At 54.0% G+C, this 57,671-nt stretch carries 47 protein-coding genes, 3 pseudogenes and 2 riboswitches (2 of these 52 running past the window's edge); of the genes and pseudogenes, 32 read left to right on the top strand and 18 right to left on the bottom strand.

The window, feature by feature from the left end:
- Positions 1 to 1,007, top strand: the 3' portion of a protein-coding gene (locus ABC395_RS15835) for an MFS transporter (protein WP_413004559.1). 190 nt of this gene lie to the left of the window's left edge; the window shows 1,007 of its 1,197 coding nt (coding positions 191–1,197); its start codon lies off the left edge, out of view; it ends in the stop codon at positions 1,005 to 1,007.
- Between the two features lie 327 nt (positions 1,008 to 1,334).
- Here ABC395_RS15835 and udk read toward each other — a convergent pair whose 3' ends face one another.
- Positions 1,335 to 1,964 (bottom strand): uridine kinase, encoded by a 630-nt coding sequence (udk, locus tag ABC395_RS15830; protein ID WP_413004557.1) that lies wholly within the window; start codon positions 1,962 to 1,964, stop codon positions 1,335 to 1,337.
- A 122-nt stretch (positions 1,965 to 2,086) separates the two neighbouring features.
- On the bottom strand, positions 2,087 to 2,404 hold the full coding sequence (locus tag ABC395_RS15825) for a hypothetical protein (RefSeq protein WP_413004555.1): 318 nt from the start codon (positions 2,402 to 2,404) through the stop codon (positions 2,087 to 2,089).
- A 580-nt stretch (positions 2,405 to 2,984) separates the two neighbouring features.
- On the opposite strand from ABC395_RS15825, the gene ABC395_RS15820 reads away from it, so the two are divergent.
- From ABC395_RS15820 to ABC395_RS15790, 7 genes and pseudogenes are all read left to right on the top strand, one after another.
- The gene (locus tag ABC395_RS15820; protein WP_413004554.1) at positions 2,985 to 3,833 is read left to right on the top strand and encodes a patatin-like phospholipase family protein; all 849 of its coding nucleotides are present in this window, start codon (positions 2,985 to 2,987) and stop codon (positions 3,831 to 3,833) included.
- A 75-nt stretch (positions 3,834 to 3,908) separates the two neighbouring features.
- Positions 3,909 to 4,021, top strand: a riboswitch (TPP riboswitch).
- Between the two features lie 71 nt (positions 4,022 to 4,092).
- Positions 4,093 to 5,130, top strand: a complete 1,038-nt coding sequence (locus ABC395_RS15815) for an ABC transporter substrate-binding protein (RefSeq protein WP_413004552.1) — start codon at positions 4,093 to 4,095, stop codon at positions 5,128 to 5,130.
- 82 nt (positions 5,131 to 5,212) lie between these two features.
- A complete protein-coding gene (locus ABC395_RS15810; RefSeq protein ID WP_009672780.1) occupies positions 5,213 to 5,506 on the top strand; it encodes an MTH1187 family thiamine-binding protein in 294 nt (97 codons plus the stop codon).
- Positions 5,503 to 6,265 (top strand): annotated as a pseudogene (locus ABC395_RS15805) (ABC transporter permease). The gene ABC395_RS15810 and the pseudogene ABC395_RS15805 overlap by 4 nt, the downstream one beginning before the upstream one ends.
- A 13-nt stretch (positions 6,266 to 6,278) precedes the next feature.
- Positions 6,279 to 7,046, top strand: a complete 768-nt coding sequence (locus ABC395_RS15800; protein ID WP_413004550.1) for an ABC transporter ATP-binding protein — start codon at positions 6,279 to 6,281, stop codon at positions 7,044 to 7,046.
- 77 nt (positions 7,047 to 7,123) lie between these two features.
- The gene (locus ABC395_RS15795) at positions 7,124 to 8,107 is read left to right on the top strand and encodes a TatD family hydrolase (RefSeq protein ID WP_413004549.1); all 984 of its coding nucleotides are present in this window, start codon (positions 7,124 to 7,126) and stop codon (positions 8,105 to 8,107) included.
- Positions 8,108 to 8,138: 31 nt separating this feature from the next.
- Positions 8,139 to 8,708, top strand: a complete 570-nt coding sequence (locus tag ABC395_RS15790) for a DNA-3-methyladenine glycosylase I (protein ID WP_413004547.1) — start codon at positions 8,139 to 8,141, stop codon at positions 8,706 to 8,708.
- A 186-nt stretch (positions 8,709 to 8,894) separates the two neighbouring features.
- On the opposite strand, the gene ABC395_RS15785 is transcribed toward ABC395_RS15790, so the two are convergent.
- A complete protein-coding gene (locus tag ABC395_RS15785) occupies positions 8,895 to 9,194 on the bottom strand; it encodes a hypothetical protein (protein WP_413004545.1) in 300 nt (99 codons plus the stop codon).
- 440 nt (positions 9,195 to 9,634) lie between these two features.
- On the opposite strand from ABC395_RS15785, the gene gnd reads away from it, so the two are divergent.
- From gnd to ABC395_RS15755, 6 genes are all read left to right on the top strand, one after another.
- A complete protein-coding gene (gnd, locus tag ABC395_RS15780) occupies positions 9,635 to 10,537 on the top strand; it encodes a phosphogluconate dehydrogenase (NAD(+)-dependent, decarboxylating) (RefSeq protein WP_413004543.1) in 903 nt (300 codons plus the stop codon).
- A 186-nt stretch (positions 10,538 to 10,723) separates the two neighbouring features.
- Positions 10,724 to 11,398: a GntR family transcriptional regulator gene (locus ABC395_RS15775; protein ID WP_103993959.1), complete on the top strand. Its 675-nt coding sequence runs from the start codon at positions 10,724 to 10,726 to the stop codon at positions 11,396 to 11,398.
- 153 nt (positions 11,399 to 11,551) lie between these two features.
- Positions 11,552 to 12,913, top strand: a complete 1,362-nt coding sequence (locus tag ABC395_RS15770; RefSeq protein WP_103993960.1) for a GntP family permease — start codon at positions 11,552 to 11,554, stop codon at positions 12,911 to 12,913.
- Between the two features lie 76 nt (positions 12,914 to 12,989).
- A complete protein-coding gene (gene gntK, locus ABC395_RS15765; RefSeq protein ID WP_413004540.1) occupies positions 12,990 to 14,540 on the top strand; it encodes a gluconokinase in 1,551 nt (516 codons plus the stop codon).
- 230 nt (positions 14,541 to 14,770) lie between these two features.
- A complete protein-coding gene (locus ABC395_RS15760; protein ID WP_413004538.1) occupies positions 14,771 to 15,832 on the top strand; it encodes a Gfo/Idh/MocA family protein in 1,062 nt (353 codons plus the stop codon).
- A gap of 28 nt (positions 15,833 to 15,860) precedes the next feature.
- Positions 15,861 to 16,739: a sugar phosphate isomerase/epimerase family protein gene (locus tag ABC395_RS15755; protein WP_413004537.1), complete on the top strand. Its 879-nt coding sequence runs from the start codon at positions 15,861 to 15,863 to the stop codon at positions 16,737 to 16,739.
- 75 nt (positions 16,740 to 16,814) lie between these two features.
- Here the strand turns inward: ABC395_RS15755 and ABC395_RS15750 are convergent, their stop codons facing one another.
- Genes ABC395_RS15750 through ABC395_RS15740 form a run of 3 tightly spaced genes read right to left on the bottom strand, consistent with a single transcriptional unit; the run spans position 16,815 to position 19,377 of the window.
- Entirely contained in the window at positions 16,815 to 17,666 is an 852-nt protein-coding gene (locus ABC395_RS15750; RefSeq protein ID WP_413004535.1) for a MetQ/NlpA family ABC transporter substrate-binding protein, read from the bottom strand.
- A gap of 36 nt (positions 17,667 to 17,702) precedes the next feature.
- On the bottom strand, positions 17,703 to 18,362 hold the full coding sequence (locus ABC395_RS15745) for a methionine ABC transporter permease (RefSeq protein WP_103993965.1): 660 nt from the start codon (positions 18,360 to 18,362) through the stop codon (positions 17,703 to 17,705).
- Positions 18,349 to 19,377 (bottom strand): methionine ABC transporter ATP-binding protein, encoded by a 1,029-nt coding sequence (locus tag ABC395_RS15740; protein ID WP_413004532.1) that lies wholly within the window; start codon positions 19,375 to 19,377, stop codon positions 18,349 to 18,351. The genes ABC395_RS15745 and ABC395_RS15740 overlap by 14 nt, the downstream gene beginning before the upstream one ends.
- Positions 19,378 to 19,459: 82 nt before the next feature.
- A riboswitch (SAM riboswitch) is annotated at positions 19,460 to 19,580 on the bottom strand.
- Positions 19,581 to 19,706: 126 nt separating this feature from the next.
- On the opposite strand from ABC395_RS15740, the gene ABC395_RS15735 reads away from it, so the two are divergent.
- Positions 19,707 to 20,486 carry an alpha/beta hydrolase gene (locus ABC395_RS15735; RefSeq protein ID WP_413004530.1) on the top strand — a complete coding sequence of 260 codons (780 nt, stop codon included), beginning with the start codon at positions 19,707 to 19,709 and terminating at the stop codon, positions 20,484 to 20,486.
- Positions 20,487 to 20,593: 107 nt separating this feature from the next.
- On the opposite strand, the pseudogene ABC395_RS15730 reads toward ABC395_RS15735, so the two are convergent.
- Positions 20,594 to 23,744, bottom strand: a pseudogene (locus ABC395_RS15730) (alpha-mannosidase).
- A 191-nt stretch (positions 23,745 to 23,935) separates the two neighbouring features.
- Here ABC395_RS15730 and ABC395_RS15725 point away from each other — a divergent pair.
- The 7 genes from ABC395_RS15725 (at position 23,936) to ABC395_RS15695 (ending at position 34,127) form a co-directional block, all read left to right on the top strand.
- Positions 23,936 to 24,655, top strand: a complete 720-nt coding sequence (locus ABC395_RS15725; RefSeq protein WP_413004528.1) for a hypothetical protein — start codon at positions 23,936 to 23,938, stop codon at positions 24,653 to 24,655.
- Positions 24,561 to 25,772 (top strand): sensor histidine kinase, encoded by a 1,212-nt coding sequence (locus tag ABC395_RS15720; protein WP_413004526.1) that lies wholly within the window; start codon positions 24,561 to 24,563, stop codon positions 25,770 to 25,772. Before ABC395_RS15725 ends, ABC395_RS15720 begins: the two co-directional genes overlap by 95 nt.
- Entirely contained in the window at positions 25,769 to 27,325 is a 1,557-nt protein-coding gene (locus tag ABC395_RS15715) for a helix-turn-helix domain-containing protein (RefSeq protein WP_413004525.1), read from the top strand. The genes ABC395_RS15720 and ABC395_RS15715 overlap by 4 nt, the downstream gene beginning before the upstream one ends.
- Positions 27,326 to 27,565: 240 nt before the next feature.
- Positions 27,566 to 28,495, top strand: a complete 930-nt coding sequence (locus ABC395_RS15710) for an ABC transporter permease (protein WP_413004523.1) — start codon at positions 27,566 to 27,568, stop codon at positions 28,493 to 28,495.
- Positions 28,496 to 28,534: 39 nt separating this feature from the next.
- A complete protein-coding gene (locus ABC395_RS15705; protein WP_413004521.1) occupies positions 28,535 to 29,491 on the top strand; it encodes a carbohydrate ABC transporter permease in 957 nt (318 codons plus the stop codon).
- 90 nt (positions 29,492 to 29,581) lie between these two features.
- Positions 29,582 to 31,075, top strand: coding sequence for an ABC transporter substrate-binding protein (locus tag ABC395_RS15700; RefSeq protein WP_413004520.1), 1,494 nt, complete (start codon positions 29,582 to 29,584; stop codon positions 31,073 to 31,075).
- 394 nt (positions 31,076 to 31,469) lie between these two features.
- The gene (locus ABC395_RS15695; protein WP_413004518.1) at positions 31,470 to 34,127 is read left to right on the top strand and encodes an endo-beta-N-acetylglucosaminidase; all 2,658 of its coding nucleotides are present in this window, start codon (positions 31,470 to 31,472) and stop codon (positions 34,125 to 34,127) included.
- 303 nt (positions 34,128 to 34,430) lie between these two features.
- Here the strand turns inward: ABC395_RS15695 and ABC395_RS15690 are convergent, their stop codons facing one another.
- The 3 genes from ABC395_RS15690 to ABC395_RS15680 all read right to left on the bottom strand — a co-directional run bounded on the left by ABC395_RS15690 (position 34,431) and on the right by ABC395_RS15680 (position 37,916).
- The gene (locus tag ABC395_RS15690) at positions 34,431 to 35,153 is read right to left on the bottom strand and encodes a DUF6483 family protein (protein ID WP_413004517.1); all 723 of its coding nucleotides are present in this window, start codon (positions 35,151 to 35,153) and stop codon (positions 34,431 to 34,433) included.
- A 56-nt stretch (positions 35,154 to 35,209) separates the two neighbouring features.
- Positions 35,210 to 36,199: a YpdA family putative bacillithiol disulfide reductase gene (locus ABC395_RS15685; RefSeq protein ID WP_413004515.1), complete on the bottom strand. Its 990-nt coding sequence runs from the start codon at positions 36,197 to 36,199 to the stop codon at positions 35,210 to 35,212.
- Positions 36,200 to 36,461: 262 nt separating this feature from the next.
- Positions 36,462 to 37,916, bottom strand: a complete 1,455-nt coding sequence (locus tag ABC395_RS15680) for a SulP family inorganic anion transporter (protein WP_413004513.1) — start codon at positions 37,914 to 37,916, stop codon at positions 36,462 to 36,464.
- 348 nt (positions 37,917 to 38,264) lie between these two features.
- Between ABC395_RS15680 and ABC395_RS15675 the strand changes: the two genes are divergently transcribed.
- A complete protein-coding gene (locus ABC395_RS15675; RefSeq protein ID WP_413004511.1) occupies positions 38,265 to 39,497 on the top strand; it encodes an aminopeptidase in 1,233 nt (410 codons plus the stop codon).
- 82 nt (positions 39,498 to 39,579) lie between these two features.
- Here the strand turns inward: ABC395_RS15675 and ABC395_RS15670 are convergent.
- Together ABC395_RS15670 and ABC395_RS15665 are read right to left on the bottom strand one after the other, a co-directional pair.
- Positions 39,580 to 40,724, bottom strand: a pseudogene (locus ABC395_RS15670) (IS3 family transposase).
- 145 nt (positions 40,725 to 40,869) lie between these two features.
- Positions 40,870 to 41,043, bottom strand: a complete 174-nt coding sequence (locus ABC395_RS15665) for a hypothetical protein (protein WP_413004509.1) — start codon at positions 41,041 to 41,043, stop codon at positions 40,870 to 40,872.
- 200 nt (positions 41,044 to 41,243) lie between these two features.
- Here ABC395_RS15665 and ABC395_RS15660 point away from each other — a divergent pair, with 200 nt between their 5' ends.
- Entirely contained in the window at positions 41,244 to 41,519 is a 276-nt protein-coding gene (locus ABC395_RS15660) for a HesB/YadR/YfhF family protein (protein ID WP_413004507.1), read from the top strand.
- A 37-nt stretch (positions 41,520 to 41,556) separates the two neighbouring features.
- On the top strand, positions 41,557 to 42,258 hold the full coding sequence (locus ABC395_RS15655; RefSeq protein WP_413004505.1) for a PIG-L deacetylase family protein: 702 nt from the start codon (positions 41,557 to 41,559) through the stop codon (positions 42,256 to 42,258).
- A gap of 132 nt (positions 42,259 to 42,390) precedes the next feature.
- Here ABC395_RS15655 and ABC395_RS15650 read toward each other — a convergent pair whose 3' ends face one another.
- Both ABC395_RS15650 and ABC395_RS15645 read right to left on the bottom strand, forming a co-directional pair.
- Positions 42,391 to 45,018, bottom strand: a complete 2,628-nt coding sequence (locus ABC395_RS15650; protein ID WP_413004503.1) for a PAS domain S-box protein — start codon at positions 45,016 to 45,018, stop codon at positions 42,391 to 42,393.
- Positions 45,019 to 45,169: 151 nt separating this feature from the next.
- The gene (locus tag ABC395_RS15645) at positions 45,170 to 46,693 is read right to left on the bottom strand and encodes an MDR family MFS transporter (RefSeq protein ID WP_413004501.1); all 1,524 of its coding nucleotides are present in this window, start codon (positions 46,691 to 46,693) and stop codon (positions 45,170 to 45,172) included.
- 225 nt (positions 46,694 to 46,918) lie between these two features.
- Here ABC395_RS15645 and ABC395_RS15640 point away from each other — a divergent pair, with 225 nt between their 5' ends.
- Positions 46,919 to 47,389 carry a MarR family transcriptional regulator gene (locus ABC395_RS15640; RefSeq protein WP_413006756.1) on the top strand — a complete coding sequence of 157 codons (471 nt, stop codon included), beginning with the start codon at positions 46,919 to 46,921 and terminating at the stop codon, positions 47,387 to 47,389.
- A gap of 361 nt (positions 47,390 to 47,750) precedes the next feature.
- On the opposite strand, the gene ABC395_RS15635 is transcribed toward ABC395_RS15640, so the two are convergent.
- Entirely contained in the window at positions 47,751 to 48,176 is a 426-nt protein-coding gene (locus ABC395_RS15635) for an Rrf2 family transcriptional regulator (RefSeq protein WP_413004499.1), read from the bottom strand.
- A gap of 103 nt (positions 48,177 to 48,279) precedes the next feature.
- Positions 48,280 to 48,594 carry a winged helix-turn-helix transcriptional regulator gene (locus tag ABC395_RS15630; protein ID WP_413004497.1) on the bottom strand — a complete coding sequence of 105 codons (315 nt, stop codon included), beginning with the start codon at positions 48,592 to 48,594 and terminating at the stop codon, positions 48,280 to 48,282.
- Between the two features lie 148 nt (positions 48,595 to 48,742).
- Between ABC395_RS15630 and ABC395_RS15625 the strand changes: the two genes are divergently transcribed.
- Positions 48,743 to 49,510 (top strand): DODA-type extradiol aromatic ring-opening family dioxygenase, encoded by a 768-nt coding sequence (locus tag ABC395_RS15625; RefSeq protein WP_413004495.1) that lies wholly within the window; start codon positions 48,743 to 48,745, stop codon positions 49,508 to 49,510.
- A 72-nt stretch (positions 49,511 to 49,582) separates the two neighbouring features.
- On the top strand, positions 49,583 to 49,996 hold the full coding sequence (locus ABC395_RS15620; RefSeq protein ID WP_413004493.1) for a DoxX family protein: 414 nt from the start codon (positions 49,583 to 49,585) through the stop codon (positions 49,994 to 49,996).
- A 304-nt stretch (positions 49,997 to 50,300) separates the two neighbouring features.
- Here ABC395_RS15620 and cdaS read toward each other — a convergent pair whose 3' ends face one another.
- Positions 50,301 to 50,918 (bottom strand): sporulation-specific diadenylate cyclase CdaS, encoded by a 618-nt coding sequence (gene cdaS, locus ABC395_RS15615; protein ID WP_413004491.1) that lies wholly within the window; start codon positions 50,916 to 50,918, stop codon positions 50,301 to 50,303.
- Between the two features lie 173 nt (positions 50,919 to 51,091).
- Positions 51,092 to 51,298: a DUF1657 domain-containing protein gene (locus ABC395_RS15610; protein ID WP_413004489.1), complete on the bottom strand. Its 207-nt coding sequence runs from the start codon at positions 51,296 to 51,298 to the stop codon at positions 51,092 to 51,094.
- A gap of 201 nt (positions 51,299 to 51,499) precedes the next feature.
- On the opposite strand from ABC395_RS15610, the gene ABC395_RS15605 reads away from it, so the two are divergent.
- The 4 genes from ABC395_RS15605 to ABC395_RS15590 form a co-directional block, all read left to right on the top strand.
- Positions 51,500 to 52,360: a DUF421 domain-containing protein gene (locus ABC395_RS15605; protein WP_413004487.1), complete on the top strand. Its 861-nt coding sequence runs from the start codon at positions 51,500 to 51,502 to the stop codon at positions 52,358 to 52,360.
- A gap of 182 nt (positions 52,361 to 52,542) precedes the next feature.
- On the top strand, positions 52,543 to 53,625 hold the full coding sequence (locus ABC395_RS15600; protein ID WP_413004485.1) for a lactonase family protein: 1,083 nt from the start codon (positions 52,543 to 52,545) through the stop codon (positions 53,623 to 53,625).
- Between the two features lie 324 nt (positions 53,626 to 53,949).
- Entirely contained in the window at positions 53,950 to 55,416 is a 1,467-nt protein-coding gene (locus ABC395_RS15595) for an exonuclease/endonuclease/phosphatase family protein (protein WP_413004483.1), read from the top strand.
- On the top strand, positions 55,413 to 57,671 hold the start of the coding sequence (locus ABC395_RS15590) for a DUF6603 domain-containing protein (protein ID WP_413004481.1). The gene runs 2,313 nt beyond the window's last position; the window shows 2,259 of its 4,572 coding nt (coding positions 1–2,259); its start codon is at positions 55,413 to 55,415; its stop codon lies beyond the right edge, outside the window. The genes ABC395_RS15595 and ABC395_RS15590 overlap by 4 nt, the downstream gene beginning before the upstream one ends.

Raw genomic sequence — 57,671 nt, 5'->3', positions numbered from 1 at the left:
CCATGTTCGTCGTCGAACGGATTCTGCTCTCGCTCGGGTATAAAAAAATTCTAATTCTCGGAATTGCCATGGAGACGGTGGCTATTTTGCTGATTCCCGTATGGGGGAATCTTACGTTCTGGTTTATTCTGCGGTTCATTATCGGATTCGGGAATTCCATCCTGCATTACACGACGCAGCTTTGGATTCTGACTTCGGCGCCCCAGGAACGCCGGGGCCGCTATATTTCCTACTACGGCATGGCGTACGGAGTCGGATTCAGTATCGGTCCTGCGGGCATCAATCTGCTCGCGCTCGGTTCGTACGCGCCGTTTTTGACGGTGGCGGCGTTTTATACGGTCGTTATTCTGCTGCTGCAAAGGCTTCCCGACCAGAAAGTGCAGTCGGACGGGAAGGAATCACCCGCCCAGAAGCGTTACGGCAAGGCGGCCAAAATCGCCTGGTTCGCGCTTATCCCGACCTTCCTGTACGGCTATACCGAAGCGGTGCTGAACAGCAGCTTCCCGCTTTACGGTCTGCGGCTCGGACTCAGCGATACGTCGGTATCCATGCTGCTTCCGCTGGTCGGCTTCGGCGGGCTGATTCTCCAGCTTCCGCTCGGCATGCTTAGCGACAAAATCGGCCGAAAGCCCGTGCTGCTGGCTGCCGCCGCGATGGGTGCCGCCGCGTTCCTCGCGGTGCCGTTCGCCGGAGATTCCGTCTGGGGAATCGGCCTTCTTCTGCTGACGGCGGGAGGCATGATCGGTTCCTTCTTCTCGCTGGGACTCGCGTACGCGGCCGATCTGCTTCCGCGGGAGCTGCTGCCGTCGGCCAACGTGATCGGCTCGATTCTGTTCAGCATCGGCAGCGTGGTGGGGCCCAATCTGGGAGGGCTCGGCATCCAGTATATCTCCTTGAGCAGCCTTTTCTTCCTGCTCGGTTCCGTATACGTCTTGTTCGTCCTTACGGGACTTACGATCCGGAACCGGGGAAAGGGGAGAGCCGACGGGGGAATCCGGGAGGCGTAAAGCTCCCCGCGTGCTGCCTGCCGGTGGGCATGCTTCCGGCTGCCGGCGGCCTCGGCATCCGCGCCGAGATCCGACCGTCAGGGCGGGTTGTCCGCCTACTGTTATAGCATGCGCGGCCCGCAAGTTTGATTACAAATTTTATCTCAAACGAAGCATGCTCCTTTTCCAACCCAAAAAGAAAGACCCGGACACAGCCGAGGCTGAATCCGGGTCTTTTTCGTGCGTCCGCGTGCTACCGCCGCTTTTTCAAGCCAGCTTATAGCAATCTTCGGGTTAAACTAGGTTGATAAAAAGCTGCAAAGCGTAAGTGGTAGCGGTGCTTCGAACTTAGTTAAGATCCGTCAGAAGCGTGTCCATATAGCTTTCCGTCAGCGTCGTGAGCAGGCGTATGCCGATCTCGTTTTCTCCGCCTTCGGGAATGATGATGTCCGCATACTTCTTGGACGGCTCGATAAAAGCGTCGTGCATCGGTTTTACCGTCGTGATGTATTGGTCGACAACCGATTCCAGAGAGCGGCCTCTTTCATTCGTATCCCGCAAAATGCGGCGCAAAATCCGGACGTCCGGGTCCGTGTCGACAAACACTTTGATGTCGAGCGCTTTGCGGAGATGCTCGTCCGTCAGGACGTGAATGCCTTCGATGACAATGATCGGTGTGCCTTGGATGAGCAGCGTGTCCGAAGAACGGGCGTGCTGTGTAAAATCATATATCGGGACCTGAATCTCGCGGCCTTTCCGAAGCTCGCCGAGATGTTTCAGCAGAAGTTCGTTTTCAAAAGCGTTGGGATGATCGTAATTGATTTTCGCGCGTTCATCCATGGACAGGTCGCTGCGGTCCGCGTAGTAATTATCCTGGCAAATAAGTGTGACGTTTTTCGTTCCGAGCTCGTCTATGATCGAACGGGCGACCGTTGATTTCCCCGAACCGGTTCCCCCGGCTATCCCAATGACTAACATAAATTATGAAGGCCCTCCCTGTTCAGCGCCCTTTAAGATAAGGCCGGCGCTTTATATACCCTGAATAGTTTATCATAATGTAGAATTTTTTCAAAAAGAAAAAGCTCCTTTCGGAGCGTAAATCACCGGACTTGCTTCGGCGTGTGGTAATGATCTTCGTTTGCTTCCAAATCCTGCTTGGCCTGGTGAAGCTGTTCGATCGTCTGCTGGAGCTGCTGGCCGTACCGATCCCCGTCGAACGATGAGATTTGGGCTTGCGCTTCGGCTACCTGCCGCTTGGCGGAACCCAGTTTGGCCTGTGCCCGCTGAATCGCATTCGGATCGGCCTGTGTAATGGCCCCCTGAAGCTCGTGCTCCGCTTCCTGCGCCGCCAGAATGGCCGCGTCCGCCGCCTCGACGGCATGCCGGATAAACTGCTGATGCTGCTGACTTTCTACCATGCGTGAACAACCTCCTTTTTCTATACGATGTACATTCTTGGGCAGATTCATTCGGTTATTTCCCGAAGCTGAACTATTTCCTGGGTAAGCGCAAAATTCGACACAATATTCTGAAAATTTAAATGAGATCTTCAGTTCATGGACAGCCGTTATGGAGTGACGTAATTTGGGCACCCTACGAAAGATAACGACAGCGGAGGTGAATGTGCAAATGCCGTTCAACAAATCGACCAAGATTGACGACAAACAGAACAAAAGCCGGCTGAAATCAGAAGCTGTGACCTTAAATTCGCGCAAAGCGTCGGAGTATCCACCGAACTTAAACGAAATTAATAAAAATGAATCGTAGCATGTCAGGCTGAATCGAAGCACATGTTCACTGGTTTAAAAGGACGCTGTTCCCGCTGAGGGCAGCGTTTTATTTTTACATGAAGGAAAGCGGATTTGACAGGGAAAGCACGTGACACCCTACAAACCCCGGCAAATTCTGGTAAAATCAGGATGGGCGCCGTTTTGTTTAGCGGTAAAATTGTAGTATGCTAATCATAATGGAACGAGAGATATAGAGGGAGGGGCAGAAATGGCTTCACTTGGTTTGGTGCTTGAGGGTGGAGGAATGCGCGGGGTCTATACCGCGGGAGTCCTTGAGTATTTAATGGAGAAGGAATGGTATGTTCCTTACGTAATCGGCGTTTCTGCCGGCGCTTGCAATGCGGCATCGTATCTTTCCCGGCAGCCCGGGCGCAATAAGAAAGTGACGATCGGTTTCATTACCGACCGAAGATATATCAGTTACCGCAACCTGTTCCGGGAAAAGAGCATCTTCGGAATGGATTTTATTTTCAATGAAATACCGAATAACCTGGTTCCTTTCGATTTTCAGACGTTTTACGGGGAAAGCCATGAACTTGTGATCGGAACGACGGATGCCGTAAGCGGAGAAGCTGTCTTTTTCCGCAAAAACGAAGCGCCCGAAATGTCGCTGTCGCTAATCCGGGCATCAAGCTCGCTTCCGTTCGTTTCCCAGCCGGTGCTGTATCAGGAAAGAACGCTGTTTGACGGCGGAATCACGGCGCCCATTCCGATTCATCAGTCGATACAAGACGGGAACGAACGCAATATCGTGGTGCTTACCCGTCCGAAGGGGTACCGGAAGAAACCGTTCAAGCAGCAGTGGCTGGCCCAGCGGTTTTATCCGGCCTACCCGGGTCTTGTCCGCGCCATGGTGGAACGCAGCCTCGTCTACAACCGGACGCTGGACGAAATCGAGCGGCTGGAGCGGGAAGGCAAGGTCATCGTGATCCGGCCGTCAACTCCGTTCAAGGTAGGGCGGATGGAGAAGGATTCATCGAAGCTCGAAGCCCTGCACGATCTGGGCTACAAAGATGCCGCGGAAGTGAAAGGAAAATTGCGGGAGTGGCTGTCTTAGCGGACAAGGTGATGACCGTCATCTGGACAAATGGGGGCCGTATGCTATAATAGACCCAGAAATGCACGACAACCGAATAAGACGCAGGGGTGCTGGAATCGGCCGGCTGAGATTGTATCCCATAAAGATACTGACCCTTACACCTGATCTGGATAATGCCAGCGTAGGAAACCGTACGGATACTACCCGACTTTATGTGCGTTCCCGATCAGGGGGCGCTTTTTGATTTGTCTGCGGATAAAGAAGGGGAGAGAAGACCATGAAGCGGGTTATACGTACAACAGCGCTTGCCGCGGCTTTTGCCGTTGCGCTTGCCGGATGCGGCAAATCAGGGGGAACCGAGGGAGGGCAAACGTCGCCGGGGGCGGCGCAGACGCCTGCCGCGGCTCAGAAAACGGATATCAAGATCGTTCTGGACTGGTCTCCGAATACGAATCATACGGGCCTTTATGTTGCCAAAGCCAAAGGCTATTTTGCGGAAAAAGGGTTGAATGTGGACATCATCCAGCCGGGAGCGGGAGGCGCTGACGCGATGGTCGCTTCGGGTGCCGCGGATTTCGGCGTAAGCTACCAGGAAGGGATTACGCAGGCCCGTACGCAAAGCGTGCCGATCGTATCCATTGCGGCGATTATCCAGCACAACACGTCGGGTTTCGCATCTCCGGCCGCTAAAAATATCAAGAAACCTAAAGATTTCGAAGGCAAAACGTACGGCGGATGGGGATCCCCGGCCGAAAATGCCATGATCGACTCGCTGATGCAGACCGAGAAGGCCGATCCGTCGAAGGTGAAAATCGTCAACATGGGCGACGCGGACTTCTTCACTGCAGTGAAACGCGATATCGATTTCGCCTGGATTTATTACGGATGGACGGGCATTGAATCCGAGCTTCGTAAAGAGCCGTTAAATATGGTTTATTTGACCGATTATTCGAAACAGCTCGATTACTATACACCTGTTCTCGCGACCAGCGAGAAAGTGATTCAAGAAAAGCCCGAACTCGTGAAAGCGTTCCTGGAGGCGGCTTCTAAAGGCTACCAGTTCGCGATCGATAAGCCCGAAGAGGCGGCCGGCGTTCTGTCGGAAGCGGTCCCTGAACTGGACAAAAACCTCGTGCTCGCGAGCCAGAAATGGCTGAGCCCGAAATATAAGGACGATGCTCCGCGTTGGGGCGAGCAGAAAAAAGAAGTATGGGAAAACTACGCGAAATGGATGCTCGATCATAAGCTTCTGGAGAAAAGCCTGGAAGCCGACAAAGCATTCACGAATGACTTTTTGCCGGCTGCCGGCAAGTAATGTCCGGGACGGACACCTCGTCCGTCCGGCATTCTTTCATACATAATGCCGATCTGTAAAAGTCGGCCGGGAGGACTATCTTATGGCTAATGCACTCGTCAGTATTCAAATTATCCCGAAAACGAAAAACGGGGAAGACGTGATCCCCTATGTGGACCGCGCAATCGAAGTCATTCAGCAGTCCGGCGTTAAGCATGAAGTTCATCCGCTGGAAACGACGATGGAAGGCGATTTGAACGAACTGCTGGACGTGATCCGGAAGATGAACGAAGCGATGATCGAGTTCGGCAGCCCCAATGTCATCTCGCAAGTGAAGATCTATTTTAATCCCGAGGGCGCTTCGATGGACAAGCTGACGGAGAAATACCGTCCATGATCCGTTCCTTATGGAAGAAAGGATGGCCGCCTTTATTGACGGCCATCCTTCTGCTGCTTTTATGGCAGCTTGGCGTCACTTGGGCCGGTACGCCGGCCTGGAGGCTTCCGGCGCCCCTGCAGATCGTGGAGGAAGGCATCCGGCAGGCGCCCCTGCTGGGCAAGCATGTAAGCTTTACGGTCTCCATCACGCTGCTGGGCTTCGCCATCGGATCGGTGCTGGGACTTTTCATCGCCTGCCTGCTTCATGTGACCCCCGGAATGAAAGCGGCCTTCTATCCGCTGCTGGTCTTGTCCCAGAACGTTCCGACGATTGCGCTGGCGCCGCTCTTGATGATCTGGTTCGGTTTCGGACTGCTGCCGAAGCTTATTGTCATTACGCTTGTCTGTTTTTTTCCGGTGACGGTTGCGGCTCTCGGAGGGCTGTCGAATCCGGATCCCGGCATGCACCGTTATCTGGAAATGATCGGAGCTCGGCGCAGCCAGCTGTTCTGGAAGCTGGGAGCTGCCTTACGCGCTGCCGTCCGTCTTTTCGGGGCTGAAAATTTCCGCCACCTACAGCGTGATGGGCGGAGTTATCGCCGAATGGCTCGGTTCCGATAAAGGAATCGGCGTTTTTATGCTGCTGGCTAAGTCATCCTTCCGCACGGACCGCGTGTTCGTGGCCATCTTCCTTATTGTCGTTCTGAGTCTCCTTCTGTTCGGAGCCATTGTGCTGCTGGAAAAATGGACCGTCCGCTGGAAACCCGATAAACATTAGGAGGAATGAAGCGATGAAAAAACTGGAGCTAAAAGAAATTTCCAAGTCGTTCTCCACAGGCGGAAGCGATACGAAAATTCTTAACGGGATTAGCCTTCATGTGAATGAAGGCGAATTTGTCTCGCTGATCGGTCCTTCCGGAAGCGGGAAAACGACGTTGTTTCACCTTATAGGAGGACTGATCCGGCCGTCGTCGGGACAAATTTATATGGAAGGCAAAGACGTGACCGGCCGCAAAGGGCTCGTCAGCTATATGCCCCAGCAGGCCTCTTTGTTTCCTTGGAGGAACGTGGAAGAGAACGTGATCATGGCCCGTGAAACGGCAGGACTGCCTAAAGCGGAGTCGCTGGCTCTTGCGAGGGAATGGCTGGCTAAAGTAGGGCTCCAAGGCTATGAAAAGGAGCATCCCCACGTGCTGTCCGGCGGAATGCAGCAGCGCGTCTCGTTTCTGCGGGCACTGCTCAGTCCCCAGGAGCTGATGTGCCTGGATGAACCGTTCGGTGCGCTGGACGCGTTAACGCGTGAAGACATGCAGCACTGGCTGCTCAAGATATGGGAACAGAATAAACGTTCCGTCCTGTTCATTACGCACAGCCTGGAAGAGGCTTTGCTGCTGTCGGACCGTATTTATCTGTTATCGGATAAACCGACAAGGGTCGAAAGGGAAGTTATCGTTCCATTCGAACGCCCGCGGGCACTCACGATTACGGAGGACCCTGCGTTTATCTCGATGAAAAGAGAACTGATCAATCTGATGAAGTCCGTAGGAAGCGGAAGCTGAAACATCGGCTCCCGCTGCCTGCGGGCTATCTTGTATAGGGATCGTACACGGAATCATCCCGGGACGGAGGCTGCGATATGAAGGAAACGATGGTTGAATCGATGAAGAAATCGGCAACGGAGCAGAGGCGAGAACAAGGACAAGGACAAGAACAGAGACAAGAACAGATAGCAGAAACGACGATGGGGGGGCCGGGGCTTGAGACGAATAAGGGCGCAGTCATAGACGACCCCCAGGCACATAGTCCCGGCGAACTCCGTTATATCGACGCCCATATCCATCTCGAACAGTATGGGGAGCGGGAGCAAACTCTGATTTTCCAGGATATTGCGGACGGTATTCCTGTCTCCATGCTGCTTGCCGTGTCCATGAATCTCGCTTCTTGCGAGAGAACCCGCCTGCTGCACCGGCGGTATCCCCGCATTGTCCGGCCCGCCTACGGATTTCATCCGGAGCAGCCGCTTCCTTCGGCGGATGAGCTTGAGGAGCTGCTCGGCTGGATGGAGGAGACCGTTCACGAAGCCGCGGCCGTAGGGGAAATCGGTCTCCCTTACTACATGCGGACGGAAGCGGAGAAGGCCGGCCCGCCATTTTATCTGCAGCCTTATGTGGATTTGCTGGAGCGCTTTATCGCTTTTGCCGCTAAACACAAGAAACCGGTCGTTTTGCACGCCGTTTACGAGGACGCGGACCTCGTGCTGGACCTTCTGGAACGGTACGGAATAGAGCGCGCTCATTTTCATTGGTTTAAGGGCTCTGAAAAAACGGTCGAACGTATGATCGGTTTAGGGTATTATATATCTATAACCCCGGATATCTCCTATGAAGAGGAAATCAGGCAGCTGGCGGCCCGTTATCCGCTGGAGCTGATGATGGCCGAAACGGACGGTCCGTGGCCGTTTGAAGGACCCTATGACGGCAGGATGACACACCCGTTGATGGTAACTGACGTCGTACGGCATATTGCGGGGATTAAATCGGTCACGGTACAAGATGCGGCTGCTCAAGTTTACAAAAACACCTGCACCTTCTATAGTTTGCAGCCGCAGTCTTACGGATGACAGATCTTACAGAAACGGGAGGTACATACGAATGGAGCTAATACGGTGCGGCTGGGTCAATCAGGACCCCCTCTACATGGATTATCACGATCATGAATGGGGAGTTCCGCAAAGGGACGACCGGAAGCTGTTTGAAATGCTGTGTCTCGAAGGAGCTCAGGCGGGTTTAAGCTGGTACACGGTACTTAAGAAGAGAGAGCATTACAGAATCGTGTATGACGGATTCGATGCGGAGAAAATGGCGGAGTATGGGGAGGACAAGCTGGCCGAGCTGCTGCAGGACCCGGGAATCATCCGAAACCGGCTTAAAGTCGGCGCGTTTGTCCGTAATGCGCAGGCGTTTCTGAAAATCAGGGAGAGAACGGGCAGCTTTGCCGACTATATCTGGAGTTTTGTAGACGGGCAGCCCGTGCAGAACCAATGGAATTCGCTTCAAGAAGTACCTGCCAGTACACCTCAATCGGATGCGATGAGCAAGGCGCTTAAAAAAGACGGATTCACTTTTGTAGGCACGACGATCTGCTATGCGTACATGCAGGCATCGGGACTGGTCAACGATCACTTGACGACTTGTATGTGCCATCCGGCCAACAAGAGATAAATAGGCCGTTCTAAAGCGGGAGGAACTCACGCTGCTTGGTGTCAGACGGTGGTGATGCAGGGTGAAGGCCAAGTTAAATGAGGAATCATACATCATGTGGGAACATCAGGGCAAAACAGGAGAAGAAAAAGGGAACCTTAACAGCGGGGTTCCCTTTTGGTTTGTAAAGAGGGGAAGTCGGGCGGTTCAGGCGTACATCAGGATTTTCTCCTGCAGGCTCGAACGTATAAATTCGATGCGCTTGCGGATATAAAAATCGAGTGCCGCACCTTTAAGCTCTCGGGGAGAAACTCGGGTGTCTGTATCGTTATCTATAATGGTGACGGAGCCGTCATCAAAAAATTTAAAAGTCAAGTCATCCCATTGAGCATTCGCTTCGCCCAGCAGGTCATCGATCTGCCATGAATGCAGAGTTTCCGTATCATTCAACATTTTCTGAAACCAAAAATCGCGTTCGATGAAGCGAACATTTTTCCACAGACTCACAGCAAAACCCTCCTTGGGTCGCATACGATAGTATGCGAACGAATGTTTGTTTTTAGTATACCAAACGTTCGTTCCCGTGTGAAGTAGTTTTGCCATATTTTTTCTGAAAATGGCAATCATTTTTATGAAAAATCCCTCATTTTTTAACCTGAAGCGGGAATAATAGGGTAAACGAAGGCCGCGGTCAATTGGAAATTGCCTATGAGGCTGCGAAAAATACGCCTAAACAGAAGAAAAAAGACGCAGAACAAAGAAAACACGGTGTTAAGAGTATTTCATCCTTTTATAATAAAGGAATTATTTTCAATATAAGCAATCGGAATAAAAGAACATTATCGGTTATATAGAGCGCTTACAAAAAGAGTGTTTACAGAATCCGCGAACGGAGTTATGATAAAACATATCTTGTATACAAGTATACCAGAAGGGGAATTGACATCATGAGAATTGGTATGATCGGTCTCGGTAAAATGGGTTACAATCTTGTTCAAAATTTGCTCCGTCACGGACATGAGGCAGTCGTATTCGATAAAGATCCCGCTCCGGGGAAGCGGCTCGCCGAACTTGGCGCCGTAGTATCGGAAAATCTGGAGGAACTGGTTGCGAACCTTCCCGCTCCGAGAACGGTGTGGATGATGGTTCCGGCAGGGAAAATCGTCGACAGCGTAATCGATTCGCTGCTCCCGCTTCTCCAAGCGGGCGACGTGCTTATAGACGGCGGAAATTCCCACTATAAAGAATCCGTGGAGCGCTCCGAAAAGCTCGCCGCGCAAGGAATTCATTACATGGATGTCGGAACTTCCGGCGGAACGGAAGGAGCCGAGCACGGCGGCTGTTTCATGATCGGGGGAAACAAGGAAGCCTTCGGGACAATCGAGCCTCTGTTCCGCGACATGGCCGTCGATAAAGGCTATTTGTATGCCGGAAAAAGCGGATCGGGCCACTTTCTTAAAATGGTTCATAACGGAATCGAATACGGGATGATGCAGGCGATCGCGGAAGGCTTCGAAGTGCTGGACAAAAGCGGCTTCGATTTCGATTACGAGAAGGTAGCGGAAGTATGGTCGAACGGTTCCGTTATCCGGGGCTGGCTGATGGAGCTGGCCGGACAGGCTTTCTCCAAAGATCCCAAGCTCGAAGGAATCCGTGGGGTTATGCAGAGCTCGGGCGAAGGCAAGTGGACTGTGGAGACCGCACTGGATCTCGGAGCGAACGCGCCGGTTATCGCGATGTCCTTGTTCATGCGCTACCGGTCGCTGGAAACGGACACGTTCCACGGCAAAGTCGTGGCCGCGCTGCGCAATGAATTCGGCGGACACGCCGTGGTACGCAGCGGGGATTGATCTCAGTATCTGCAGGCGGAAGGGCAGCCGGCCGGAAGCTTGTCCGGCATGGATGCTCCGGCTGAAGATGTGCTACAATTGACGTGACTTTGAAGGCGGGAGGAGCGGTTCCCTGACGGGACAGCTTTTCAACCGCCGGACAAGGTCGGCGTACGTTCAGCACATCGGTAAGGAGAGTTGTACATTATGCGTTATCCGTCCGCGTGGCTCAGAGGCGTTTCATTGGGAGAGTCGATCGCCAGCGAATTAAGACTGCAAATTATTAGCGGGAGTATTAAGCCCGGTGAAGTGATTTCCGAAAACCGCGTCGCATCCGACTTCGGCACAAGCCGTTCGCCTGTCCGGGAGGCTCTGAAAGCGTTATCCAACGAAGGTCTCATCCGTCTGGAACGTATGGGGGCCGTCGTACTGGGGCTGAGCCAGACAGATGTGCAGGAGTTATACGATGTCCGTTTTATTATTGAAAGTTTCGTACAGGACCGGCTTGCCAAAGCCAATCAGGCTTCTCTGATCGGTAAACTGAACCAGATTATCGACAGGATGGAGCTGGCTGTGAAGCATGGCGATCCGGAGGACTTCGCCTTTCAGGACATCACGTTTCACGAGACGATTATCGAAGCGGCCCGTCATAAAAGAGTGCTGCATTTGTGGACCAGCATCCGGCAGATCGTCATCACGGTTTTGCTGATTACAACGGATGAAATTTTTTCGCAGGGAGAAGACAAGCTCCTGGAAGTTATCGAGAAACACCGCGCTATCGTACGGGGTCTCGAAACCCACGATCCCGCTGTTATCGGGCAAGTGGTCCGCAATTATTTCGCCGATTCCCGGCAAACTCTTGAAACGAGTTTACCTTCCTGATAGGCGGGTAAAGAGGTAAGCGACCGGTAAAACGGCGCTTGCGCACAATAAACTTGTCGACAGGTATACAACTTCATAAACTCTGCGAAGACCCAATGAAAGCGCTAATAAATTAAGCGGGAAATTTTTGAATTATACATCTGGAGGTCAGTCATGAACAGCATTTTCGGACTTAGTCATTCCGTCACTCTATTAGTCTGGACTCTGATTTCGATCGTTTTTTTAGTGGTGTTTATCGCTAAATTCAAATGGAATCCGTTCGTTACCCTCATTATATCGGCGCTTATGCTCGGCCTTCTGTCCGGAATGAAAGCTCAGGACGTCATTAAGGCGGTCACCGGAGGGCTGGGCGGCACGCTTGGCACGATCGCGATCGTCATCGCACTGGGCACCATGCTCGGCAAAATGATGGCGGAATCCGGCGGCGCCGAAAAAATCGCTACAACTCTGGTCGACCGGTTCGGTGAAAAACGTGTTCACTGGGCGATGATGGTCGTCGGCTTTATCGTGGGGATTCCCGTGTTTTTCGAAGTGGGTCTGATTCTGCTCATTCCGATCGTCTTTACGGTAGCACGCAAAACGAAAATGCCGCTTTTGCAAATCGGGATTCCGATTCTCGCCGGTCTTTCGACGGTTCACGGCCTTGTGCCTCCTCATCCGGCGCCGATGATCGCCATTGATGCGTACAAGGCGGATTTGGGCAAAACGATTCTTTACTCGCTGCTGATCGGACTGCCGACGGCGATTATTGCCGGACCTTTGTTCGGTAAATTTATCGGGAAAAGAATTCAGGCGGAACCGCCGGCCAAATTGGCCGAACAATTTGCCGTAAGCGAAAACCGGAACTTGCCCGGTTTTGGCATTACGCTGTTTACGATTCTCCTGCCGGTCATTCTTATGCTGATCGGTTCCGTTGCCAACATTGTCGATCCGAAAGGCACGAGCAGCCTGACTGTTTTCTCCGAATTCATCGGGCATGAAATTATCGCGCTCTTGATCGCCGTCGTGTTTTCGTTCTTCTCGCTCGGCTTTGCCCGCGGCTTCAAAAAAGAAGACATCTCCCGCTTTACCAGCGAATGTCTGGCGCCTACGGCGACCATTATTCTGATCATCGGCGGGGGCGGCGCGTTCAAACAGGTTCTGATCAGCAGCGGCGTGGGAGCGGCAATCGCCGAATTCGCCACGCAGGCTAACGTAAACGTAATCCTGTTTGCCTGGCTCGTTGCCGCGCTTATCCGGGTGGCCACCGGCTCCGCAACGGTAGCGATGACGACCGCAGCCGGCATTGTTGCGCCGGTGCTCGCGCTGACGCCGGGCGCAAACCTGGAACTTGTCGTTCTTGCGACGGGCGCGGGTTCCATCGTCCTCTCCCACGTAAACGACGCCGGTTTCTGGATGGTGAAGGAATTTTTCAACCTGTCCGTTCCGCAGACTTTAAAATCATGGACGGTCATGGAAACCCTGCTGTCGGTAATCGGTTTGGCCTTTATTATGATTCTGAGTGTTTTTGTTTAAAAAACGTTCCGCAGACAGCCCGGACAGGCACCAACGTCCGGGCCGTCAGTCTTAACAGAGAAAGAAGGAGTAGGAAATGAACAGCATGACCCGCTATATGATCGGAGTCGATATCGGTACAACGAGCACTAAAGCGGTGCTTTTCGAGGAAAACGGAAAGGTCGCCGCCAAAGCGGGCGGCGGCTATCCTTTGTATACCCCGACCTCATCAACAGCCGAACAGGACCCGGAAGAGATTTTCCAGGCCGTTCTGAAATCGGTTAGAGGCGTCATGGACCAAGCACGCATACTGCCGGGCGAGGTTCTTTTCGTTTCTTTCAGCTCCGCCATGCACAGCGTGCTTCCTGTAGATGAGGACGGAAAACCGCTGATGCGCTGCTTGACCTGGGCGGATAACCGGAGCGCGGAGTGGTCGGAGCGGCTCAAAAAAGACCTGGGCGGCCACGAGCTCTACCTGCGCACGGGAACGCCGGTCCATCCGATGTCGCCGCTGACCAAGCTGATGTGGCTCCGTCGCGATCATCCCGGGATTTTCGGCCAAACGGCCAAATTCATTTCGATCAAAGAATATGTATTTGCCAAGCTCTTCGGGACGTATATCGTCGATCATTCCGTCGCTTCGTCGACGGGCCTTTTCAACCTGCAGGCACTGGACTGGGACCCGCAGGCGCTTGAGCTTGCCGGGATTACTCCCGACAGGCTGTCCAGGCCCGTACCGACGACTCACGTCGTCGAAGGCTTGAACGCGTCATACGCGGCCGAGATGGGGCTTGCGCCGTCTACGCCGTTTGTCGTCGGAGCGAGCGACGGCGTTCTGTCCAACCTCGGCGTGAACGCGATAGAGCCCGGCGTCGTCGCCGCGACAATCGGGACCAGCGGGGCCATCCGCACGGTCGTGGACCGGCCCGTAACCGATCCGAAAGGGCGCATATTCTGCTATGCGCTGACGGAATCGTACTGGGTGATCGGGGGGCCGGTCAACAACGGGGGCATGCTGTTCCGCTGGGTGCGCGACGAGCTGGCCGCTTCGGAAGTGGAAGCCGCCAAACGGCTCGGCATCGACTCCTACGATCTGCTGACCCAGATCGCGGGGCAGGTTCGCCCCGGTTCCGACGGGCTGCTTTTCCATCCTTACTTAAGCGGGGAGAGGGCTCCCCTGTGGAATCCGGACGCGCGCGGATCTTTCTTCGGCTTGACTCTGCATCACAAAAAAGAGCATATGATCCGAGCGGTGCTGGAAGGAGTCATTTTCAACCTGTACACGGTGCTGCTTGCCATGGAAGAGAAAATCGGACGGCCGGCGAGAATACACGCTACAGGCGGGTTTGCGCGTTCGGCTCTCTGGAGGCAGATGATGGCCGACATTTTCGATCAGGAAGTCATCATTCCCGAAAGCATCGAGAGCTCCTGCCTGGGAGCGGCCGTGCTGGGCTTGTATGCGACGGGCCGGGCCGATTCGCTCGGCGTCGTTTCCGGAATGATCGGGGCAACGCATAAGCATGAGCCTGACAAAGCCAACGCCCGCGTCTATCACAAGCTTCTCCCGATTTTCATCGGCCTGTCACGGAAGCTGGAGGAGGAATACTCGGCGATCGCCGCTTTCCAGCAGGAAGTTTTTAAGGCATAAAACGTGCCCCGTATTTAGATGGTGAAAATTTCTATAAAATAAAAGCATGACGGAAAATTCCGTTATGCTTTTTTGGTTTAAATAACTATTATTTTGATGTTCGATAAATATATTTAATCAATAGAATTAAAAAAGTGTTCACCACTTCTTCAAATAAGCTTGAAGACGCTTCCTTTTCATGTAAGAATGGAATAGATTCAACCTTATAGATGTGGAGGAGAAGGAGAAGCATGTCAAAACTTAAAATCGGCGTTATTGGCGCCGGCTCGATTTCCGAACTGCATTTCGGCGCATACGCCAAAAATGCGCAAGTTGAAATTCATGCCGTTTGCGATTTGAACGAAGAGCGGGCCAAAGAGAAGGCTAAACAATACGGTGCTGTGAAAACGTTTACCGATTACAAACAACTTCTGGCCGATCCCGAAATCGATGCCGTCAGCATCTGCACCTGGAACAATACGCACGCGGAGATCAGCAAAGCGGCCGTTGAAGCGGGCAAGCACGTGCTCGTCGAGAAACCGCTGTGCAAGACCGTAGAAGAAGCGCATGCCGTGCAGGAAGCCGTCCGCAAGTCGGGCAAAGTGCTGCAGGTCGGTTTCGTACGCCGCTTCGGCACGAACACGAAGGTTGCGAAACGCTTTATCGATTCCGGCGAGATCGGTTCGGTTTATTATGCCAAAGCTACCGTGCTGAGACGTCTGGGCAATCCCGGCGGATGGTTTTCGGACGTGGAGCGTTCCGGCGGCGGCCCGGTTATCGACATCGGCGTTCATGTGATCGACCTGTGCTGGTACCTGATGGGCAAACCGAAGGTGAAATCCGTTTCCGCCGTTACATATGACAAGTTAGGCAACCGTTCACATATCGAGAATTTGAGTTTCTATAAAGCCGCGGATTATGATGCGGCAAAAAATACGGTCGAAGATATGGCTTCCGCCCTGATCCGTTTCGAAAACGGTGCGGCGCTGTCCGTTGAAGCCAGCTTCACGCTGCATGCGAAGAAAGACGAGATTTCCGTCAAATTGTTCGGTGACCAGGGCGGGGCCGAGATCGAGCCGGAACTGATGCTCGTGACCGAGAAGCACAATACCATTCTGAATGCGACGCCTCAGATCGATCATCTGACGTTCGACTTCGAAGCGGGCTTCCGCCGCGAAATCGAGCATTTCGTGGATTGCTGCCTGGGCAAGCATGAAACGATTTCGCCTGTGGAAGACGGTCTGGAATTGATGAAAATTCTTTGCGGAATTTATGAATCCAGCGCAGCCGGCAAAGAAGTTCAAGTGAACTGATTATAATCGAGGGGAGAACTCCACTATTATGAGTATCCGCGTTCCGAACCCGATCGGGGTTATCGTAGACAGCTTTGGGCTTCCCGTCCGCGAAGGCCTGCAGAAAGCGAAGGATGTCGGCGCCGATGGCGTACAGATTTATGCCGTTAAGGGCGAGATGTACCCGGACAACCTGAACGCCGCGCAGCGCAAGGAGCTTAAAGCTTATATCGATTCGCTAGGGCTGCAGGTTTCGGCGCTCGTAGGCGACTTCGGGGGTCACGGCTTCCAAGTCCGGGCCGAAAACAAAGAAAAAATCGAGAAATCGAAACGTGTTCTGGACCTGGCTCTGGAACTCGGCACCAATATCGTGACGACTCACATCGGGATCGTTCCGTCCGAGAAGGACGACGTTTACGAAGCGATGCAGGAAGCGTGTGAAGAACTGGGCCAATACGCCAAGAGCGTGGACGCGTACTTCGCGATCGAAACCGGTCCTGAGCCGGCCGCTCACCTGAAGAGCTTTCTGGACACCCTCAGCACGAACGGAGTATCCGTCAACTTCGACCCGGCCAACATGATTATGGTAACGGGCGACGACCCGGTGCAGGGCGTCTATACGCTAAAAGACTACATCGTGCACACGCACGTAAAAGACGGTCTGCGCCATAAAGAATTCGATCCGCGCATCTTGTACGGAGCGGTAGGTTTCGAGCCTATGGCACACGAGCGCATTGCCGAAATGCTCCGCGAGGGCGAGCTGTTCGAGGAGCTGCCGCTCGGAGAAGGCAAGGTTGACTTCGACCGCTACTTCCAGGCGCTTCAGGAAATCGGTTATCAGGGCTACCTGACGATTGAGCGCGAAGTCGGTGACGATCCTGCGGAAGATATCCGCAAGGCCGTCGAATTTATTAAAGCTTATCGCTAAGCCGCAAGATGCTAATAAAAAAACCTTTCCGGCCGGTTATCCGGCGGAAAGGTTTTTCGTTCCTGTTCGTCGTTCTTAGAACGCAGGCAGGACGGAGCCTTGGTATTTGTCTTCGATGAATTTCTTCACTTCAGGCGTTTGCAGAGCTTTGATCAGCTTCTGAACCGCTTCGGATTTTGCATTGTCTTCGCGAGCGGCGACAATGTTGGCATACGGGGATTCTTTGTCTTCTACGAAAAGAGCGTCCTTGGCAGGTACCAGCTTCGCTTCAAGCGCATAGTTCGTATTGATCAGCGCAAGATCGACTTCGTCCAGAACACGCGGAAGCATAGCCGCTTCAAGTTCTTTGATTTTGAAATTCTTTTTGTTTTCTACGATATCTTTTGCGGTTCCGGCAATGCCGACGCCTTCTTTCAACTTGATCAGGCCGTTCTTTTCCAGAAGGGCGAGAGCGCGTCCGCCGTTGGAAGGATCGTTAGGAATGGCAATCGTCGCGCCGTCTTTCAGTTCGCCGATCGCTTTCACTTTACGGGAGTAGCCGCCGAACGGTTCGATATGAACGGTGCCTACGCTGACAAGTTTAGCGCCTTTGCTTTTGTTGAACTCTTCCATGTAAGGAACATGCTGGAAGAAGTTGGCATCGAGTTGCTTCTCGTTAAGCTGCGTGTTCGGAAGAACATAGTCCGTGAACACTTTAATGTCGAGGGTAACGCCTTCCGCTTTCAGTTTGTCTTTAACGGACTCCAGAATTTCGGCATGCGGTACGGCAGTGGCGCCGATTTTCAGCGTAACGGCGGCTTTCTCGCCTGTGCCTGCGCCGGAAGCCGGTGTAGCCGTAGCCGAAGGTTCGGCTTTTTGTTTGCCGCAGGCTGCAAGAGCCGTCAGTGCGACGATTAGAAACAAGACGAGCAGGGAACGTTTTTTCATCAGGGTTTCCTCCTTGGATTTGGGTTATCTATCGCATCATTTGCGCGTGAAATAGAGAACGAGACGGTCTCCGATCATCTGCAAAATTTGCACGAGAATAAGCAAAATAACGACGGTTGCGATCATGACTTCCGTCTGGAAACGCTGGTAACCGTAGCGGATCGCCAGGTCACCGAGGCCGCCGCCGCCGACCATACCGGACATCGCCGTGTAGGATACGAGCGTAACGGTGGTGATCGTAATGCCGGCGATGAGACCGGGAAGAGCTTCCGGCAGCAGAACGCGGCGGACGATCTGGAACCGTCCCGCGCCCATGGACTGGGCGGCTTCGATAATGCCGCGGTCTACTTCGCGCAGAGCCGTCTCGACTAGACGGGCGAAGAAAGGCGCGGCCGCGATGACGAGCGGCGGAATCGTTCCCTTGACGCCGATGGAGGTGCCGACGAGAAGCTTCGTCAGCGGGATCGCGGCGATCATCAGGATGATGAAAGGGAAGGAACGCAGCACGTTCACGATAAACGAAATGACGATATTGAACGTGCGGTTTTCCAGCAGACTTCCTTTCGAAGTCAGATAGAGCAGCACGCCGATCGGCAGCCCGATCACAAACGTGAACAAGGCCGAGAGGCCGAGCATCATCATCGTGTCGTTCGTCGCGGTGCCGATCTCACTCCAATCGATTTTAGACCAATCCATTCGAATACACCTCCACATCCAGGCCGTGCTCGCGCAGTAGGCGGATCGTATTCTCCGCCGCATCCCGCGGCCCTTGCAGACGGACGACGAGCTGGCCGTAAGGCGTGTTTTTCATCCGGGAAATGGTTCCCTGCAGGATGGAGAAGGTCACGCCTGTCTGCTGGACGGTTCTGGATAAAATCGGCTCGTACGTAGTTTCACCGAGAAAGGTGATTTTCAGCACCGTGCCGTCCTGGGCGGGAATTCCGTCCGCGTCCGGCTTGTCGATATCAACCGAATCCGCAACCTGTTCGATGAACTGGCGGGTTACGTCGTGCCGCGGCTTCAGGAATACTTCCGCCACAGGCCCCTGTTCCACGATCTGGCCCTCATGAATGACGGCGACGCGGTCGCAGATGGAGCGGATAACCTGCATTTCGTGCGTAATGAGCACGATGGTGATCTTCAGCTTGCGGTTGATATCCAGCAGCAGATTGAGAATGGAATTCGTCGTCTGCGGGTCGAGTGCGGAGGTTGCTTCGTCGCACAGCAGGACGTGCGGATTCGTCGCAAGCGCCCGCGCGATGCCGACACGCTGTTTCTGGCCCCCGGACAGTTGGGCCGGGTATTTCTTGCCATGCTCGGTCAGCCCCACCAGGGCGAGGAGCTCGCTGACGCGGCGCTTCGCTTCCGACTTGGCCGTACCGGCCAGGCGAAGCGGGAACGCGATGTTCTCTTCCACCGTGGCGGAGGAGAGGAGATTGAAATGCTGAAAGATCATGCCGATCCGGCGGCGCTGATCTTGAAGCTTCTTGGTGCTGAGGGCCGTCAGGTCGACGCCGTCTACGATGACGCTGCCCTCCGTCGGGCGCTCCAGGAGATTGATCGTCCGGAGCAGGGTGCTTTTGCCGGCGCCCGAGTGGCCGATAATGCCGTAAATCTCGCCTTTATCGATCGTGAGATTAATTTCTTTCAGAGCGTGTGTTGTGCGGGATCCGCTGCCGTATTGCTTGCGCAGCTTCCTGATCTCAATCATTGCTTCACCTTCTTTGCTTGAAAAATAAGAAAAAGCCCGTTTTGTAAAGACAAAAAGGGCTTTTCCGGTATCGAAAACGACCTTCTCATCTGCCAGAATCCGCCTGGATCCTGAAGGAATTGGCACCATTGTCATCGCGCATATTGCTGCGATCGGTTGCCGGGCTTCGCAGGGCCTTGTCCCTCCGCCACTCTTGATAAGAATCGGTATAGTATGAGGTTGTCCGAAATTAGACGGTAAAACGACAATTCCGAGTATAACCTAAGGTTTTTTTGAAGTCAACGGTTATTTTACCGCAGGTAAATATAAACATTTAGGAGATGTGCGGCATGGCTTTCATCCAATGTGATTTTTATTCCGAAGTACTCGGCATGTCAACTTCTGTTCAAGTGATTCTGCCTCAACGGACGACCGGCCAAATCGGGCTGGAGGGCAGCGCGGGGAGCCTCAAGCACCCGACTTTGTATCTGCTGCACGGGTTGTCGGACGACGATTCGATCTGGATGCGGAGAACCGCTATCGAGCGTTATGCCGCTCCTCTCGGGCTGGCCGTCGTCATGCCGAATGCGGCGCGCAGCTTTTATACGGACATGGAGAACGGGTACGATTACTGGACGTTTCTGTCCGAGGAGCTTCCGCAGCTATGCCGTTCCTTCTTTCCGTTATCGGACCGCCGGGAGGACAACTTCGTGGCCGGTTTGTCGATGGGAGGCTACGGGGCTTTGAAGTGGGCGCTGAAAAAGCCGGAACAGTTCGCGGCCGCCGCCAGCTTGTCGGGGGTTACGCGGGTGAGCGAGATCGAACAGCGGTTTCCGAAGGATTTCCGGCTCGTTTTCGGGAATAACCCGGAGCTGCTGAAAGCAAGCGATCTGTTCGAGCTGGCCCGCCATGCGGCGGAGAAGAGGCTGGAGCTGCCGGCGCTTTACCAGTGCTGCGGGACGGACGATTTTCTGTACGAGGAAAATATCGCCTTCCGCGATTACGTGCGCGCTCTGAACATTCCCCTCCTATATGAAGAGGAAGAAGGGAGAATCCACGATTGGAGTTACTGGGACCAGCAGATCGGCCGGGTTCTGGATTGGCTGCCGCTCCGGGGGCAAGCGGAATAGAGCCGCGTTTTCCTCATCCTGCGGTACCGCCGCAGCACAAAAAAGCTTCCCCGCCGTATGGCTGGGCAAGCTTTTTTGGTTTCACGCCGGGTTTCACGCCGGGGCGTTTACGCTTCGAGGTCGATCTCGAACGTTTTGATCTCATAAGGCTGGAGCACGAACGAAATCGTTCCGTCATGGACGAGAGGCCCTTCGGGCTTCTCCATCAAGTTCGTCTCCCGCCAGGCAACGATGCGGAAGTCGCTCGTCATCTCCAGCATATTGCGGCTGCCGGAATAGTCGTGAACACGCACGATGACTTTGCCGGAATCTTCGGCTTTCTTGACGGCGGAGATCATCGCGGTGTCCCCCGACAACGTGAACATGGAGCGGGACGGTATCGCGGCGGTTCCCTCCGAAGCACGCAGCGGGCTGTTCAGCATCCACGCTTCTTTCACGGTTCCGCCCTGCAGCCAATCTCCCCGGTGGGGAAGCAGGGAATAGGTAAACGCATGATGCCCCTGGTCCGCATGGGTATCCGGGTGGGTCGCGCATTTGATCAAGGTGAGACGCATCACGTTGCCCTTAATGTCATATCCGTACTTGCAGTCGTTGAGCAGGCTGACGCCGTAGCCCCGGTCCGAAAGATCGGCCCACTGGTGTCCGACGGTCTCGAACCGCGCCCAGTCCCAGCTCGTGTTCCAGTGATTCGGCCGTTTCACATTGCCGAACTGGATGTCGAAGGTCGCTTCCGTTGTCCGGATATCGACAGGGAAAGCCGCTTTCAGCAGCTGCTTCTGCTCGTGCCAGTCGGCTTCCGTCACAAAATCAATGCGCGGGTGGCCGGCGTACACCACCAGATCCTGGCTGACGGACGAGTTCCGGTACACCCACTTGAAGCGGATCACGGCCCGCAGCGGTCCTTCTTCGATCAGCTCGGCGCCCTTGAAGTCCACAATTTCCCTCATATTTTCCTGGTAAAAAAGATCGATATCCCACGCCTCGTGAGCGAGCGGCTTGTCCTCGAAAAGCTGAAGTACGTTGCCCCTTGCGCCGGGAGCCAGCACTTCACGCCGCTGTTTTTTGTCATAGATCCGTATCAATTGGCCCTGTGCGTTCCATTCCAGCACATAAAACGGCGTCTCCATTCCGTCCGGCTTCCAAACGAAAGGAAGCGGTGAACGTTCACGTTCCGATCCGGCCGCAAACTTAATAGTGGTATAGCCCATCGGCGGAATGTTCTCCACTTCAACGGTCCACACATTATCGTGAAGCTGCGCCCCGAGCGCATTGCCCTGGTGGTCAAACCACTGCCCGGATTTTTCCGGCTGCGGGGCCGCAATCGACACAAGCTCCGTTACCGTCCACGGCGACGAGTTCCAAACGGTGTAGCCGTCTGCACCGGAAAGATTATTGCCCGAGGCAATCGCTTCGACCGCTTGCGAATCGACGGCACGGCCGATCGCTTCCGCTTCTTCGTACTCGATAACGCTGTCCTCGTACACTTCACGGATGGAAGATCCGGGGATGATGTCATGGAACTGGTTGCGAAGAATGATTTTCCAGCCTTCGGTCAGTTCCTTGCCTTTGTACAGGCTCCAATCGTTATGCAGAACGCTCTGCATGGTATTAAGCCATTCCGCTTCGCGGTAGGCGAGCTCCAGCTTGCGGTTCATCCGCTTGTTGTAAGCCTGGCTTGTGTAAGTGCCCCGGTGATATTCCAGGTACAGCTCCCCGTCCCACGTGTGTACATACGCGTCTGTCTCCGCCACGGTTTCCTGCAGCCGTTCGAAATAGGCGTCGGCGCGCCCCGTTTCCACGTTAGGCAGACCGGGCAGGCTGTTCAATCTGCGGCGCATCTCCAGCATGTCGCGGTTGACACCGCCGCCTCCGTCCCCGTAGCCGTAGGAGAGCAGCAGCTCCCCGGTTCATTTCCTTATCGCGGTAGCCGTCCCAGATTCCTTTTACGGTTTTCGGGATGATCTGGCCGTTGTACGTATAGAACCAGGAGTCGGGCCCGGACCAGGGCTCCGGTGTCGTAATGAAGTGAGTGAGCACCTCGGAACCGTCGATCCCGCGCCAATGGAACGTATCGAACGGCATCCGGTTGTACTGGTTCCAGCTGATTTTCGTCGTCATAAACGTGTGAATGCCGGATTTCTTCAAAATCTGCGGCAGGGACCAGCTGTAGCCGAAAACGTCCGGAAGCCACAAATATTTGCACTCCGTACCGAACTCGTCCGCCAGGAAGCGGGTGCCGATCAAGAGCTGGCGGACAAGCGATTCGCCGGAAGTGAGGTTGCAGTCGGCTTCCAGCCACATGCCTCCGCCCGCTTCCCAGCGGCCTTCCGCCGCGCGCTCTTTGATCGCCTCATACAACTCGGGATAGTCCTGCTTCACGTATTCGTACAGCTGAGGCTGCGTCTGAAGGAAGGTGTAGTCCGGGAACAGCTCCATGAGCCTCATCACGGTGGAGAAAGAACGGGCGCATTTCTCCCGGGTATGTTTGAGCCGCCACAGCCAGGCCACGTCGATGTGCGTATGCCCGACACAGGTCACGGTGACGTCGGATCTTTTGTCCATCCCCTCGATGCGGGAATTCAGTTCGGCTCTTGCGGCATTGACCGACGTGTAAAAGTCTCCGGAGCCGGGATCGGTCCAGTCGATCAGCTTGAACGACTGATTCAGAGCATGAAGCAGCGCCGTCCTCTCGGGGGCATTGCTATCCAGAATCCGGACGGTGTCCAGCGCCGCCTGCGCGGTAAAGTACAGGTCGTCCGCGGCCTCGTCCAGCCAGCACAATTCAGCCTGACGGATCGCGTGCGTCTGGTCCTGGGGCTGCCCGCCCCCTTCCAGTCCCGACCAGAGACGGAACAGAAGGGCACGGGACGTACCTGCGGCATCATCCGGAAGGAACACTTCCTTGTGATTGGAATCGACGCCTTGATACGGCTTGCCGTTCCAGTAAAACAACGACTCGAATCCCGAGTTGTTGCCGCCGCCCGTATCGCCGAAATCAAAGCGGCCGAGAATACGTCTTCCGGACCAATCCTCAGGAATATGTATTTCAGCGGACAGCCACAAATAAAGATCGCGGCCTTTCCACGTATTTCCGACGTTCATCGTCTTCCAGTCCCCGGTGGGAGCGGGAAGGCTCGGATTGATTTCTTTGCGTTGGTCTTCCAGAGAAAGAAAAGACGGAATGGGCTGTTTATCCCGGTAGCGAAGCTCGGATAGTTCACGGATACGTGACTGCAATTTGTGTTCGGTGAGGAACATGTCGAAGAAACCCCCTGTTGGAACCTGATTAGGGAGCGAGAAAAGGAGGAAAATCCTGTCTTTATGAAGCTGCGGGTGATTATAGGGTAGCTCCATTATAGTCCGCGGAGTGAGGGGAATGCAATTGCCTAATTTCCCTCTTCGGTGATAAGCTTATACGCGAATTGACCGAAAGTGACGGTGCCGACCTCATGCCGAGCTTAAAAACGTTTTACCGGATTCACCTGAAAAAACGGATGTTTAACAAAATTCTTCTTTTTTACTCGATTGTCATGGTGCTGCTGTTTCTTGGCGTGTCCATCCTGGCTTATCAGTACTATGAGCAGCGCAGCGTGCGGGAGCAGACGGACCGCGTCCTTAAAGATCTGGATATTGTAAGCGTTAACTTGAATGGGCTGTACGAACGGATGTATGCCGCCATTCAGCAGCTGTACACGGACGCGGCCGTGAACGAGGACTTAACTTATTTTTTGTCGCACGAATATGAGGAGTATTTAAAAAGGCGGCTGAACCAGTATATCCAAAGCAGCGGGACGGGGCCCAAAAATTTCGACAGCCAGCTCCGGTCGTTTCTCAAAGACGAGCCTTCCATCGCGAATATACTTTTGTACAGCAAGGGGCAGCATTTTTTTTATTTCATGAATCCCGTCAGCCAGCGGTTTTATTACCCGTCGGAAATTCCGCAGGACCGCCCCGGCTGGTTCGATTCCGCAGTCAATCATCAATGGCAGTCTGACAGACAAACAATCCGTTCTCTGGGAGGCGCGGAAGGACAGCGGGCCTGTTTATTCCTACACTCATATTTTAAAAGATACCGTGTCGCTTCAAAAATACGGCGCCATTGTTTTCGATCTCAATACGGATACGATCAAACGGCTCGTCGAGAGCAAGCTGAAGGACCGCGGGGCTAAAATGCTGATCATGACATCCGGCGGACAAGTTATTTACGATTCCGAGAACCGGTATCAGGGGCAGACCTATCCGTACTGGCATCGTCTTCAGGAACAGAAGGACTGGGTGGAGCTGGAAGAGCCGTCCAAGGTTAATGTGCTGACAATCGGCAATACCGGGATGACGATCGCCGGAATCATACCGAAATCGCGGATCGAGCAAAGTATGCACACGATCCGTCTGAGTCTGATCGGAATTACCGCCCTGTGCATTGCGGTGAGCTTTATGTTCACCTTTACGATTATCCGGCAGTATTCCAAAAAGATCCGTAAAATCGTGACGCATATCCGCCGCCTTCAAGAGGGCGATTTGAGCGCCCGCATCGTGCTGGCCGGCGAGGACGAGCTGCAGGATATTTCACAAAATTTCAACTACATGTGCGACCGGCTCGAAACGTACATCGATCAGGTGTACCGTTCGGAAATCAAGCAGAAGAATGCCGAACTCGTGGCGATGCAGGCGCAGATCAATCCTCATTTTCTGTATAACACGCTGGAAAGTATCCGTATGAAGGCCATTACTTCCGGGGCGAGGGATGTGGGGCAGATGATCTATATTTTGGCCGCCCTGTTCCGGGATATGATCCGCAAGCAGACGAATGTGACTCTGGCGGAAGAAATGGAGATGAACGGGATGTACTTGAAGCTTTTTCAGTACCGTTTTGAAAACAGGCTGAACGTCGAGACGCACTTGGATAAAAACGCGGCCAACTGCCAGGTAGTCAAGCTGCTCATTCAGCCGGTGGTCGAAAACTATCTCGTGCACGGGTTCCGGCCGGAATCGGATTCGAACCGCATCACGGTAAGCATCGTGCGCGAAGATGAGACGATTGTCGTCCGGGTGGCGGACAACGGCAAGGGAATGCCGCCGGAGAAGCTGGCCGAAATCCGCAAACGGCTGGAGAGGAAGACGGATCCGGAAGCGCTCGGCGGCGGTTCGCTGGGCCTCGTCAACGTTAACGAGCGGATACGCTCCCACTACGGCGGCGAATTTGGCCTCACGGTCGACAGCGGCCCGGATCAAGGCTGCGAAGTGACGTTGACGCTTCCGGCGATACAGGGGGAGATGCTGCCATGAGAAAACTGTTTTTTGCCGACGACGAGCCGCTAATCGTCCAGGGGCTGTACAATCTGCTGCCCTGGGAGCAGTTCGACCTGCAAATCGCCGGCTCCGCCCGGAACGGTCTGGAAGCGCTGGAGAAGCTGAAAGAAGAACCCGTGGATCTGCTCATCACGGATATTATGATGCCGGAAATGACCGGCCTGGAGCTGCTGCGCCGGGTCAAGCTGCTGAATCCGCGGACCAAATTCATTATTTTGAGCGGCTATGACGAATTCAAATACGTGAAGGAAGGCATCCTGCTTGGCATTGAAAATTACCTGCTCAAGCCGATCAATATCGACGAGCTGGAATCGACGGTCAAGCATATTTTACGGGACTGGGAACGGGAAGAAATCAGCCGGTTCCGCCTGGACGAAGATTGGAAAATACTGCGGAACAACATTTTACACCGCTGGGCGAACGGAACTATCGATAATAAAGAGTTCAGGGAGCGGGCGAGAATGCTCGGCATTCCCATCGATCACGAGGTGTACCGCTCGGCGGCGCTGCGGATCGTGACGGAAAACGAGCCCGCCTTCCAGTTTTACCGCCTCCCCGGCCTCGCCGAGGAATGCGAGCGGATCGGCACGGAGGAGCTGCCGGAGAGCTGTGAGGTGATCGCCTTCCCGGGGGACGGCGATGAAATTACGCTCTTGTTCGCTCTGAGCGGAAGCGAAGTTAAAGTGCTTCCGGCTTTGCGGAGAATGTCGGAGTGGATCGCAAGCTTTACGGGGTTTCGGGTCTGGTGCGCCGCCGGGCAGCCCGAAGAGCTGTATCAGGGATATCCCGCCAGCGCCCGTGCCGTACAGGAATGGTTCGGGGACCACTTGATGAGCGAGCACGCCGGCGTAGTGATTGACGACCTGGCAGCTTACGCCTTTCCGGAGGGGGAGTCTCCGGCTCCGCCCGAGCCTGCGATGGACGTGTTCGTCAAGCTGCTGGCTGAGGGCAGGCGGGAGGAAATCGGCGAATTTGCGGATTCGTTCTTTGTCCGGAGCGGTAGTGCCGGGCCTGTACCGAGGCAGCCTTATTTCAATTCGGCTATCCAGCTTATGCTGGCGGTCAAGGAGATGGAGAAGCAGCCGGACTACAGCGACATTTTCGCGGCCCTTTCCCGGATTCAAACACGGAGCGGACTTGCCGCTCAGATCAAACGGGTCGCGGGCGCAATGCTGGAGAGCCGATCCGATTCGGCCCGCGAATACAGTCCTCACGTAGCGGCAATCCTGGAGCAGGTAAAAGAGCACTATTCCCGGGAGCTGTCGCTGAAGACGCTCGGCCAGAAGCTGCATATGCACCCGAATTATCTCGGACAGCTGTTCCAGCAGGAGGTCGGAACCAGCTTCTCGGATTATGTGAACCAGTACCGGGTGGAGCGGGCGACGCACCTTCTTCTCCATACGGACCGGAAGACGGCCGAGATCGCCCAGGAGGTCGGCTATTGGGACTCGTCCTATTTTTACCGGACGTTCAAGAAATACGCCGGCGTATCGCCGACGGAACTCCGTTCCATGTATACCAAAAGGTAAAAATAGGAAAAAGCATGCGCGTGCATCCTCATCCGCATGCTTTTTTTGATGAAATCGCCAAAGGTTTCTTTAATTTCTCCATCTTGGATTAGATTTTTCAACTATACGGCGGAGGCGGTCAGCGGAGATAATGAGAACGGGAGCGAGACGGAAAGTCCCGCACGAGCTGCTGTTGTTGATTATAGGGGATTAACAACCGTAGAAGACAACCTAAGAAAAGGCAAAGGAGGGAAAAGCGCCGTGCCTGGCATCGTGAAAAGTTTAGTGAGAAACCGGGCGTTTCTCTTGTTGGTGCTGCCGGGAGCGATCTGGTTTATTATTTTTGCCTACCTGCCCATGTTCGGTACGATCGTGGCGTTCAAAGACTTTCGTATTCACCCGGACGGCTTTTTTGCAAGCGTTTTTAACAGCGAATGGGTAGGGCTCAAAAACTTCGAGTTCCTGTTCTCCACCAACGACGCGTATATCATCACACGCAATACGATTTTGTACAATCTGGCTTTGATTTTTTTGGGCCTGGTCTGTGCGGTCGGTTTCGCGGTCGTCATGAACGAGCTGCTGAACAAACGGCTGACCAAAGTGTACCAGACGGCCATGTTTATGCCTTATTTCCTGTCCTGGGTTATTATCAGTTACTTCGTGCTGATTTTTCTCAATATGGAAAAGGGCGTGTTCAACCAGATTCTCGCGTATTTCGGAGCCGATCCCGTCAACTGGTACAGCGAACCGAAATATTGGCCGTACATTCTGATTTTTATGGGCATCTGGAAAAACATCGGCTACGGCAGCGTCGTCTATCTTGCCGCAATCGCGGGTATCGACCGCTCGTATTACGAAGCCGCCATGATCGACGGAGCCAGCAAATGGCAGCAGATCAAGTACATAACACTTCCGCAGCTAAAACCGCTGATGATTATTTTGACCGTGCTGGCGCTTGGCGGCATTTTCCGCTCAGACTTCGGCTTGTTCTTCCAGGTAACGAAAAACTCGGGTGCTTTGTATCCGGTTACAGATGTGATCGACACGTTCGTTTACCGCGGACTGACGGTTATGGGCGATACGGGAATGAGTACGGCTTCCGGGCTTTATCAGTCGGTTGTGGGTCTGATTCTGGTTCTGACGGCCAATTATGCGGTGCGGAAAATCGAAAAAGAATATGCCGTTTTTTAAACGTAAAAGCGGTAAAGATCCGGCTAGGGGGTGCCAGCAATGTCAGACTTGAGCGGATCGGTTAAGGCAGGAACGACGGCGCAAGCCCGGAAGGGCGGGAAGCCGAAAGATTTGAACGCGATTTCTCCCTTCTGGAATTTCGTATTCTCGACCGGCGTGGGTTTGTTCGCTTTGTCCTGCGTGTTTCCGTTTCTGTTTATTATTATCATTTCGTTCACCGACGAAAAAACACTCGCAATCGAAGGCTTCAGCCTGGTGCCGAGCCGGTTGAGTACAGCCTCGTACCGGTTTCTGATGAACTCGGGGCAGCAATTGCTCCAGTCGTTCGGCGTCACGCTTCTGGTGACGGTGCTGGGTACACTGCTGACGCTGTATCTCGTCGCCACGTATGCGTACGCTTTATCGAGAAAAAGCTTCGAGCAGCGGAGATTTTTCAGCTTTCTCGCTTTTTTCACGATGCTGTTCTCGGGAGGTCTGGTGCCTTCGTATATCGTGGTCACCCAGTTTCTCCATCTGCGCGATTCGATATGGGCGCTCATACTGCCGTCCGTGCTGAACGCTTTCTACATTCTTGTGATGCGGACGTTCTTCTCCACGACGGTGCCGGACGCTATTGTAGAATCGGCCAAAATCGACGGAGCGACCGAATTCGGCGTATTTACGCGGATCGTGCTGCCGATTTCACTGCCGGGCATTGCGACGATCGGTTTGTTCAGCACACTCGCGTTCTGGAACGACTGGTTCAATGCGCTGCTTTATATCGACAAGCCGACGCTGATTCCGCTTCAAACGATGCTGATGCGCATTCAGAACAACATGGATTTTGTCGTTCAGAACAGCTCCAAGGTCGTGTCGTATGATATTGCGGCCTCGCTTCCGACAGAAACGGTGCGTATGGCGATGGTCGTGCTGGCAACGCTGCCGATTGCGCTCGCTTATCCGTTTTTCCAGAAATATTTTATTCAGGGGCTGACGATCGGATCGGTAAAAGAGTAGGCTTCACGCCTTCTTCTTTACAAGGCCGGGGGAACGGTCATACCTATAAAGAAAGCGTTATCATTATGATTTTGTCAGGAGGAATCAGGAATGGCGGGAAAAAAAGCGCTTCTGTTTATGCTCGTACTTATGCTGGCATTCGGATCTTTGCTCGCAGGGTGCGGAAGCAAAAGCGAAGGCGGAGACAGCAAGCAGGGAGCCGGCGATTCGACCGAGAAGGAAGTTAAGTTGAAAGTGTACCTGATCGGCGGTCCGCAGCGGGATTTGCCTAAAGTCCAGGAAGAGATCAATAAATATGTGAAGGAAAAGATTAACGCCACGCTTGATATTACGATGATCGACTGGGGCGATTATTCCAAACGGATGCAGGTGCTTTCCGCGTCGGGCGAAAATTTCGATATCGCCTTCACGTCCTCGTGGGCGTTCGAATACCGGACAAATGCGGCTAAGGGCGCGTTTATGCCGCTGAACGACCTGCTCGACAAATACGGCAAGGGCATCAAGGAAGAGCTTGATCCGCGTTTTCTCGAAGGAACCAAAATCGACGGAAAGAACTACGCCGTTCCGGTCAACAAGGAGCTCGGCGAGCAGTGGGTATGGCGCTTCAACAAGAAATACGTGGACAAATACAAGATCGATATAACCAAAGTACGTACTCTTCAAGACCTGGAGCCGTATCTGAAGCAGATTAAAGAAGGCGAGCCGGAAGACATTACCCCGCTTGCCGTGCCGAAAGGGTTCAAGCCTTATATTCCGTATGACTTTATTCTCGGAGACGAATTCCCGGTCGGAATGAAGATCGGGGACAACGCTTCGGATTTCAAATTCGTCAATATTTTGGAAACCCCCGAGCTGAAAACTTCTCTGGAAACGATCCGCAAATACTACCAGGCGGGATATTTGCGCAAGGATGTCGCCACGCTTGACGGCATCGACAATATCAAGACGGGCAAATGGTTCGTGGACCGCGAAATCACGCAGCCATACGCGGATCTGGGCTGGTCCCGGAGCGCAGGCTACGACATCGTGTCGACCCCGATGCAGGATCCGGTCGTGTTCACCGGCTCGGCTTCCGGAGCCATGCACGCGATCTCGGCAAACTCCAAAAATCCGGAGCGCGCCATGATGTTCCTGAATCTGCTCAACACGGACAAGTATTTGCGCAACCTGTTCAGCTTCGGAATCGAAGGCACCCACTACAAGAAAGTGTCCGACAATGTCATCGAAGATCTGCCCGCTATGAAAGACGGCTTCCAGATGCCGGGCTTCGCGCTCGGAAACATGTATCTGACGTACCTGCACAAAGAAGAACCGGCCGACAAGTGGGAAGCGTTCAAGAAGTTTAACGATTCGGCGAAAGTGTCGCCGACGTTCGGTTTCAACTTCGACGTCGATCCGGTCAAAACCGAAGTGGCGGCCATCTCCGCCATCTCCCGGGAGTTTTACCCGGCCATTATGACAGGGTCCGTAGATCCGAGCGAATATTTGCCGAAAGCGATGGAAAAAATGAAGGCCGCCGGCCTCGATAAAGTCATCGCCGAAGCTCAAAAACAGTTTGATAAATGGAAAGCGGAGAAGAAGTAAGAGCACCTTCTCCTTATAAGAAGCGGCCGCGGTCGTGATATTCCTCTCTCATTTAAGCAGATAGTGTGCGAAAAACGTACTATCGTTTACCTGAAGCGGCGATGTCAGACATGCTGTCGCTTTTTTTGCATGGATTCCGTATTGCGCTGACAGCGTGAAGGAAATTTCCGCCAACCGTATTTAATATGTACATGCAACCTTTAATTCGTCCACTAGGAACGGAAATAATCCCATTGTTATAATGAAAGCGTAATCATTGCCAAGCCGGAGACAAACGGGAGGGAAATTATTCAGAATGCTCATCCGGCAGCGGGAGCGGTCCGGCGCGTCATTCTCAAAGGGTTGTTGCCATCCCGCTGCCCGCGAAAGTCTCAACATACATAGGAGGTCACAAATGAAAAAGATTGGCGTCAGTCTGGCCGTATCCATCACGGCGTTCGCCGCAATGGGTTTATCCGCATCCGCGGCGCAGCCTCATTCCTCGTACTGGTATCCGGAGCAATTGCTGAAATGGAGCCCGGGTTCCGATCCCGACGCGAAGTTCAACCGCGGCTCGATCCCGCTGCAGGAACGCTTTACGGGCGACAAGGTGAACGCAAACGCGTCCAAGGAGCCCAAAATCGTGGCGCTTTCCGCGCTTAATGCGGGAACGAGCGGCGTTCCTTCCCAAGGTTCCGACAAGTTCACGGCCAATACGTTCGGATATTGGCAGTATGTGGACAAGCTGGTCTATTGGGGAGGCTCCGCCGGAGAAGGCATCATCGTGCCTCCGAGCGCCGATGCGATAGACGCCGCCCACAAGAACGGCGTGCCGATCATGGGCACCGTCTTTTTCCCGCCGAGCGTGTACGGGGGCAAATTCGACTGGGTGAAGCAGACGCTCCAGCAGAAGCCGGACGGGTCGTTCCCGGTGGCCGACAAGCTGATCGAGGTGGCGAAAACGTACGGTTTCGACGGCTGGTTCATTAACCAGGAAACCGAGGGCGGAACCCCGGCCGATGCGCAGAAGATGAAGGAGTTCCTGACCTATCTGGAAGCCCGCAAATCCGCGTCCATGCAGATCATGTGGTACGATTCGATGACCAAGGACGGCTCGATCAACTGGCAGAACGCGCTGAACGACAAGAACGAGATGTTCCTGCAGGACAAACGGCAGAAAGTTTCGGACAGCATGTTCCTTAACTTCTGGTGGAGGGATCTGGCCGGCTCGGCCGCCAAAGCGAAAAGCCTGGGCCGGAGTCCATACGAGCTGTTCGCGGGCATCGATGTCGAGGCCAAAGGCTACGACACCGGCATCCAGTGGGACATGCTGTTCCCGAAAGGCAAGCCGGCGGCGACTTCGCTGGGCATTTACCGGCCGGACTGGGCGTTTAACAGCGCGGAGAGCATGAAGGATTTTTTCGCCAGGGAGAATAAATTCTGGGTCGGCCAAAACGGTAATCCTTCCGACACGGAGACAAACCTTGCCTGGAAAGGAATGGCTCATTACGTGGCCGAGCAATCCCCGGTCAACAAGCTGCCGTTCGTGACTCATTTCAACACGGGAAGCGGGCAGCAGTACTACGCGGACGGCAAACTTGTGCGGGATAAAGGATGGAACAACCGCAGCCTGCAGGATATTTTGCCGACCTGGCGCTGGCTGGGGGAGAGCAAAGGAACGGCGCTTAAACCGAGCCTCGACTGGTCGGACGCTTATTACGGCGGCAGTTCGCTCAAGGTGGAAGGAACGCTGAGTCCGGCCAATGCGACGACACTCAAGCTGTACCGGACGGACCTGACCGTCGAACCGGCCACTAAACTGTCGATTACGTATAAAACTTCGCAGAAGCCGGGAATGAAAGTCGCCTTGACTTTTGCGGGGCCGAAGGAAGAAGTCGTTTATCTGGACGTGCAAAATACTATTCAGCCGGGCTGGACGACCGAAACGTTTAACTTGACGCCTTATAAAGGAAAAAAAGTAACGTCGATTTCGCTGGTTTTCGACTCGAAAGAAACGATTCCGGCTTATGCGATCAACATCGGCAAGCTTTCGGTGAGCAGCGTGAAAGAGGAGATGCAGGCGCCTTTGCCGGCCGTTAAAGATCTGAAGGTAACCGGCTCCGATTTCCGCGACGGCATTTACGGAGATGCCCGCCTGGAATGGACGGCTCTGGGCAAGGATGTGAAGCAGTATGAAATTTATCGCGTGCTTCCGGACGGTAAAGAGGAGTTCATAGGAGCTACTCCCAACAACGTTTACTATGTTCCCGAGATGAAAAGAAGCAATAAAGAAGACACGACCGTACTGAAGGTGGTCGCGGTCAGCGGGCAGTACCGGGCAGGGCAGGCAGCGAAAACGGCGATCAACTGGCCGGCTTATCCGAAACCGGAGGCCCGTTTTAAAACGGACAAAACGCTTGTCGCTCCCGGTGAGCAGGTGAAGCTGATCGACCAGTCGACGGAAGTCACCGAACAGTGGCTGTGGACGATCGAGGGAGGAAGCCCTTCCGCAAGCACCGACAAAGAGCCGGTCGTCACGTTTGCCGAGGAAGGAACGTACAGCGTCACGCTTACGGCCAAAAACAGCTCGGGCCAAGACTCCGTGACTAAGCAGGCGCTTATAACCGTCCGCAAAGACGCGGGTGCGGCCGCTAACCTGGCGCTGGGCAAAACCGCCCATGCGGACAACATCTGCGGTCCCGCCGAAGGAGCGGCAAACGCGGTGGACGGCAAGGTGACCGGCAACAGCAAATGGTGCGCCTTGGGCAACCTGCCTCACTGGCTCACGGTGGACCTGGGGGCGGAGAAGACGATCAGCGGATTCGTCCTGAAGCATGCCGAAGCGGGCGGCGAATGGGCAGGGTTCAACACGAGCGACTACACCGTGCAGGTGAGTGCGGATGGCGTTACGTGGACGGATATCCTGGAAGTTAAGGGGAACCGTGCGGGTGAAACGCATGACGCGGTCGCGCTGGTGAAGGCGCGCTATGTTAAGCTGAACATTATCAAAGCGAGTCAGGGCGGAGATACGGCGGCCCGGATCTACGAATTCGAAGTGCGGGGACTCCAGTAAGCAAGCCGGAGTCTGACGGATTTGATAAGCGGCCGTAAGAAGTACGGAAGAAGTACGGAAGAAGTACGGAAGAAGTACGGAAGAAGACGGCAAGAAAGCGGCAAGAAGTAAGGCAAGAAGTACGGAAGAATTACGGAATGAAATACGCCATGAAGTACGGCAAGAAAAAAGACCGTTTCGCCAGCCTGCGAGGCTGTACGGAACGGTCTTTTTTTCGGGGAAGCGCTCTGCCGCTGCTCTGCCGCTGGGGCGCCGGGCGCCGTGGCGCTGCGAGAGCAGAGCGGCCGGTAGCCAGCCGCCGGGTCAGCCGCTGCTCTCCGCGCTCCCGGCGGCGGCGCCTGTCCCGCCAGCCGACAGCCCGGGCCAGGCGGCCTGCCACTCGCGCAGGCCCGCTTCGACTTCGTCGCGGGGAAGCTTGCCCGCTTGCAGCTCGTCGTCGCTGCAAGCGAGCAGCCGCCGGTAGAAGGCGGCGCCCCACCCGGGAAGATCGGCGTCTTCCGGGGCACCTCTGCCTTTCAGCTCATAGAGCAGGTTCTCCGCTTCGTCATAGCTTCCGGCAGCGGCGCAGTACTCCATGAGCTTGAACAGGACATGCGGAGGCTGGCGGTACGCTTTCAACCGGTGGTTCAAGTAGGCGATCTCTGCATGAAGGGAAATATCGTCCGATTCCGCACCCAGCTCGGCCGCCGTCAAATAAAAATACAGCGCATTGACTCTGCGCTGGTAAGCTTCGCGCTCTCCGGACATTTCTTCGTAAATGTCCGCTTCCTCGCGGAGCAGCTTGGCGGCCGCCAGAAGCTTCTCGCCGCTCAGCGAGGCCCCCGTCATCAGCATGCGCAGGGCGTCTTCCTCCGGAACGGAGCCGAGAAGCTTGGACGGAGGAAGCTGCATCCGTCCGTACAGCTCGCCAAGTGCGGCCAGCGCTTCCGCGTGCTTTTTCTCTTTGCGCAGCTTGAGGATACGGGTGGCAATCGCTTCGGTCATCTGCGTGATCATCGTCAATAAGTAATCTTTCCGTTCGAACAAGCCGGTTCCTCCTTATCGCTTCGGCGCTTCTGCCAGGCAGCGGCAGCCGGGGTGATTTAGCTGTTGGCTTCGTTATCCCGCTTCGAGGCGATATGCCGCGCGATGGCCACGCCATGCTTGCGGCCCGTCTCGATGAAAATTTCATTGGCGTTGTGGCCCGAAGCGATAACGCCGGCGACATACAGACCCGGCACATTGGATTCCATGGTCTCTGGATCATAGAGAGGCTTCAGATGCTCGCCTTGAAGCTCCACGCCCGATTCGATCATCAAGGTCCGGTCGGGCCGGAAACCGGTGAGGGCGAGGACGAAATCGTTATCGAGTACGGTTTGCGTTCCGCCGGTGTCGACCGTTACCGACAGGTCGTCGATCTGTACGACACGGGAAGAGTAAAGCATGCGGATATGGCCCTTGGCGACCATACTCTCGAAAATTGGTCTCACCCAGGGCTTGATGGACGGAGACATCTGCTCCTGCCGGTATACGACCGTAACTTCCGCGCCGACGCGCATCAGATCGAGAGCCGCATCGATGGCTGAGTTGTTCCCGCCGATAATGGCGACCTTCATATTCGTATAGGGATGTGCCTCCCGGTAATAATGGGTTACTTTCGGAAGGTCCTCTCCCGGAATTCCGAGCAGGTTCGGCGTATCGAAATAGCCGGTTGAAATGACCACATGCTTCGCCTCGGTTTCGATCTGCCGCCCGCCGCGGTTTACGGAAGTGACGATAAAACGGCCGTCCTTCTTACGGATGGAAGTGACTTCTTCGTAACTCCGGATGTTCAGATCGAAATGTCGGGCAACGTTGCGGTAATAAAAAAGGGCTTCCTGGCGGCTGGGCTTGTCGCTGGGCGTCGTAAACGGGATATCGCCGATTTCCAGCAGGTCGGGCGTACTGAAAAACTGGAGATGGGTCGGGTACAAATAAATGGAATTCACGATGCAGTGCTTCTCGATTACGAGCGCGGGGATGCCCGCTTTCTTGAGTTCGACGGCAGCCGAGATTCCGCAAGGACCGGCTCCGACAATGATGACTTCTTCCATAAGATGGTGGCCTCCTTCCGTCACAAATGAAGACAGGCGTAAATATTCCTACTTGCGTCTGACAGTAAGCAGCGACGGTTTTTATTCCATAGTAACGCAATCGGAGATAAAAACACAACCGGAGGGCAGGATGCTTGTTCCGGCGTTTTTTGCGGCTTATTGAATCAGAGCCGGGATTGGGCGGGTAAAAAAAGCACGTTCCGGCGGGGAACGCGCCCATGTACAAGACGGGGCGGTTCCTTACTGCCGGAACGTGCTCTGTTTAGCCGTGTCCGCCCGGGGCCGAAAGGCCGGCCCGCTCCACGAGCCGGCGGCTCTCTTCATTGAGCCCCGTGACGGATACGTGTTTCTGGAGAAGATCGTATTTCTGTACCACTTTGGAAATAGCCGTGACGGCCGAATGATCCCATACGTGGGAATGGGAGAAGTCGATCACGATCCGCTGCGGATCGTTCATATAGTCGAACTGCTCGATGAAATGCGTCATGGTGCCGAAAAACATTTGTCCGGATACCGTATATGTTTTGGTACCGGCGGCATCCACACTTGCCGTCGTGCGTATTTTGGCCATTTTCCAGGCGAAAACGACCGCGCTGATCAGGACGCCCGCGAATACGCCTTTGGACAAGTCGTGAGTGGCGACGACAATCGCTACCGTGACGATCATAACGAGCGCATCGGACAGCGGAATTTTCGCCAGCTGGGGAATGGACTTCCAATCGAACGTACCGATGGAGACCATGATCATGACGCCGACGAGAGCGGCCATCGGAATCTTCTCGACGACGGGGCCGAGCACCAGGATCAGGAACAGAAGGAACAGACCGGCGACCAGCGTGGACAACCGGGTCCGTCCGCCCGACTTGACGTTGATGACGGATTGTCCGATCATGGCGCAGCCCGCCATTCCGCCGAAGAAGCCGGTTACGACGTTAGCGACACCCTGACCGCGGACTTCGCGGTTTTTATCGCTCGGCGTATCGGTCATTTCATCGAGGATCGTGGCCGTGAGCAGCGATTCGAGGATGCCGACGAAAGCGAGAGACAGGGAATACGGGAAAATGATTGTCAGGGTTTCCCATGTAAACAAGACTTGCGGCACATGGAACAAAGGTAGCGAACTGGTGATCCGGCCCATGTCGCCGACCGTATTAACCCCGATCCCGAAAGAAATGGTGACGATGGAAACCAGGATAATGGCCGCAAGCGCGGACGGAAACGCCTTCGTGAATCTCGGCAGGATGTAAATAATGGCCAGTGTGACGCCGACGAGCGCGTACATGACCCAGCTTTGACCGGCAAAATGAGTAAGCTGCGCCATAAAAATAAGGATCGCAAGCGCGTTTACGAACCCGGTCATAACCGATTGGGGCACGAAGCGGACCAGTTTGCCGAGCTTAAGCAGACCGAGAATATATTGAAGAATTCCGGTCAGAACCGTCGCGGCGAACAGGTACTCCAGGCCGTATTGTTTGACAAGCGGAGCCATAACGAGCGCCATCGCTCCGGTGGCTGCCGAAATCATGCCGGGTCTGCCTCCGAAGAAAGAAATGACGAGCGCCATTGTAAACGAAGCGTACAATCCGACCATGGGATCGACCCCGGCGATAATCGAGAAAGCGATAGCTTCCGGAATAAGCGCCAGCGCTACCGTAATCCCGGACAAAATGTCGCTGCGCGGATTGGAAAACCAGGTTCTATTCAGTTGTCTAAACAAGTTGATAATCCTCCTCTATTGTAGGTTCAGCAGATGAATAGGGTGACTTTCCACTCTCAGGAAAGTCGGGGCCGTTGATCACTACAAGACATTATAACGAAGAGGGGAGAGCGTTTCATTTGGAAAAAGGCGGATGATAACGCTTAAATCATCCTTTTCCTCTTGATTTCTTACTTTTTCGAAAAAATAAAGACTTCTTATAGATGATTGGCATGCCTATGTGGGCATAACGGAATAGGGGAAAGAAATTCAGCCGATGCTTCGTTATTTGGAGCGGACTTTCTTTTTTGGAGGAGGAGGAGTAGAGTAAAAGGGTGCTCAGTTATCATTTACATAGGGGGTTCCTTCATGACATCATTCCAGAAACAGCTGGAGAAATATGCCGAACTGGTCGTAAAAGTAGGCGTTAACATTCAACCGGGACAGATCTTGTATATCGAATCACCGATCGAAAGTGTGGAATTTACGCGTCATGTCGTGAGAAAAGCTTACGAAGCGGGGGCCAAATTCGTTGAGGTTAACTGGAGCGATGAGCAGACGACACGCATCCGGTACGAATCCGCGCCTGACGAGTCGTTTGATTTCTATCCGGAGTGGACGGCGAGAATGATGGAGCAGCTGGCCGAAGGCAACGGGGCTCTGCTGAATATCAAGGTGCCGGATCCGGAACTGTTCAAGGGCATCGATACGGGCAAAATATCCCGTGCCGGCAAAGCGGCTTCGATCGCAAGACAACGTTTCCAGAGTTATGTGCGCAACCATAAATTCAGCTGGTGTCTTGTCAAAGCGCCGACTAAAGCATGGGCGGACAAAGTATTCGCCGACTTGCCTGAGGACGAGCGCGTGTCCGTCATGTGGGATACCATCTTTAAAATGAACCGTGTCGACAAGGACGACCCGGTCGCCGCCTGGAAAGAGCATATCGCTCAATTGTCCGAGACGCATGAGCGCCTGACCGGCAAGAAGTACCGCCGTCTTCATTATAAAGCGCCGGGAACGGATCTGACCGTTGAGCTGCCCGAAGGCCACTTGTGGCTCGGCGGCGGGGGCGAAAACGAGCAGGGCGATTATTTCGTCGCCAATATGCCGACCGAAGAAGTGTTCACCATGCCGAAGCGCGACGGAGTCAACGGAACCGTATCGAGTACAATGCCACTGAACCTGGGCGGCCGTCTGGTGGATAAGTTCAAGCTCACGTTCAAGGACGGAGTCGTGGTCGACTATACGGCCGAAGTCGGGCAGGAGCATCTCAAATCCCTGTTCGAAACGGACGAGGGAGCGAAGCGTCTCGGAGAAGTGGCGCTGGTGCCGCACGATTCGCCGATTTCGAATTTGAACCGGATCTTCTATAACACCGGTATCGACGAGAACGCGTCCTGCCATTTTGCGGTCGGTAGCGCCTACCCCTTCACCCTGGAGAACGGGACCAAGATGAGCCAGGAAGAACTGCTGGCGAGAGGCGCCAACGTGAGTCTGACGCACGTCGACTTTATGGTCGGCTCCGCCGAACTCGACATCGACGGGGAGCTCGCGGACGGTACGATCGAGCCGGTGTTCCGCAAAGGAAACTGGGTAAAATAAAGAATATTCCGCGTAAAAAAGCGCCGGGGGACTTTGGGACTGACCCCCGTTTGTGAAACAGGGATCAAAACACCTTTCAAGTTTAAGCAACCAGTTGCCGAAAATGAACCGGTGACTGGTTGTTTAGTTTTGTTTGAATGCGAATTGAGTTATAGTAAGTTATGTAATCTCGAATGGTCTGCTCGACGATTGCCGTCGTCGTGCAGGTTAAACCTTCGAGATAGAACGTTTCAGACTTTAGCGTGGAATGAAACGATTCGATGGGGGCATTATCAGCGGGCGTACCCTTGCGGGACATGCTCATGGTAATGCCTTTTCCCTTTACAGCTTCTTGGTAGGCCTGAGAGGTGTAGACGCTGCCTTGGTCGCTATGGAGCATGGCGCCCGACAGAATGGGCAGTTGACCCAGCGTGTCCAGGACAAACTCAGTGTCTTGCTTGTCAGATATACTCTAGGCCACAATCTCTCCGTTAAACAAGTCTAAGATGCTCGACAGGTATAAGGTTTTTCCGCCAAACGGCAAATACGTAATGTCTGTTACGAGTTTTTGCATAGGAGCATCGGCCTCAAACTGACGTTTTAACAAGTGTTCTGCGATGTAAGCTGGCTGCCCTGTAGATTTGCGTTTCTTTACTCTGGCACGACATTGCAGTCCCTCTTGCTGCATCATACGCTGCACACGTTTGTGATTTATACGTTGCTCTGTGCGAAGGAGCGCGGTGATCTTCCGGTAACCATATCGAAATTTATGATGAATGCAAAGTTCCCGGATTTTCTCCACCGTTGGTTCTGGAACTTTTGCTTCCACAGTTGCTTTCCAACGATAATGGGTAGCTCTTGCAATCCCAAGCCACGCACAAGCCTGTGTCACCGTAGCTTCTTCTCGAGTGGACTCGATCCAAGCAACGACGACCTCGGGTTTCACCTCCTTTCCAACTCCGTGTACTTTTTTAGCAAGTCCAATTGCTGCTTTAAAAACCGGTTTTCTGCCTGTAGTTTTTCTAACTCTGAAGAATATGCCGGCCCCTTCCCGTAGCTATATTGCTTCCCCACAGGCTGCTCAAGCCGATGCACGTCACCTTCCCGATACCACTTCATCCACGCCTTTAGCTGTGTCTTATTCCGTATCCCGAGTTGCTCCATGACCTCTTTAACCGGAACTCCTTCTAATCTCATTTCTATGGCTTTCATCTTAAGTTCGAATGGGTAGCTGACTCTTGTTGCCAATGCAAAAACACCTCCAAGGTTGTCCCCATATCTTACGATATGGTTGAGTTCTCTTGAAGGTGTTTTAATTTGTCTCACGCTTTGGGGTCAGTCCCTTTTCAGTCCCGGCGCTTTTTTTATTTCACTGCCGCATGGGCGGTCGTCCTTATAAATTGCGGCTGTTCTCATCCTGATGGGTGCCGCTGATTTCGTTGCGTGTATTCCACTTCTCGGCCTGAGGCTCGATGTCCTGTTTGCGGTCCACCTTGTGCTCCTGCTCGGGAGAATTGCGGTCGGGATTTTTCTCGTTGCGAACTTCTTGTCCTTTGGGTTGTTCCATGTCCATTCCCTCCTAAATGTGTCGGTTATGTATACATACCCCTACCGGAGCCTGGGAAAACAAGCGATATTTGCCCCGTGCGGCCGTGTAAGGTTTATAATAAGGAGGAAGGCGGACCGGACGGTCCGGAACGAAATTGCGTACATAGTCGACTCATCGTGAACACGGTTCAGGAGAGTCATCGGGAGGAGGAGCCGAGCATGCAAATTAAGATCACGGAAACCGCAGCGGATCTTTTCAGGAAAGACTGGGGATTCGGCGATGGGGATCAAGTGCGCATTTTCGTGCGTTACAGCGGCGGTGGCGAGGATGCCTTTACATTCGGAATCATCAAAGATGCTCCGCATTACCCGGCCGTTACGGCCGAAGCCGGAGGCGTCACCTTTTTTATGGAGGAAAACGATGTCTGGTATCTGGATGGCAAAGACCTTCACGTAGACGGCATCGCCGAAGAAATCGTTCTAAAACGATTGTGAAAAGTTTAATCTCATAACCGGAAGGAGTCGGATACATATGGCCCCTGTAGTCGCTTTTATATATGCGCATCCGGACGACGAATCGTTCGCGAGCGCCTGCCTGATCCGTTCTTTGGCGGACCGGGGAATACGCACCGTCCTGCTGTCGGCTACGCGCGGAGATGCGGGTAGACCGGGACCGCTCGGTCCCATGTCTCCGGAGCAGCTATCCGCCGCGCGGGAGGCAGAGCTGCAGACCGCCTGCGATTTGCTGGGCGTATCGGCCGTGAAGCACCTCGTGCTGCCGGACGGCAAGCTGGCCGCGCTGGACAGGGCGGTGCTGGCGGATGCGGCGGCGGAATTTCTGAACGAAACGGGAGCTTCCGTCGTCGTGACCTTTCCGGCGGACGGTATTAGCGGCCACCCGGATCACATCGCCGTTCATCATGCCGTAAACGAGGCCGTTCTCGGCGGACGGTGTCCTCACGTTCAGAAATTGTATTACAACCTGCCCTTCGCGGGCGTAAAGGAGGACGAGCCTTCCGTAATCAGGCTCAAAACCGCGCCTTACTGGAAAATCAAAGCCGGGGCTCTTCTGGCGCACCGGTCCCAGCAGTTCTCCGTGGAGAAAGCGTTCGGCCCGAGCGAAACGCTCCCGGAGAACAAAGCGTTTCCTTACGAAAACTTCCGGCTCGTCTGGCTGCGGGGCGAGTTAAATCCGCTCCGCATAGAAGAATCCGTACTGGACGGTTTAATGTAGCGGCAGACGATTCGCCGCTTCCGGCGGCTCAAATCGCCTGTTCAACCAAGCGCCCAAAAGTCAAAAAAGCTCCGTACAAGCTGTATGCAGCCTGTACGGAGCTTTTTCTGTACGAATCGGGGGATGCCGGTACTACGCCTGCCGGAAAGAGAAGAATTTGTGGATCGTATCGTTGACGGTCCGGCTGAATATCGGTTTGCTGATATAGTCGTCCATGCCGGCGGCGAGACATTTTTCCCGGTCGCCTTTGAGTGCGTTTGCCGTAACGGCCACGATAATCGGATACTCTTCGGGTTTGAGAGCTTCCTTGATCATCTGTGCCGCATCCAGGCCGTTTATTTCCGGCATATGCACATCCATAAACACGAGATCGTAACGTTCGGTCAGCGCGGCTTCGACGACCTCGCTGCCGTTGTCCACCACGCGGACGGTATGGCCTTGGTTGGACAGCATTTTGACCAGGACGAGCTGATTGATCCGGTTATCTTCCGCCACGAGGATTTTGAGGGAATGACCGGGAGATTTCTCCACAGTCGTATTCTCGGGGAGAGGCGTGCCAACTTCCCGGTCCAATTCTTTGAGAACAACGGTGAAGAGGAAATGAGCGCCGGATTTTTCCGGCTGCTCCACCCAGATCTCGCCACCCATAAGCTCGACGAGTTTCTTGCAGATGGCGAGCCCGAGCCCGGTTCCCTGCGTTTCGCGCGTCATGAAATTATCAAGCTGATAGAACGGCTGGAACAGCTTGTCGGTTTTCTCTTTCGGAATCCCGATTCCCGTATCCTGGACCTGGAACAGAAGCTTTACGGCTCCTTCCGACTGGGCCTGCTTTTTGACGGAAACCGTAATGCTGCCTTCACTCGTAAACTTCACGGCGTTGCCGATCAGGTTAATAAGGACCTGTTTGAGCCGTTTGGCATCTCCAAGAAGGACCGAAGGCATATTCTGGCTCATGGAGCAGGTCATTTCCAGATTTTTTTCCATCGCTTTGGACGTCAGAAGATCAACGGACTCCAGAATGCAGGAGCGGATATCAAACGGTTCCTCGGTGAGCTCCGTTACGCCCGACTCGATTTTGGAGAAGTCGAGAATATCGTTGATGATGCCGAGCAGCGTGTCGCCGCTTTTGCGGATAATATTCAAATATTCTTTCTGTTCGGAGCTGAGGGAAGTTGTTTCAAGCAGAAGGTCCGTCATCCCGATAACCGCATTCATCGGCGTACGGATTTCATGACTCATCATGGCAAGAAACTCGCCCTTGGCTTTATTCGTCGCTTCCGCGGTTTCTTTCTCGATCATCAGCTTTTTCTGTTCCCGGATATCTTTGGCGATAATGTAGTAGCCCACGTTCGTTTCGCTGATGATAATGGGAGCGATCGTTGTCAGCACTTCCACGATGTTGCCGTGCTTGTCGGTAATTTTGTCGATGCGTTTTTCGGCGGAGGTGTCCTTCAAAGAAGCTTCGAGAATATCCGTAATATTTTCCGTGCGGAAGAGCTCGGAGAATTTGGCGCCGATCATCTCGTGAACCGCGTAACCCGTCATCTGCTGTGCCATCAAGTTGCTGTTCAGAATTTTTCCTTCCAGATCGATCGACAAAACGGCGTCATGGTTGTATTTTTTCAGTGAAGTATAGCGTTCGACCGTTTCCTGGAGTTTGCGTTCCACCAGCTTGCGGTCCGTAATATCTTGAATGGTGCCGTTGATTTTAAGAGGAATGCCCTGAATAGAGTACGTGACAAGGCCGCGGATATGCAGGTATTTGTCTTCGCCGTCCTCCCTCCGGCTCCGGTACTCGAAACTGAGTTCCTTGTTTACCAAGGCCTTATCGACCTCTTCTTTAAAAGCGGGGCGGAGATCATCGCCGACCAGGCCCAGAATGCCGTGGACAGCGGCTGCTTCCGGATCCATGCCCGCCACCAGGAAGAGCTGGTCCGAGAAAAAGATCTCGCCGCTTGAAATATCCCATTCCCAGCTCCCCATCAAGGCGATGCGCTGGGCTTCCGCGATAAATTGTTCGTTCTTTTTGCGGTCCGAAATTTCTTGTCCTATCCGCAGAAAAAGTTCTTCACCGCTGTCGCCGATCACCGTCTTGACGCTTAAATCAAACCAGAGCTGACGGCCGTCTTTGTGAATCATTTTGATTTGCCGCACGTTTTCTTCGCCGGCGGCGGAAGGGGACGGCTGAATTTGTAAATGGGAGGGAGAGACATAAAGCACATCCTCGTTATTCCCGATAAGCTCATCGGGCGAATAGCCCAGTATCCGCCGGATGGACGGCGAGCAGTCCAGAATCGTTCCGTCCGGGGCCGTATAATAGAAAATATCCCGGGAATGTTCGGAAAGGAGGCGGTACTGCAGCTTCATTTTATTCCAAGCTTGGGCGTCTTCAAGGACATGTGAAAGCTCGGACGCCTCCAGGACATAATAGTCGGGAGTACCGGGTGGGTTCCCGCTCAGACGGCTCTTTGTAAGCAGGACGGGGACTTCCCGTCCGGATTTATGAACAAAGCGAAGGGTTTGTACATGTCTGCCCGATGCGGACGCCGTTGCCGGGGCCTCGTCTCTCCGGTCGTCCGGGTGGATAAGATCTTTTATAGTGAAGCGGGCGAGTTCCTCGGCAGAATAGCCGCAAAGCCTGCACCAGGGCTCGTTTACCTGAATCCAGACACCGTCGGGGGAATATAAAGCAAAGCCGTGTTCCGCATGCGTAAATAAATAGTCCGCGAGGGACTGGGGATTAATTTGCAGACCGGTCATGTAAGTTACCATCTCCTTGAGACTGAATAAAATGTGTTTCAAAATTAATCCGTTGGGTTTATATACCCGAATTTTAACGAATGAAACAGACAAATTTCAACAAAAAAAGATGAGCAGCCATCCCGGCTGTTCATCTCCATTTATTACCCGGTCAGGAAGGCTGTCCGGTTTTTTCTTTGGCGGGTACGACGCGGGCGTTCCCCATAAGAAACACGATAATTACGGCCAGAACGATCGGAATGACGGCGGCCATGAAGGTGAAGGCGATCGACTCGGACAAAGCATGAATGATCTTGTTTAAAATCTCCGGCGGAATCAGGGCGCGCTTGTCCGCCTGGAAAATTTGCTGCGGATTGCTCATATCGATTCCGCTCATTCCGCCGCCGTTCATTCCCTGGAAGGCGGCCTGGATTTTGTCGGTAAAGACGTTCGACTGAATGCTGCCGAAAATCGTAATGCCGATCGTCATTCCGAACGATCTCAGAAACGAGTTCGTGGAAGTCGCCGTGCCGCGGTACCGGGGTTCCAGGTCGTAGGTGGAAGCGGTAGGCAGCAGGGAGAACGAGAAGCCTACGCCGAAACCGGCAATGATCATAAACACGGTCAGAAGAGCCCGGCTCGTTTCCGGCGTCAGCCCTCCAAGGAGGTACATGCCGACGAGGAACGAGAAGACGGAAATAATCATCAGATTCCGGAAGCTCGTTTTCGTCTGGAAAATACCTCCTATCGCGCTGCCCGCCACGCTGCCCAGCATCATCGGCGTCAGGATAAGGCCCGCGTTCGTCGCGGAACCGCCGAAGACGGCCTGTACATAAATGGGGATATACACCGTCAGAATAATGAAGGTGGCCCCGTACAGCAGCGCCAGAAGCTGGGAAGTCGCGAACAGGCGGCGCTTGAACAGCCAGAACGAGATGATCGGGTCCTTCGCTTTCCGTTCGATGATGAAGAAGAGGATGAAGAACACGGCAAAACCCGCAAACAGGCTTACGATCGGAACGGAATCCCAAGCGTATTTCTTGCCGCCGAGCTCAAGGGCGAACATAAGACTCACGACCGCGACGACAAGCGTAATCGCTCCCCACCAGTCGATGCGCTGCTCGACATGCTGCGGAGATTCCTTGTAGGCGCGCATAATGAGCAGCAGCGATACGAGGCCGATCGGCAGGTTGACGTAGAATACCCAGTGCCAGCTTATGTATTCCGTGATATAAGCGCCGAGCAAGGGGCCGAGTACGCTGGCCGAGCCGAATACCGCACCCAGCAGTCCGGTCATTTTACCGCGTTTCTCCGGCGGGAAAATATCGAATACGATCGTGAACGCGATCGGCAGCAGCGCGCCGCCTCCGATTCCCTGAATCGCCCGGTAGATGCTGAGCTGCACGATGCTTTGGGCTATGCCGCAAAGGGCGGAGCCCAGCAGGAAAACGATCAGCCCGAAAATAAAGAAGCGTTTGCGCCCGTACATGTCGGACAGCTTGCCGAAGATCGGCATCCCGGCCATCGTGGTTACCATGTAGGCGGAAGTGACCCAGACGAATTTGTCGAAGCCGCCCAGGTCGGAGACGATGGTGCCCATGGCTGTAGCGACAATGGTGTTATCCATGGCCGACATCAGGATGGCCAGCAGCAGTCCCGCAACGACCTTGTTAAGATGGTTGTCTTTCTGAATCAAGGGGTAATCCTCCTCTGAATAAGTTTCGGTCCAAGATTAACGATCCTTCTTCGGCGTCTGGAAGACATCTCCTTTGCAAAAAAAGGTTTATTCGTTAAAATAATAAACATCCCGTCAACCCAATTATCTTGATTTTCAAGATAATTTCTAGTTTATGAGGAGGAATTTTACTTGTCAAGCGTTTTACCCGACTATGAAGAGAAAGTGCTGGAGCTGACAGAGCTTATGCGTAAACTATCTACGCGTATCGTTCTTTTTCAACAAAATGCGGCACACTCCCTTGGGTTCATACATACCGACCTGAAAACGGCGGATATTCTGAACGAAAAAGGACCGGTCACGGCCGGAGAGCTGGCCAGGCTGACCGGATTGACGACGGGCACCGTCACGGCTCTGATCGACCGGCTGGAGCAGGCGGGATTCGTGCGCAGGGAAAAGGACCCTCAAGACGGCCGCCGCGTCATCATCGTTCCAGTCAAAGAGAAGCAGAATGAAATCGGGGCGCTGTACAGACCCCTGGGAAATAGGACCCGGGAATTGTGCCAGGAGTACACGGCGGACCAGCTGGATCTCATTAATACGTTTCTATCGCGGATGGTCGGCGTATTCGAACAGGCGAACGGCAGCGTGAGCGTAACCAAACAGGAGAGCTGTTCCTGTAAAAAAAGCGGCTCCGGCGGAAATGAGTCTCCGTAGGGCCCATCGGCTGCTCCAGCTAACAACGCGGGAAGCTGCCGGATGTCCCGCCCGGGTCCGGCTGCTCCCGGCAAATAACGCGTCATACCGCCGATTGACGGCTGTTCTGCCCGTACGTCATGCTGCTGCTTGACGGCAGTCCTGCCCGTACGTCAAAACTGCCGGGAGGTCCAGGGGCTTCTTAGGCGGGGGAGCTATGTCTCCGGCCCCTCGTCTCCGGTTATTCTTCCGCAGCGCACGCCAAAAAAGACATCAAACTTTCCCGGATCGGGAATGTTGATGTCTTTTTTGGCGATGAACGATGAATCCGCTTACACATACGTATGCTGGCAAAAGCCCGCCGTAACAATCCGCGGACGGGTTAGTCGCAGCGGGCAAGATCTCTTACGACATCGGCCAGCGTAGTACCGGCAAGCTCCCGTTCCATAGCGAGCTGCGCCCGGTTGAACTGGGTTTCGAGTGTGCTTTGGATGTTCTTGCCGACGGGACAGTCCGGGTTCGGATTCTCATGCATCGCGAACAGCTCGTCCTGCATGTCTCCCTGAACCGCCCGGTATATATCGAGCAGGGTAATTTCTGCGGGAGGACGGCCCAAAGCGGCACCGGCGACTCCCGGGCTCGTCCGGGTCAAGCCGGCTTTATTCAGCATGCCGGTAATCCGGCGGATGACGACGGGATTCGTATTGACGCTTCCGGCTATATACTCGGATGTGTTGCGTCCTTCTTTATTCAGCTCCAGCAGCGATAAAACGTGAACGGCTACGGCAAAGCGGCTGCTGATGGTCATGGGTCTCACCTCCGTCAAACAGATGCGGACGATAATCATTTACGCGCAAATGCGAACTCTCAATAGTATAGGTACGCGTATTCCCGCTGTCAATCCTCGCACGTCACTCGGGCTGAAGCCAAGCGGAAGACCAGTGTTCCACTCCACGGATAATCGGTTCCAGGGCAAGGCCTTTCTCGGTCAGCGAGTATTCGATCCTCACCGGCGTTTCGGGATACACATCCCGCCGGATAATCCCTTCCTGCTCAAGCTCTTTCAATCTTTCGGACAAAATTTTCCCGCTTAAAGGCAAATTCGATTCTATCGTACAAAAACGCTGCGGACCGGCTAAAAGCTGATAAACGATAAGTCCGGCCCAGCGTTTGCTGATGAGCTGCATTCCTTTTTCGAAACGGGGACATAAGTTTGATTGTTTCATCAGGCATCCCTCCTATCTCCAGTATACGCTCATTTAGCTAATAAAAATATAGTAACGGCAAATAAATAAATTACTTGATATTATAAAGTTACAATCATACACTAGGTTACGAAAAGTAACTTAATAAATTTTAAGGGAGGACCTGCACATGATTCCTTCGTTGTTTTTAGCTCACGGTTCACCGGCGCTGGCTATTCAAGATACGGAGTATACGTCATTTTTACGTGAACTGGGGCAAAAGTGGAAACCTAAAGCGATCGTCATTTTTACGGCTCACTGGGAGAGCGAGGTGTTGACCTTGACTTCGACGGACGGGACGTACGAGACGATTTACGACTTCTATGGTTTTCCGGACGATTTGTATAAGATCACTTATCCGGCCAAAGGATCTGCCGGGCTGGCTTCACGGCTGGCAGGAATGTTCCGGGAAAAGGGGATCGAGACCGTCACCGATTCCGGAAGAGGGCTCGACCACGGTTCATGGACCCTTCTTTACAAAATGTACCCCGAAGCGGACATTCCCGTCATCCAGCTCTCCGTCAACCCTTATCTTCCGCCTGAAAAGCAAATTCTTATCGGTGAAGCTCTGCGGGGACTCGGAGAAGAAGATATCCTGGTCATCGGGAGCGGAGTAACGGTCCATAATCTGCGGATGGTGAACTGGGGACAAGAAGAACCGGAGCCGTGGGCCGTCAAATTCGACGACTGGCTTATCGAACGCACGCTTACGCGGGATACGGACAGTCTGGTCCGTTACGAAACGCTCGCTCCCCACAGCCGGATGGCCGTGCCCAGAGCGGAGCATTTCGTACCGTTTTTCCTGGCGCTCGGCAGCGGACAAGAAAAAGCGGTTCCCCGGGTGATTTACCGGGATTATGAATTCGGAACCTTAAGTTACTTGTGCCTGCAGTTTTGATTCTGATTCCCGGGTGGGATCCATATGAATAAACCGAACCAAAATAAACCTATTAATGGGAGGATGTTAGTGATGAACGGAAAAACGGAAATCGGTCTGCTGATTGTCAGACTGGTGTTAGGGGTAACTTTTCTGGTCCACGGACTGGATAAATTTCAAAGCGGGCTGGGCAACATCGCCGGCTGGTTTGAGAGCATCGGACTTCCCGGTTTTCTGGCGTATGTAACGGCCTTTATCGAAACGGTAGGAGGAGCGGCGATCATTCTCGGCCTCGGAACCCGGATCGTCGCCGCATTGTTCGGCGTGCTGATGATCGGAGCGATGTTCAGCGTCAAATTTTCCGCCGGGTTTACCGGCAACGGCCAATCCGCGGGCTTCGAGCTGGATCTTGCGCTTTTCGCTCTTTCGCTGCTTCTCGTACTGACGGGCAGCCGCTATCTGGCGGTAGACGGTCTGTTCCCGGGCTCCCGGCAGTCGGAAAGCTGAGCGGATGCTTCGGAATCTGCGGAGAAGGTAAACTGTCCAGCTCATAAGGGCGCGGCCCTGTACAAAGCAGCGGTTTTACACGGCCCGGGGAATGCGGCTTAAACCGTGATCCGCAGTTCGAAAGCGATACACGCTGCCGGGTCAAAGGCGGCAAGCCTGGAAGCTTGCCGTCTGAGGCTGGCGAACCGGGCAAGGCTTCATTTCAAACGGGTGGTTGACTGTCGTCCGTCTTTATACGGCTTTACGTCCGGCACGAACTCAGCATCGAACGATGCTGGGTTTTTTTGCTGCGCGGGAGCACCTTTTACCGGGGAACGACCGGATACAAATACCCTCTGGAGGCAAAAGAAACACGGCCCGTTTCTTCCGAAACGACGAGGACGATGGCGTCGCTCAGCTCCGTAATGCCGATGGCCGCCCGGTGCCGCGTGCCGAGCTTGGGCTCCGCCTGGACGATATGGGACAGGGGGAGAATGTTTTTGGCGGAAACGATCTCATTAAACTTGATCAGGACGGCGCCGTCGTGCAGCGGTGTTCCCGGATAAAACAAAGATTCCAGCAAGGACTGTGTAACGGAGGCCCCGATATTCACCCCCGGCTGGATCAGCCCGTCGAGCGAGTCGTTGCGCTGTACGACAATCAAGGCGCCGTGACGCCGCTTGGACAAATTTTGTACACTGACGGACAGCTCCGTATATTTATCGGTAAAAGGGGAGAGGTAACAATTCAAATAGAAAGTGGAAGCCCGAGACTCGATATTCAGGAAATTTTCTTTAATGCCTTCAATTTCGCCCAGCATGCAGTGATTTTCCTCGTCGAGTGTCTGGATGCTCCGCTGAAGCCGGGAAATCAGCTTCTCCAGGTCGTCTTTCAAATGCTGCTTCATCGGTGAAAAATCGCAATCGGCATAAGGGATCGCCAAGAGGTTCACATCCTTTTCGCACAACGATAGTTGGTTTCATTGTTTGCATCCTTCCGGCATAATACACGTCCGCCGGGCAGCTAAGTCCTGCCACCTGCCAACTCGTTTCGGGTGAACGTATGAATGCAAACCAGCCCTGCCGTGCGAGCCGGCAGAGCTGCTTTTTAACGCGGTCAGAAACCTTGATATTGCGGTTCTTCGTTTTCCAGCTGCTCAACGCGTCCTTGTACTTGGGTCACGACTTGCTGAGTCGTTTTGGCGGCATCTTCGAACAGCGATTTCGCCTCCTGGTTTTGCGTGCTCAGGGCAAACGCCTCCAGGCTCGCTTGGGCGCTTTTCAGGGAAGCGAGGCAAGTTTTTACTTGGGAGCCTACGGTCATGGTCAACACCTCCTTGTCGAGAGTCGCTAAAAGAACAAAACGTAATCTAACCGCACCTAACCCGTTTCATTCACGTTTACGACTGGAAAGAGCGGCGGGCAAATGACGGCGCGAAAGAATAAAAGGATGCGGAAAAGGACAACTTTTTTAGGAACCGCACGGATGAATTTCAGGAAAGACGAAAGAAGGAGGGACCGGATCATGCCGGATTGGATCGTGGTTGCTTTGCGGACCGTGATGGTCATCGTGATTGTACTCGCCGCGGCGAAGCTGCTCGGGAAGAGGCAGAACAGCCGGTTGACGTTTTTTGAAGTGACGACGGGAGTCGCCGCAGCCGTCCTGGCCGTCTATATAACGCTGAACCGCACCGCCGACTGGTATTTGGGAATTATAGCTCTGCTTGTGTGGATTTTGGCCGCCGTCGGAATCGGTTTTCTCCAGTTGAAAAGCAAAGCCGCCCGGGATCTCATCGATAACCGGGAGACGATTCTGATCAAAAAAGGAAAGATTATGGAGGAGAACCTGAAGAAAGAACGGCTGACTACGGACGATCTGCTTCAGAGCCTGCGCCGGAAAAACGTATTCCAGGCAGCCGACGTCGAATTTGCGGTGATGGAAGCGAGCGGAGAAATCAACGTGCTTTTGAAAAAGGAAAATCAACCTCTGACCCCGAAGCATCTGGGCATCAAAGTCGGTCCGGCGGAAGAGCCGCAGGCCGTTATTATGGACGGCAAGGCGCTTGACGAGCCTTTGGCCGCCATCGGACTAAACCGGGGCTGGCTTCAGACGCAGCTGGAAACGATGGACGCGACCATCGACAACGTTTTTCTGGGACAGGTGGACTCGTACGGAGAGCTCTATGTCGATTTGTTCGACGACAAGCTGCAGGTTCCCCAGCCTCAGAAGAAAGCCGCTCTGCTCGCCCTGCTTAAGAAATGCGAGGCCGATATCGAGATGTTCGGCCTGTCCACAAACGATCCGGAAGCCAAACGGATGTTTGAGCAATGCTCCCGGTCCATGGAAGGGATGATTGCCGGTCTTAAACCGCTTTTGTCCCGATAGGAAGGGAGGGCGGGGCAGAGAAGCGTCCGGACACCCATCGGGGAAGTGTTTCCCTGTATGGGTGTTTTTCGTTTTGGCAGAACAAGTTTGATTTTTGCGGCAGGAAGCGTGTACATTTAGAGGAGAAAGCGCAGCACTTACATAACGGGTTGTTCAAGCATTTATCATGAGGAGGAATGTGAATGTCCGGTCAAGGAGAACGTTTGCTGGTCTTTGTCGGTTCTTATGCGGAACCGGAAGGTCCGGGTGTCTATGTGATGGAATTAAATGAGGAAACGGGCGGGCTCACGAAGCTGGATGAAGTATCCGGCCTTAAAAATCCGACGTTCCTGAATGTGGACGTGCAGGGACGCAAGCTCTACGCCATTTCGGAGGGAACGACGAGTGAGGGGGCCCGGACGGGTTCCGCGTACTCGTATACCGTCGATCCCGGGAAGGGAAGTCTGACGGAAATGAATCATGCCGTCACCGTAAACGCGCCGACCTGCCACATCCAGAGAGATGCGAGCGGACGCTACCTCGTTGTGGCGAGCTATCACGGTGGTCTCGTCGGTCTCGTCGAGCTGCGGGCGGACGGTACGATCGGCAGGTTGCTCGATGTGAAGCAGCATGAAGGCCACGGGCCCAACCCGGAGCGCCAGGAACAGCCTCATCCGCACTCGGCTTTCTTCAGCCGGGACAACCGGTTCGTGTTCGTGCCGGATCTGGGGCTGGACCGGATCGTATCCTATGCCCTGGACACGGAGAACAACGTGCTGAAGCCGCACGGGGAAACCGCTGTGCCGCCGGGTGCGGGTCCGCGCCATATGGCGTTTCACCCGGGCGGCAGGCTGGCGTTCGTTATCAACGAGATCGACTCCACCGTAACGTCGCTTCGCTATGACGAAGAGACGGGTGTGCTTGAGCCGATCGAAACGGTAACGACGCTGCCCGAAGGGTTCACGGGCGAGAACATCTGCGCCGAGATTCTGGTTTCCGAAGACGGCGCATTCGTATACGGCTCCAACCGCGGTCACAACAGCATCGTGGTGTTCGCGGTGGACGGGGCAAGCGGGAAGCTCACGCTTGTGGAACATGTGTCCGCGGAAGGCAAGCATCCGCGCAACTTCGCCTTAACGCCGGGCGGCGCGTTCCTGATCGCGGCAAACCGCGACACGGACAACATCGCGACGTTCCGTGTGGACCGCTCCAGCGGCAGGCTGCAGTATACCGGGCAATCGGCCGCGGTGTCGAAGCCGGTCTGCGTGCGTCCGGTTTATTTGTAAGAGCCGCGGGGCACGGCAGGAGCTCCTGCCGGCGTGTTCACGGCGCAGGAACTGGTATAGGATGAGAAGAATTTTCTCGATAGTCTGAGACTGCTTTTTTTGGCAGTCTCTTTTTTTTCTTTTCGCCCAACTAAAAGTTCGTTCGGTTCAAGAGTTATTAATAGTACAAAGAAAATAGAATAAGCGACAATTATTGCTATTTTCATACAAAATTCATTTATTTTCGTTAAAAAATGGTACTCCATTTCCGATAAATTATATAGGATCGATTTGCGGTCTTTGAAATTATTTGGGCCAGCCTTACGGAGAGCGGGGAGACCGGGTGTGTCGCATTCATTGAAGCTGTTGTCATGGAACATCGAGAAGTTTAATGCGGATAAAATGAATGATGATTTTTTTATCAAATATGTCGCGCGTGTCATCCGGCTTATGGAGACCGATGTCGCAGGCATCATGGAAATCGTCGGCTGGATCGGCAATGAAGTGTGCACCGCCATTGTCAATGAATTGAACCAGCAGGAGCAGCAACAGGGGACCAGCGTCATGTGGAACGGGCAGGCGAGCGAGATGACGCCCAGCGCGCCGAACGAGCAGTATGTATTCGTGTGGAAGTCGGGCTTGTTCAGTCTTGTGGAGTGGAAGCTGTGGAACGTGCTCGGCGAGAACGCGTTCGATACGTTTTTCGCAACCAACAATATTACCGATGAAGACGAGAAGTTCCAGGTGACCAAAAGCCTGGCTAAAAACGGTTGGATGAACGATTCATTCATGGTGCCTTATAGCGCTTATAGCAAGCTGGTAGCCGATCCGCAAAATTTGGATTGCACGAAAAAAAATCCGACGCTTAATTTGAGCGCTCAGCAAAAGCAGGATTTGTCGGCCATTCTCACAGCTTATTCTCCGGAAACCTTTCCGTATCCGAGGTCGCGGCCGCCGTTCATCTTGCGGGTAACGACGGCGGATACAAACACGGTCATTACCTTTGTTCTTTTCCATGCGCCCGGTCCGAGCGATTCGTCGCCGATCACGGCCAGCAATCAGATTAGTTTAATCGATCCGGTTATCCAGGCGGATGTAGGCGTCGTAATGGGCGATTTCAACGTCACCGAGGCATGGGCGAAAAGAACTTGGGCGCTGCAATACTATAATTGGGACTTGGGAAGGCTTCGTTACGTTCTGAACGACAGCGGCCAGTATATTTTTGCCGCGCCTTTCCAGCGTTTGTCCGGACCTGATTTCGCTTCCCAATCGACCACTCAACCGGCGCTGACGACGGTACAAAACTATAGTTTCCGGCTGCAGGACAATCTGACGAGTATGACCTCGACGCTGGTGGCCCCGGATGCGATCGCCGACACCACGGTGATGCAGTCCATATTGTCCAGTCCGTATGATAAATTTTTTGTCCGTTCCGCTCAGACGGACCCTTCCGATCCTTATGTGTGCAATTTGGTGGATCTGACCACTCCTAAGGAAGTATGGACCGGAACGATGGATACGGACGGCAATCCGGTCAACGAGACACGTTCTACGACGCCAAGCACGTATCAGCGGGATTTGAGCTCGCTGACGGCGGCTATTTACAACAATTGGTACAACCGTCATGCCGGCAAATCGTCAAGCCTTAATTTGCAGCAGATTCCGAAGCTGAACGTAAGGCCCACCACATTGCGGGAGGCGCAATATGCATATTATTACGCCATCAGTGACCATTTCCCGATCTGCATGGAGCTGAAGTACGCGGCGGACCCGAACTATGACATGACGGCGGAAGGAGCCGATTTCCAATGAGCTTGCTCGATATTTTGCTCGGCATGTACGACGCCGGAACGCAGCAATTGAATGTGAATATGACGGCGCTGGGCGCATGGACGGCTCCTTTGGCACAATCGTCCGGAAGCGGAGCATGGCAGTTCAGCGGTGTCGCACAGTCTCCGTCCGAACAAGCGGGAACGATTACCTTTGCTGCGTCCGGCTTGAAGCTTACGGGGACGACACCGCTGATCCTGTTTCCAGCCCAACAGTTTTCGTCTATTCAATGCGCCATTTATAACGCGGATACAAGCCCCGTTTTTGTTGTATCCGCTTTCGCTTCAACGAATTGGAATTTGGCTAATTCCTTTCCGGGCTTGCAAGGAACATTTTGGGAGGGGCTTGCGGTCAAAACGGACGATGCGTCCCGATTGCCCCGTCTGCTGCTTGCTTCGGGCACGGTTGTGGAACCAAGCCTGAATCGCAGCTTGTCTGCGGGCGTGTCCTTCTTTGCGGTGTTCGATGAGACGCAGGGGCTGTTCGCTCCAGCTTCGTGGATAGTCGGTTCGGCTCCCGTCGGCTTTGGCGCCATTGTGCCGGCGGCGGGGCTTGGCACTAGTCTGGATATAGGTTTAGAAATATCCACCTCCACGAACGGCTTCCCGGGTATTTTCAACGATTTGCAAATACCGCTTGCCGCCTCGCTATCGTTCGATCCCGCCGATCAGGACGCAACGCCCGGTTTGAGTTTCTCCGCCCAGTTAAGCTGGGGAGGGAAGCAGCAGACGCTGAGCGCCGTGCTGCCATCCGAATCGGGGGGAACGGTAGAAGTCGGACTGACCGGACAACTGGCGCTTCCCGGACAAGCGGAGCTTGCCGATTATTTTGGCGGGACAAGCCTTACTTCCTATTTGCCGGACCCGTTCAAAAATGCTATGAACAGCATTTGCATAAGCGGTTTGTATTTAGGAGTCGGTCTCGGGTCAAAAAAGCTGGAGTACGCGAAAGTGACGATATCGGCCTTTACAGATACTTCTCTTGAAATTATCGCGGACTATATTGAAGTCGAAAATATTGCGGTGTCGGTCACAGTCAACGATCCGTTCGGCAGCCGGTCGGCCGCATACCGCATGACCGGAGGACTGGATATCGGTGGCGTAGAGCTGGATGTTGCCGCCGATCTGGTGCCTACGATCGTGTCGCAGGTTCTGTCGGTCAGCGTCGATCTGGCGCAGGGGGAACAGCTGAATTTGACCGCGATCGCGGAGAAGTTCGGACTGCCCCCGGGAGCTCCGAGCGTCATGCTGACCGAGTTCCATATGGGAGGATCAACGGACGGCACGTTTTATGTGGGCGCTTCTTTGGAAGAAATACCGACCGGCAGCGGGCAGCAGGCTTTCGTTCTGAGCGACCTGATATTTGAACTGGACTACAGCAGCCAGGCGGAGCCGGCTGCTACATTCAGTATGACGGGATCGATGACGATCGCCGGGGTAGACGCGGTTCTGTCGCTGAGTGCCGGGAACGGCTGGGAAATTCAAGGGCAGACGGGGACGGATACGCCAATCCCTATCGGGACACTCATAGAAGATTTCGGAAATCGGTATGGACTTACATTCCCGAACCCGGTATCGGGTCTTGAGCTGCAAAATGTTGCGTTTACTTATGCGAAGACGGCCGGAGCTGCGCAGGGCAGTTTCTCGTTCAGCTGCGAGGGAACCTTTACAATCGATACCGCTCCGGTATCTGTCGCCGTCACGATCGACATGGAGCCGGATGCGACCGGGAACGGCTATCATTCGACATTCGGCGGAACGATAACGATCGGCTCGCTAACGTTCGCTTTGATTTTTGATACCGACAATATGCAGTCGGACATTTTCGCCGCTACCTTCAGCGCCGGCGGCAATTCGCCTTCATCCATTTCTGTTTATGGGCTTGTTTACGCTCTTTCGCCTGAAGCGGCTTCTGTCGTTCCGCAAGATTTGGAAGTGGAACTGAAGGACGTGAAGTTCATCTACTACAAGGATGCTGGCGGATCAAAATATGCGCTGGGCCTTGATTTGTCTGCCTCCTTCAGCTTGAGCGATTTGCCGCTTATCGGCAGCGATATGAGCGGAACGGATGCGTTCAAGGTGAACGATCTTCAGTTTCTATATGCGTCCCAGCCGTTCGACGCCGTAGAAGCCGGAGCGGTGAACGCACTGCTCCCGCAAGGAGTTTTTCCGCTGCCGTCCGCCGGCTTTGGCTCCGGCATGACTGTCGGAACCGAACTGCAATGGGGCGGGCAAACA

The organism is Paenibacillus canaveralius, assembly GCF_047238265.1.
GTDB lineage: Bacteria > Bacillota > Bacilli > Paenibacillales > NBRC-103111 > Paenibacillus_F.
The sequence above is the reverse complement of the archived record's forward strand: the minus strand, read 5'-3'. Positions and strand labels throughout refer to the sequence as shown.

Coding starts and splice junctions, on each gene's coding strand:
- udk (WP_413004557.1), bottom strand. CDS start 1,964: ATGTTAGTCATTGGGATAGCCGGGGGAACCGGTTCGGGGAAATCAACG.
- ABC395_RS15825 (WP_413004555.1), bottom strand. CDS start 2,404: ATGGTAGAAAGTCAGCAGCATCAGCAGTTTATCCGGCATGCCGTCGAG.
- ABC395_RS15820 (WP_413004554.1), top strand. CDS start 2,985: ATGGCTTCACTTGGTTTGGTGCTTGAGGGTGGAGGAATGCGCGGGGTC.
- ABC395_RS15815 (WP_413004552.1), top strand. CDS start 4,093: ATGAAGCGGGTTATACGTACAACAGCGCTTGCCGCGGCTTTTGCCGTT.
- ABC395_RS15810 (WP_009672780.1), top strand. CDS start 5,213: ATGGCTAATGCACTCGTCAGTATTCAAATTATCCCGAAAACGAAAAAC.
- ABC395_RS15800 (WP_413004550.1), top strand. CDS start 6,279: ATGAAAAAACTGGAGCTAAAAGAAATTTCCAAGTCGTTCTCCACAGGC.
- ABC395_RS15795 (WP_413004549.1), top strand. CDS start 7,124: ATGAAGGAAACGATGGTTGAATCGATGAAGAAATCGGCAACGGAGCAG.
- ABC395_RS15790 (WP_413004547.1), top strand. CDS start 8,139: ATGGAGCTAATACGGTGCGGCTGGGTCAATCAGGACCCCCTCTACATG.
- gnd (WP_413004543.1), top strand. CDS start 9,635: ATGAGAATTGGTATGATCGGTCTCGGTAAAATGGGTTACAATCTTGTT.
- ABC395_RS15775 (WP_103993959.1), top strand. CDS start 10,724: ATGCGTTATCCGTCCGCGTGGCTCAGAGGCGTTTCATTGGGAGAGTCG.
- ABC395_RS15770 (WP_103993960.1), top strand. CDS start 11,552: ATGAACAGCATTTTCGGACTTAGTCATTCCGTCACTCTATTAGTCTGG.
- gntK (WP_413004540.1), top strand. CDS start 12,990: ATGAACAGCATGACCCGCTATATGATCGGAGTCGATATCGGTACAACG.
- ABC395_RS15760 (WP_413004538.1), top strand. CDS start 14,771: ATGTCAAAACTTAAAATCGGCGTTATTGGCGCCGGCTCGATTTCCGAA.
- ABC395_RS15755 (WP_413004537.1), top strand. CDS start 15,861: ATGAGTATCCGCGTTCCGAACCCGATCGGGGTTATCGTAGACAGCTTT.
- ABC395_RS15750 (WP_413004535.1), bottom strand. CDS start 17,666: ATGAAAAAACGTTCCCTGCTCGTCTTGTTTCTAATCGTCGCACTGACG.
- ABC395_RS15745 (WP_103993965.1), bottom strand. CDS start 18,362: ATGGATTGGTCTAAAATCGATTGGAGTGAGATCGGCACCGCGACGAAC.
- ABC395_RS15740 (WP_413004532.1), bottom strand. CDS start 19,377: ATGATTGAGATCAGGAAGCTGCGCAAGCAATACGGCAGCGGATCCCGC.
- ABC395_RS15735 (WP_413004530.1), top strand. CDS start 19,707: ATGGCTTTCATCCAATGTGATTTTTATTCCGAAGTACTCGGCATGTCA.
- ABC395_RS15725 (WP_413004528.1), top strand. CDS start 23,936: ATGCCGAGCTTAAAAACGTTTTACCGGATTCACCTGAAAAAACGGATG.
- ABC395_RS15715 (WP_413004525.1), top strand. CDS start 25,769: ATGAGAAAACTGTTTTTTGCCGACGACGAGCCGCTAATCGTCCAGGGG.
- ABC395_RS15705 (WP_413004521.1), top strand. CDS start 28,535: ATGTCAGACTTGAGCGGATCGGTTAAGGCAGGAACGACGGCGCAAGCC.
- ABC395_RS15700 (WP_413004520.1), top strand. CDS start 29,582: ATGGCGGGAAAAAAAGCGCTTCTGTTTATGCTCGTACTTATGCTGGCA.
- ABC395_RS15695 (WP_413004518.1), top strand. CDS start 31,470: ATGAAAAAGATTGGCGTCAGTCTGGCCGTATCCATCACGGCGTTCGCC.
- ABC395_RS15685 (WP_413004515.1), bottom strand. CDS start 36,199: ATGGAAGAAGTCATCATTGTCGGAGCCGGTCCTTGCGGAATCTCGGCT.
- ABC395_RS15675 (WP_413004511.1), top strand. CDS start 38,265: ATGACATCATTCCAGAAACAGCTGGAGAAATATGCCGAACTGGTCGTA.
- ABC395_RS15665 (WP_413004509.1), bottom strand. CDS start 41,043: ATGGAACAACCCAAAGGACAAGAAGTTCGCAACGAGAAAAATCCCGAC.
- ABC395_RS15660 (WP_413004507.1), top strand. CDS start 41,244: ATGCAAATTAAGATCACGGAAACCGCAGCGGATCTTTTCAGGAAAGAC.
- ABC395_RS15655 (WP_413004505.1), top strand. CDS start 41,557: ATGGCCCCTGTAGTCGCTTTTATATATGCGCATCCGGACGACGAATCG.
- ABC395_RS15650 (WP_413004503.1), bottom strand. CDS start 45,018: ATGACCGGTCTGCAAATTAATCCCCAGTCCCTCGCGGACTATTTATTT.
- ABC395_RS15640 (WP_413006756.1), top strand. CDS start 46,919: ATGCGTAAACTATCTACGCGTATCGTTCTTTTTCAACAAAATGCGGCA.
- ABC395_RS15635 (WP_413004499.1), bottom strand. CDS start 48,176: ATGACCATCAGCAGCCGCTTTGCCGTAGCCGTTCACGTTTTATCGCTG.
- ABC395_RS15630 (WP_413004497.1), bottom strand. CDS start 48,594: ATGAAACAATCAAACTTATGTCCCCGTTTCGAAAAAGGAATGCAGCTC.
- ABC395_RS15625 (WP_413004495.1), top strand. CDS start 48,743: ATGATTCCTTCGTTGTTTTTAGCTCACGGTTCACCGGCGCTGGCTATT.
- ABC395_RS15620 (WP_413004493.1), top strand. CDS start 49,583: ATGAACGGAAAAACGGAAATCGGTCTGCTGATTGTCAGACTGGTGTTA.
- ABC395_RS15610 (WP_413004489.1), bottom strand. CDS start 51,298: ATGACCGTAGGCTCCCAAGTAAAAACTTGCCTCGCTTCCCTGAAAAGC.
- ABC395_RS15605 (WP_413004487.1), top strand. CDS start 51,500: ATGCCGGATTGGATCGTGGTTGCTTTGCGGACCGTGATGGTCATCGTG.
- ABC395_RS15600 (WP_413004485.1), top strand. CDS start 52,543: ATGTCCGGTCAAGGAGAACGTTTGCTGGTCTTTGTCGGTTCTTATGCG.